This window comes from Vibrio sp. 1727 (assembly GCF_033344415.1).
GTDB classification, from domain to species: Bacteria; Pseudomonadota; Gammaproteobacteria; order Enterobacterales; family Vibrionaceae; genus Vibrio; species Vibrio alginolyticus.
This window is the reverse complement of sequence record NZ_JAWPOT010000028.1, coordinates 1-49,554: the sequence shown is the minus strand read 5'-3', so window position 1 is coordinate 49,554 and position 49,554 is coordinate 1. Positions and strand designations below refer to the sequence as shown.

Here is a 49,554-nt window from a genome sequence, read left to right as displayed (position 1 = left end):
CTTCAATTTAAGATTTTGTTCGGCTCAATGAATACTGAACATTACATAAGTAATGTTTGAATTGACTGTGCTGAATCTTTCGATTCAATGGTCACTTCGTATCATTGAAACCTAATTTGAAGCCTAAGCTTCTAATTGGATTATCATCAACGAGTGCCCACACAGATTGATAGGTCTATATTTTTAAAGAGCACACTTCGAAGTTCTCTTCAAAGTGGACGGCTATTTTAGCTAGATAACTTATCGTGTCAAACACTTTTTTAAGTTATTTATCTGCGAGTTAATTTTAACTCACTAACCGTAGTTGTTTAGGTTCCGCTTCACTTGCTTTCCCGTGACAACGGAGGCGCATTATAGGGAGTTCATTAAAGAACACAAGTGCATTTTTTAAAAAAACTCACCTTTTTAGTTTATTCGTATAGAAAACAGACAAAAGACTCTAAAAAACTATAGAAAAGGGGCCAAACGGCCCCTTTAGTGTGATTTTTATCTCAATTTTACTGTATCCATACAATTATTGATGAGCACAAATTTGGTCATTAGTAACAATTAGCTGCACTGTCTTGTCTGGAACGATTTCACCAGAAAGAATTGATTTGGCTAACGGGTTCTCGACATTCTGCTGAATTGCACGTTTTAAAGGACGCGCACCATACACAGGATCGAAACCAACTTGAGCGATCAAATCGAGCGCTTTGTCGGAAACTTCTAGTTGATAGCCTTTCTCCTCTAGTCGTTTCGCCAAACGTTCCAATTGAATAGAAGCAATGGACTTAATGTGTTCTTGACCAAGTGGATGGAACACCACGATTTCGTCAACACGGTTCAAGAACTCTGGGCGGAAGTGTTTGCTAACCACATCCATCACTTCACTCTTGATACCTTGATAGTCTAATGTTGCGAAATTCTCTTGGATACGAGATGAACCCAAGTTAGATGTCATGATCACAACCGTATTACGGAAGTCAACAGTACGACCTTGACCATCCGTTAAACGCCCATCATCGAGAACTTGCAGCAGAATGTTAAATACATCCGGATGCGCTTTCTCTACTTCGTCTAACAAAATTACCGAATACGGCTTGCGACGAACCGCTTCAGTTAAGTAACCACCCTCTTCATATCCGACATAGCCTGGAGGTGCACCAACCAACCTTGCCACTGAGTGTTTCTCCATGAACTCAGACATATCGATACGGACCATCGCATCTTCACTGTCGAACATAAAGCTCGCAAGTGTCTTACAAAGCTCTGTTTTGCCCACACCAGTTGGACCTAAAAATAAGAAGGAGCCAATTGGTCGGTTTGGATCAGAAAGCCCAGCTCGACTACGACGAATGGCATTCGATACAACAGAGACCGCTTCGCTTTGCCCTACCACACGATTATGCAGCACGTCTTCCATACGAAGTAGTTTCTCTTTTTCCGCTTCTAGCATCTTGGATACCGGAATGCCGGTTTGCTTAGAAAGTACTTCTGCAATCTCGTTGTCGGTTACTTTATTACGCAATAGCGTCATTTCCTGCATTTCAGCTTGGGTTGCAAGATCTAACTGCTTCTCAAGTTCAGGAATACGACCATATTGAAGCTCCGACATACGGTTTAGATCGCCAGCACGGCGAGCAAACTCCATGTCCATACGAGCTTGTTCAAGCTCAGACTTAATATGTTGAGTGCCAGAAAGAGCTGCTTTTTCTGTATTCCAAACCTCTTCTAGTTCAGCGTACTCACGTTCTTTTTCATTGAGTTCTTCATTAAGCGCTTTCAAACGCTTTTCACTCGCTTCATCGTGCTCGTTACTTAGTGCTTGCTGCTCAATTTTGAGTTGGATGATTTTACGCTCAAGCTTATCCAAGGACTCCGGCTTAGAGTCAATTTGTAAACGAATGCTTGAAGCCGCTTCGTCGATTAAGTCGATCGCTTTATCCGGCAACTGACGGTCGGAGACATAGCGATGTGACAAGCTCGCCGCAGCAACAATCGCTGGGTCAGTAATTTCGACGTGATGATGAAGCTCATAACGCTCCTTCAAGCCACGTAAAATCGCCACGGTATCCTCAACGGTCGGCTCATCCACCAGCACTTTTTGGAAACGACGTTCTAATGCTGCATCTTTTTCGATGTACTGACGATATTCATCCAATGTTGTTGCGCCAACACAGTGCAGCTCACCACGAGCTAATGCCGGTTTTAGCATGTTGCCCGCATCCATTGAGCCTTCACCTTTACCAGCACCGACCATAGTGTGTAGTTCATCAATGAAGAGGATGACGTTGCCTTCTTCTTTAGCAAGTTCATTCAATACTGATTTTAAACGCTCTTCAAATTCCCCACGGTATTTCGCGCCAGCAACCAGTGCGCCCATATCCAGTGATAGCACACGGCGACCACGCAGACCTTCAGGTACTTCATTGTTAACTATGCGCTGCGCTAAGCCTTCAACAATTGCTGTCTTACCTACGCCTGGTTCACCGATAATCACAGGGTTGTTTTTAGTACGACGCTGCAATACCTGGATAGTACGACGGATTTCATCATCACGGCCGATAACCGGATCCAATTTACCTTGCTCTGCACGTTCGGTAAGGTCTATGGTGAACTTTTCCAATGCTTGACGAAGCTCTTCTGCATTCGGATCATTGACCTTTTGACCACCTCTGATCTTTTCGATTGCCTGGCTGACTTTTTGCTCTGTTAAGCCGATCTCTTTGAGCAATTGCCCCAATGGTCCGCGATCTTCTAAAGCGGCAAGCAGGAAGACTTCAGACGAGATATAGGAGTCTTGACGCTTTTGCGCCACTTTGTCACACAGGTTAAACAATGTGCCCATCGAGCTAGAGAGCTGAACATCCCCACCGATGCCACTGACTTTTGGTAATCGATCTAACATTTCACTCAATTTAGAGCGTAAATGCGTTACGTCCACATCCAGCATAGTAAGCAATGGACGAATTGGACTGCCATTTTGATCAAGCAAAGCCACCATGAGGTGAACTGGCTCGATATATTGATGATCGCGCCCTAACGCTAGTGATTGAGCATCAGAGATAGCGATTTGAAACTTACTTGTGAATCGATCAAGACGCATATCTACCTTCCTAACCTCAACTAAAGGAAATTCTTTTGACAGTTAGAAAGATGGATACTCGGGTGGGGAATTTCAAGGGAGTGAATGAATAAAGATAGCTTTGCAAAAATAGTAGTATGCATCTTAGCACTTTGGTGCTTATAGCTAGTCTTCGATCCAAATAAAGGTTGCTTGTCGACCAGTCTTACCATCACGGCGATAAGAGTAAAAAGAGGCTTTATCTTGGTAAGTACAAAGTCCAGAATCAAACACTTGTGTCACACCAGCCCGGTTTAGACGTTGCGTTGCCAGCACCGACATGTCAGCAAACCATTTACCGTCGATATCGCGTGGAGCAAATGCTTGATTCGCCTGTGAATCAAAATCAACAAAAGCTTGCAGAACATCTTCACCCACTTCGAAGGCTTGAGGGCCAATGGCGGGGCCAAGCCACGCTATCACTTCACCAGAAAACAACGCTAACGCATTTTCGACAATGCCATTTGCTAAGCCGCGCCAACCTGCGTGAACAGCGGCTACTTGCGTACCTTGTGTATTAGTCAATAATACAGGTAAACAATCGGCGGTCATCGCTGAACAAATAACATGGCTTGAAGAAGTAAATACACCATCCGCATCAAGCACCTGTGTTGTTGGTTCATTTGCTTGAGCCACAACGGTTGAATGCGTTTGGTTTAACCAGATTGGCGCATTTGGCATGCTTGCCTGTTGCGCCAACCAAGCTCGGTTCTTCTCTACTAAAGACAAATCATCCCCAACGTGAGCACCTAAATTTAGCCCTTGGTAAGGGCCTGTCGAAAATCCGCCTATGCGTGTTGAGGCGAAAGCTTTGACATTTTTAGGCGCTGGCCAATTCGGAATGATTCTCTTCATATTAGAACTCTTCCGGTAAGCCGTGCTCTTCTGTATCTTGACGAAGCGCTTCAGTCATCACAACCATGTCATCAGGCACAGGGGCATGAAACTCAAGAACTTCGCCCGTAATTGGGTGCTCAAAGCGCAGCATTACTGCATGCAATGCTTGGCGATCGAAGCCACGGATCATTGCCGTTAGCTCTTCAGACGCACCTGTCGGGATGCGAGCACGTCCACCATATGCAATATCACCGAGCAGCGGATGCTGAAGATAAGACATGTGCACACGAATCTGGTGCGTACGACCCGTTTCTAGACGCAAGCGAATACGCGTGTGTTCGCGGAAGCGTTCAGCAACACGGTAGTGCGTTACTGCTGGTTTGCCCATTGGTGCTACCGCCATAAGCGTGCGCTTAGTAGAGTGACGACCAATAGGTTGATCCACTTTACCGCCCGCTGTCATACGACCAATAGCTATCGCTTCGTACTCACGAGTAATATTACGTTTTTGCAGTGCGCGAACCAGACGAGTTTGTGCAGGAACGGTTTTCGCCACCACCATCAAACCCGTTGTGTCTTTATCCAAACGGTGCACGATACCTGCACGAGGTACTTCTGCAATATCAGGGTAATGATGCAACAACGCATTAAGTACAGTGCCATCAGGCGTACCAGCGCCCGGATGAACCACAAAGTCACGAGGTTTGTTGATAACGATAATATCTTCATCTTCATAGACGATATCTAGCGGGATATCTTGCGCTTCCCAGCGTTCTTCATCTTCTAACTCGGCTTGCAATGTAATTTCCTCGCCACCCATTACTTTGGTACGAGGTTTAGTGACAACTTCACCATCAACTTGAACTTTCCCATCAAGCAGCCACTCTTTTAGGCGCGAGCGAGAGAAGTCCGCGAATAATTCGGCGATAGCTTGGTCTAAACGTTGACCTAACTGGCTATCTTTTACGGTATTTGTTAATACAATCTGCTGAGCCATATCGAACTTTTTTAAAAACTGTGAGACTAATGCTCACGACTGTGAAAAAATAGACTATTACGTCATTGTATCTGTTACTGGAAAGAAAGTAACGGCAGCTTAAGAAATATTTAGATTCAAGGAACAGACTCCTGATATGAAACGTCAGACTTTAACAGGCCTTTTAGCGGTATCCCTTCTGTTTGGATGTGCAAGCAAAGAAGAAATCGTTCCTGATGTGCCGCCTTCGGAACTGTATGCAGACGCACAGATTTCTCTTCAAAGTGGTAATTGGCTTTCTGCAATTGAGAAACTGGAAGCATTAGACTCACGTTACCCATTCGGTGCCTACTCAGAACAGGTGCAGCTTGACCTAATCTATGCGTACTACAAAAACGACGACCTTGCTTTGGGCTTGGCAACCATTTCTCGCTTTATGCGTTTAAACCCAACCCATGAAAAGATGGATTGGGTGCTGTACATGCGAGGTCTAAGCCACATGGCGCAAGATCGTAACTTTATGCATGATTTATTCAGCGTAGATCGAAGCGATCGCGATCCTGAACCGGTAAAAAAAGCGTTTGATGACTTCAAAAAACTACTTCAACGCTACCCGAATAGCCCATATGCAGAAGATTCACAAAAACGTATGGTTGCGCTGAAAAACCGTCTAGCGAACTATGATTTAGCGACTGCTGACTTCTACCTTCGCCGTGAAGCTTGGGTCGCTGCTATTAATCGCAGCCAAGAGCTACAAAAAGCGTATCCAGACACAGAAGCTGCACGTAAGTCACTGACTATCCAGCTAGAGGCCTACAAGCAACTTGGTTTGGAAGACGCCGTAGCAAGAACTGAAAAGCTTATAGAGCTCAACCCTGTGAAGTAATTGAACTTGCTTTAAACTGAACCGCCACCGTTTTTACCGTGGCGGTTTTTTATTACTCTCAATAGTGTATTCAGCCCTTTCTTGATGATCTTCCTAGCTCCACATATGCTTAAAGTTCTCCTCCCCCCTTTATAAAAAGGATGTGAACGTGACGATATCTAAGCTTTGCGCAGTTATGCTGCTCCTATTGTCTGCTTCCGTTTGCGCACTGCAAATCTCGCCGCTCAAACAGCCTCCTTATACCGGGGACCTCGATGTCATCAAGGAGAAGAATGTACTGCGCGTCTTAGTTTCTGCTGATTTAGGCTTTTACTACATTGAGGGCGGCACACCAAAAGGCATAGGCGCGGAATTGCTGGCGCATTTCGAAAAAGACCTTCGTAAACTCAAACCAAAGCTTAACGTACAAATTATTCCTGTTGCCCGCGACCAGCTACTGCCAGCCTTAGAAAACGGTTCAGGTGACTTAGTTGTCGCCAACCTGACTATTACCGACACGCGCAAACAGAAAGTGGAGTTCAGTTCACCCATCCTCACTGGTATTCAAGAGTGGGTAGTGACAAACAAAAGCACACCAGCGATGACGAAAATCGAACAATTGAGCGGCAAAGAGATTTGGGTGCGCGCCAGTTCTAGCTACTTTGAAAGCATTCAGACACTAAATAAGAAACTAAACAAAAAAGGCTTACCGCCTGTTATCGTGCACTTTATTGAAGAAACACTTCAAGATTATGAGCTGGTCGGAATGCTCAACAATGGTTACGTCAAAGCCATTGTTCTCGATAGCCATAAAGCCAAGCTTTGGCTGAAAGTGATGGATGATATTCGGGTTCACAAAAAAATCCCTATCCGCAAAAATGGCAAAATTGCTTGGGCAATGCGAGAAAATAGTCCCAAATTAAAAGCCGTCGTGAATAAGTTCATCCAGAAGTCTCGCTCTGGGACACTACTCGGTAACGTTATTTACGGTAAATACATCGATAATACGGGATGGTTGAACAGAGCTCTTAACCCTAAGAAAATTGCTCAACTAGCAAAACTCGCGGCGCTATTTTCACGCTATGGTGAGAAATACGATATCGACTATTTACTGATCGCTGCAATCGCTTACAAGGAATCAGGATTTAATAACGACCTAGTTGGAAGTCGAGGTGCCGTTGGCATAATGCAAGTCCTACCTAGCACCGCTCAAGATCCGAATATCAATATCAAAAATGTTCGACAATTAGAAAACAACATTCATGCTGGAGTGAAATACTTAGCTTTTTTGCGTAAGCAGTACTTCAGTGACCCTGATATTACTGCACAAAATAAACTCTACTTTACATTGGCGGCTTACAATGCGGGCCCCGGCAATGTAGAGCGTATTCGTAAGCGTGCAGCCCAACAAGGTTACGATCCTAATGTTTGGTTTAATAACGTTGAAGTCGTTATGCGGAAAAGTTTAAGCTCAACGGTTGGGTACGTCACAAGCATTAATCGCTACTACATAATATACAAACAACTAGAAAGTTTGGACCAAGTCAAAAGTCTAGAAAGGGTTTCACTAGCCCCAAAAGACCCCATTTTCATGATACCGCTACGAAAAGTCAGCCAAATGCCAGACAGTAAAAAGCCGCTTGTACAGTAAGCGGCTTTTTAAATGGATTCATTGGAGAGACTCAGTGATCGTCATCACACCTTACGTGTAGTTAAATTTTAACCACCTCAAATATTAGGCCGTAAAACTTCCCTAAAAACGAGGCCGTTTTCAGCTGAGTACTCTATCCAATCTACGGATTTACTAACCGATAACAAGCAATTTCACGATAAATCTCAGAAGTTCTTGAGTGAGATCACATTCATTTTTCATCATAAAAAACCCGAGCAAAATAATGATCTGAATCACATTTTTTTATGCTTAAAGCGGTAATCTGAACTCAACCCATGAGGGATGCAACAGAGGAAAAACACTTATGACAATGAATATCACTGGCAAAAACATCGAAATCACCTCTGCAATCCGAGCTCATATTGAGAGCAAATTTAAAAAACTGGAGAAATGGCAAGTAGACCTAATTGGTTGCCAAGCAACTTTCAGTGAGGAACCAAACAAACAGAAGAAATTCGAAGCGGTTATCAAAGTTCCTAAAGGCCAGCTCATTGCCTCAGCAACTCACGAAGATCTTTACGCAGCTATCAACGAAGTGGAGCAAAAACTAGAACGACAATTGAACAAGCTGACCCACAAACCTGAAGCTCGACGTGCAAGTAAGCCTGAGCTAGTGGAAGAAGAAGAGTAAACTGAACAGATTGAGGAAATAGCGCCGAAAGGCGCTATTTTTTTGCTTGACGCTCTCCCCAGCCTTGCTTATTGTGTTTAAACACTCATAAATTAAGCACTATTTATGCATTTAACCTCACTGTTTATTTTTGACTTCTTTTTCCTCCCATAGTTGGAGGGGCGAACTCGTTTGTGAAAGAAAAGTCAAAAACAAACAGAAAGCCTCCCAAATCGGGAGGCTTTTTTATAAGGAAAGAATTGATGACTGACCAACCTATTTCCCTCGAAGAAATTCGTTTACGCTTGAATGAGTTGGATGACCAACTTCTCAGCTTATTGTCTGAGCGCCGTAAACTCAGCATTGAAGTAGCCAAAAGCAAAGTACAAACCTCAAAGCCTGTTCGCGACGCCGTCCGTGAACAGCAATTATTGGTCAAGCTGATTTCTAATGGCCAAGATAAATACGAACTTGACGCGCAGTACATCACCAAACTTTTCCATACCATCATTGAAGACTCAGTTCTGCTTCAACAAAGTTATCTGCAAAATCTCGTTAACCCACAGCAAAGCCGTAAGCCACTTGCTCGCGTCGCTTTTTTAGGAGCCAAAGGCTCTTATTCGCACTTGGCAAGTCGCGAATACTTCAGTCGTAAAAATACGGAGCTTATCGAGCTCAACTGCGAGCACTTTAAAGAAGTGACTCAAACGGTTGAATCTGGCCATGCTGATTATGGCGTTCTGCCAATCGAAAACACCAGCTCAGGCTCTATTAATGAAGTGTATGACTTACTACAACACACGACGCTTTACATCGTTGGAGAGCTAACTCAACCAATCGAACACTGCTTGGTTGCGAAAAAAGACATTCGTCTGGAAGATATTAAAACGCTGTATTCTCACCCTCAGCCACACCAACAGTGCAGTGAGTTTTTAAGCCGTATGAAAGGGGTAAAGCTGGAGTCCTGCGCGAGCACAGCAGATGCAATGCAGAAAGTCCAAGAGATGGATCGTGATGATGTGGCTGCAATTGGTAATGCATCAAGCGGTAAGCTATATGGCTTGCAAGCAATTCAAGGCAACATCGCAAACCAAACCGAAAACCATACTCGCTTTATCGTGGTTGCTCGTAAACCGGTTGAAGTTTCTACTCAGATTCCAGCAAAAACCACATTGATCATGTCGACCTCCCAAGAGGCAGGCTCATTGGTTGAAACACTATTAGTGCTGCAACGTTACGGCATCAATATGACCAAGCTAGAATCACGCCCAATTATGGGGAACCCGTGGGAAGAGATGTTCTACGTAGACTTGACATCACATCTTGCTTCGACAGAAATGCAACAGGCACTTGAAGAGCTAACAAAAATCACTAAGCACTTGAAAGTATTAGGCTGTTACCCGAGTGAGAACGTAAAGCCTACGCAAGTAAAATTGAGTTAATAGACACTAGTGAGTAAAAAGATCATGGCAACCCAAAAAGTCGTAATCGCATCGCTAAACCCAGCCAAAATTAATGCAGTTCAAAGTGCATTTCGTAATGCATTTCCGCATCAAGAGTTCAACTTCGTTGGCATCAGTGTACCGAGTGAGGTCGCAGATCAGCCCATGACGAATGAAGAAACTCATCGTGGTGCGCTAAACCGCGTTAAAAACGCAAAAGTAGAGATGCCAAACGCGGATTACTATGTCGGTCTCGAAGCGGGAATTGAAGCAAACGTGACGTTTGCTTGGATGGTGGTTGAATCAGAGACTCACCGCGGTGAATCTCGTTCTGCAAGCTTAATGTTGCCGCCAAAAGTCTTGGAAAAACTCAAGGATGCGAATGAATTGGGAGATGTAATGGACGAAGTGTTTGGTACTGATAATATCAAACAGAAAGGTGGCGCTATTAGCCTACTAACCCAAAACCAGCTAACTCGAAGCTCGGTCTATCACCAAGCCTTGATTCTGGCTTTAATTCCATTCACAAACCCTGAGCACTTTCCTTCAAATTTATAACACTCAGCCTATTCTCTAGATACGCAAAAGGGCGGATATTTCCGCCCTTTGTAATACGTTATCTTAGTCAATTGTAACACCAAGGCCTAAAAGCAAATTGGATATACTGTCTACTTAGATACCGCAACTTGTTCTAACAAGACTTTCAACTTGTCTTTTTCTTCATCAGATTTCGACTTTAGTTCGTTAGAGCCACGAGTAATGGTGGCAATGCCCACACCAAGCATCTGACTGATCTGACGTTGAGATAATTCTCCTTTAAGAAGTTCGTTAATTATATTAACGCGTGATATTAATGACTCTCTCTCATCACGTGACATCAGCATAGTTAACAGCATGTCATCTTGCTGGGTGCCCATACTTGTTCGAATTAGCTCAATAATCTGTTGCCAGTCTTTGTACTCGGGTTCGTGCGACATCAAGTTACCTCACTCAATACTTGGTATTGATCTCATGTTGATTCAAGAACGCGCCATCGATACCCAAAAGATCACGATAGTATGTTTCAAACATCAAGATGTTTTGTACATAACCGCGCGTCTCTTTAAATGGAATTGCCTCAATAAAGGCATAAGCATCCACTTTTCCTTGGGTACGCTCTCGCCACGTTTTTACTCTGTTAGGACCTGCATTATAAGCAGCAAGAGCAAAAATACGATTATTATCGTAATCCTCTAATAAACCTTGCAAATAATGGCTACCAATTTCGATATTTTTTCCTACATTGTAGAGATCCTGAGTACCTTGATAACTCAACTTATATTTACGTGCCGTGTACTTCGCCGTCGCAGGCATAATCTGCATAAGACCACGAGCGCCGACTGGAGAGCGGGCTTCAACATCTAACGCACTTTCCTGTCGAGCGAGAGACATCATCGTGATGGGATCAATGTTGTGCTTTTTCGCATAAAAGTTAAACCACCAGCGGTGTGCTATTGGGAACCTAAGTTCGATATTATCCCACATCTGCGCTTGAATACTCGCGGTCACCGTTAGGTTATGCCAACGTTTAAATGATGCATAAGCCGCCAACATCGCCTTTTCATCTTTCCCTACGCGGCGCAGTAAGTGTGCCCATTCACTCTTCGCTGCTGCGATTTTATCCGTCGCGATCAACTCTTCGATACGAGCTAGCGAGTCTTGATAGGGTTGAACAACTTTCTTATCCAACTTAACCGTATGCGTTGGGTATTTGATTGATTGTCCGATTGCATTGGCGGCAGCCACACTGTAGAAGTTTCGTTGCCCAAGCAGAGTTGCTAAACGCTGTTTCCCCGCGATGTCATCACCTAACGCAATTTCACTTCTTCCAAGCCAATATTGCCAGCGTAGCGTGGCTTGTTCTTCTTTATTTAGAACAGCAATCCACTCTTGTACGCCTTTCCAATCTGCATTTTGAATCGCTAAGCGGATGCGCGTTTCAATCAACGGTAAGTACTGACTGGTTTTCGTTTTATCATCGCGCCATTTAGCTAATAACTCAGACTCCGTACGAGTCAATCGAAATGCAATATAGTCGGCAAGTTCTTGCGCTTTTTCTGGAGAAAACTTCTGTCCTTTAATGACGACATCGTACGCACCTTGAGCTTGGCTAGTGTTCATACGAGCCAACTTTTCTAACGCATATTCACTTTGCGCTCGATTAAAATCATTCGCAGGTTTTTTCTTCGCGAATTCCGCAACACTTGAAGGGTTATCAAACAGCGCTTTCATTTCTTTGGCTTGTTGCTTTGCCTGCGCTGATTTAGGCAGTTTGAGCAAGTAACTCATCAAACCGCCATTACGAGCATCAAACGCCAGTAACATACGCTGTAGAATCAGTTCATCGGTACGCTCACCCGCCTTGTCCCATGCTGCAAATAATGGGTCACACTCATCAGCAATGCTGATGCCACGTAACCACATATGTTCAGCCCCTTTAAATGCCGCGACTTTCTTGCCTTGCTTTAATTGAGCGACGTAGAAAATACATTGGTAACGCTCACCACTAGGAATGACTTTTTGAAACTCAGTAATGGTTTTCCAATCTTTTTGCTTATAAAGATGATTGAGGTATGGAGCGCGAACTCGACGAGAAAATGGAAAAGACTCGTGCTCAGAAATAAACTCGTTCACCTGTTGTGGTGACTTTTCCGGTAACTGTCTAATAAAAGTGCGGTAATCCACATAAGGCGTTAGTGGATAGTCAGAAATTTTAGGACGAATCGAAAGGTATCCATCGATGTCATTTTTATCTAATAAATCTTGAGCTTGCTCATATACTTCGCGCTGCTTTTCCAAACTCAGCGCGGCATTAGCACTCAAACTCATAGCACACAACGCGGCGGCGCAGCATACGTTTTTAGCCAATTCAGATACGTTGAATCTCATTTGTGTCATTTTCCCCAGACATATACTGCCCTAAAGCCTAGTTTTGTTAGAGTTCATGTGATGTTAAGGCAATTTTCACACATGCATCTATTTACACAGAATGCAGATGTCCATGTAAAGCAACTTAGTGTATTAAAAATTGTACTCGTAAAACTTTTAAGACGATGGAGACAAAGCGTTTCTAACTCGCATAGAAAACACTTCGTCATTCTTAACGAATAACAAAAGTGTATACCCTAACCGTGTAAGTTTCCGGTCAGCTCAAAATAAGAAATCCATTCGTTAGGGAAATTCTTGCAATGCGGTAACAAAAACAAAGCACTTGGTATAAAATGATGGGTTTGAATGACAGTTAATTTAGGAACGATCGGCAATGGCTGAATACGTATATACCATGTCGCGGGTGAGCAAAATTGTGCCACCTAAGCGTCAAATTCTTAAAGACATCTCTCTGAGCTTCTTCCCTGGTGCGAAAATCGGTGTTTTAGGTCTGAACGGTGCAGGTAAATCCACACTGCTACGTATCATGGCAGGTATCGACACGGATATCGACGGTGAAGCGCGTCCACAACCTGGTCTAAACGTAGGTTACCTACCTCAGGAACCAGTATTAGACGAATCAAAAACCGTTCGTGAAGTTGTTGAAGAAGCGGTTGCTGACGTTGCTGACGCTCTGAAACGTTTGGACGCAGTCTACGCAGCATACGCTGAACCAGATGCAGACTTCGACGCACTTGCAAAAGAGCAAGGCGAGCTAGAAGCCCTTATCCAAGCGAAAGATGGTCACAACCTAGAAAATGCGCTTGAGCGTGCAGCAAACGCACTACGTTTACCTGAATGGGACCAAAAAATTGCGCACCTATCAGGTGGTGAACGCCGCCGTGTGGCTATTTGTCGCTTGCTACTTTCTAAGCCAGACATGTTACTGCTTGATGAGCCTACCAACCACCTAGATGCAGAATCAGTGGCTTGGCTAGAGCGCTTCTTAGTGGATTACACAGGTACCGTAGTGGCCATCACCCACGACCGTTACTTCCTAGATAACGCTGCGGGCTGGATCTTAGAACTGGACCGTGGTGAAGGTATCCCATGGGAAGGCAACTACACCTCATGGCTGGAGCAAAAAGACGCTCGTCTACAACAAGAAGCCTCCCAAGAGAGTGCTCGCCAAAAGACTATCGAGAAAGAGCTTGAGTGGGTACGTAAAAACCCTAAAGGTCGTCAAGCGAAGTCAAAAGCACGTATGGCTCGCTTTGAAGAACTGCAAAGCTCTGATCACCAAAAACGTAATGAAACCAATGAACTATTTATCCCACCAGGTGAGCGTCTAGGTGATAAGGTTATTGAAGTGAAGAACCTGACCAAGTCATTTGACGGTCGAGTTCTGATTGATGACCTGTCATTCAGCATCCCTAAAGGTGCAATTGTTGGTATCATCGGTGCTAACGGCGCAGGTAAATCGACGCTATTCAAGATGTTAAGTGGTACTGAACAACCAGACTCGGGCACAATTGAGATGGGCGATACAGTAAAACTGGCATCGGTCGATCAGTTCCGTGACAGCATGGACGATTCTAAAACCGTATTCCAAGAGATCTCTGAAGGTGCTGATATCATTAAGATCAACAACTTCGAAATCCCAGCTCGTGCATACTGTTCACGCTTTAACTTTAAAGGCAGTGACCAACAAAAGATTATTGGTGAACTATCGGGTGGTGAGCGTAACCGTGTCCACCTTGCGAAGCTGCTTAAAGCGGGCGGTAACGTGTTGCTACTCGACGAACCAACCAATGACCTTGACGTTGAAACACTGCGTGCTCTAGAAGAAGCGTTACTAGAGTTCCCTGGTTGTGCAATGGTTATCTCGCACGACCGTTGGTTCCTTGACCGTATCGCGACTCACATCATTGACTACCGTGACGAAGGCCAAGTTAACTTCTACGAAGGTAACTACACAGAGTACATGGATTGGTTGAAGAAAACATTGGGTCCTGAAGCCGCAGAACCACACCGTATCAAATACAAGCGTATTGCGAAGTAATCGCAACCCACAAAGTTTGATTGTAATTTGTACAAAGGCCGCTATCATAGCGGCCTTTGTTTTCTTTGTTATAAAAAGAGCTCATTAGCCCGTCTCGTTCGTTAAGAACATGACATTGCACTTACGTCACTCTGTAGCGACTTCGACACTTTTCAAACAACAATCGAACATTTTTTGTTCGTATTGATATACTATTCAATTCTGTTTGACGACCTGACGAGAATATTCATATGACAGAGAGACGACGCTTTTCACGTATTCTCCATCAAGCTCCAGCTAAGATAGAACAACGTGACTTGGCAATTGAAGCTAGGATTCAAGATCTTTCCTTGCATGGTTTACTCATGAAAGTGGAAGAGACTGAGGCTTTGGATCCAACCCTTCCAGTCCATGTGACTTTTTCATTTGATCAATCCGAACAAGTGATTACGTTAAAAGCGCAAATTGTGAATGTCTCTAAGTGTGAGGTTAGGTTGAAGATCGCTAAGATAGACATCGAAAGCATTAGCCAACTAAAACGATTTATAGAATTGAATGTAGGCAATAACGACCTTCTGAATCGAGAGTTAGAGCACCTCTCTGGTTTTTAGGAGAAAAATAAATGAACGCCTATTTAAGTAACAATAACTATGTCTAAAAAAATCATCATGCAGATCCCGACGAAAGACGGCGATCAGCAGTTCTATTTGGGCCGCAGTTCGGTCCTAGCAGTATTTGCTTCAGTATTGGCATTACCCGCCGTCGTTGGTGGCGCGTGGTACCTTAATCAGCAGCAGATGCACAATAAAGACGAACTAACACAAATCATCGCCAAACTGGAAAGTGAAAAGGCCGAAGTGACGGCTCTTTACGAAGAACAGCTTGATACCAATCATTCGCTTTCCCAATCTTTGACGGACAAAAACAATCAAATTCAGCTACTGGGCAAACGGGTATTCGACGTTGAATCGGTTTTAGGTCTCGCAGACGAAGAGTTGATGATCGATGAGAACAGCATGGGGTTAGAGGAGCGAATTGACGCAGCCGCTATCGATTCTGCTGTTCGCGCGACGATGTTCCGTTTGATACCAAATGACAGTCCAGTCACATACCAACGTATTTCTTCTTCTTACGGCAGTCGTATTAATCCGATTTCAGGTAAGAGGCATGTTCATACTGGTATCGATCTGACTTGTAAAAGAGGAGAAGAGATCCTGGCACCGGCTGACGGTGTGGTGGAAACCGTTCGCCCGAGCAATCGTGGTTATGGTAACTATGTCACCATTCGTCACTCATTTGGCTTTATGAGCTCCTTTGCTCATCTACAACGCTTCAAAGTGAAAAGCGGTCAGTTTGTTAGTAAAGGCGACATCATTGCTCAATGCGGTAACTCTGGCAACTCCACAGGGCCACACTTGCACTATGAAGTACGCTTCCTCGGACGAGCACTCAACCCTCAATACTTAATGGAGTGGACGCCAGAAAACTTCAATGACGTCTTTGAAAAAGAGAAAAAAGTGAAATGGGGACCTTTGGTTCAATTGATTGATAACGTTGTACGCCTGCAAGTCAATTTAACCAATTCACCCTATCGCGATACTAGTATCAACACAGTATCAAGTGAAGATACGAGTAATACTGCGACGAACTGATTTGTCCATCAACACGAAAAAGAGCAGCTTACGCTGCTCTTTTTGTTTCGGACTCTGCACGGCTAAATGACCCGTGATTAGCCGCGATGAATATTATCATTCGCCTGTTTGAGTAAGTTTTGGCTCTCATTCATAAATTGTTGAGAATAAGTACCAAACCAATCACTCACCTGCTTAAAGCTTTCGATGAATCGCGCTTTGTCTCTGCTATCCAGAATCGCTACCGCATCACCTAAACGCTGATGGAATCGCTTGATCATATCGATATTCTCTTGAGAAGAGAAAATGATATCACCGTACAAGTTCGGATCCTGACCAAACAGTCGTCCCACCATCGCCAATTCAAGGCGGTAGATTGGCGAGCTTAACTTCAACAACTGATCGATGTTCGGATTCTCTTTGCTAAGGTGCATACCGTAAGCAAACGACGTGAAGTGGCGCAGCGCCTGAATCAACGTCATGCCATGATCGTGCTCTTGTGCATCGATTTGGCACAAGCTTGCGCCCCAAATCCCAAACTGTTGCAATAGCCATTGGTAATGCTCGTGACCACGGCCATCACAGTACACAATAACCTGCTTGGCAAGGCTCGGAACATCTGGGCCAAACATTGGGTGCAAACCAACCACAGGACCTTGATGCACATTCAACATTGCTTGCAGAGGCTTCGATTTGATAGAAGTCAGGTCACACAGAATACAGTCTTGCGGCAAGTTCCCCAGTTTTTCGATCACCCCTTCCGTTAGATGAATCGGCACCGTGACCACGACTAAACCCGCGTTGTCTAGAATCTCATCCGCATGATCCCAGTCTTTACTGCCGAGAACTTTGACCTGGTAGCCCGACAATTTGAACATACGCCCAAACAGGCCACCCAATTGACCATTACCACCAATAATAACAACTGAGCGTAAATCAGGGTTCAAACACTTAAAACCGGAATCTTTCTCGCTGGCATAAGACTCACGCATTGTTCGACGCAGAATATCTTCAATAAGCTGCGGAGGAATTCCCATTTTTTCAGCTTCAGCGCGACGAGAAGCTAACATCGCCGCTTCGCGGTCTGGAGCATAAATTGGCAAACCATGTTCGCTTTTTACTTCCCCAACTTTCTCTACGAGCGCTAAACGCTGAGCCAATAGCTCCAACATTTGCTTGTCGACTGCATCAATCTGATCGCGTAATGCGTTAAGTTCAACTGCCATTGATGTTCCTTAAATCCTGTATTAATTAGCCTTTAGACGATTTTCTAAGAAAGGCACTAGCTCTTCATGTGCATGACGTAATAGTGCCTCAGTTGAATCCCAATTGATACATGCGTCAGTGATAGATACACCGTATTTCATCTCTTCAAGAGCTAAGTCAGAAGATTGATTTCCTTCATTGATATGGCTTTCAATCATAAGACCGATAATAGATTTATTACCTTCACGGATTTGATGAATCACATCCTCCGCGACTAGTGGCTGGCGACGGTAATCTTTACGTGAGTTGGCGTGACTGCAATCCACCATTAATGAAGCATCAAGACCAGATTTCGCCATCTCTTGCTCACACTCAGTGACTGATACCGAATCGTAGTTAGTTTGCTTGCCGCCACGTAAGATCACATGTCCATTAGCATTGCCCTGGGTGGTCAACAGTGCGACTTGTCCCTCACGGTTAATTCCCATAAAACGGTGGCTAGAGGACGCAGCTTGCATCGCGTTAATTGCGGTTGCCAAACTGCCATCGGTGCCATTCTTAAAACCGATTGGCATAGACAGGCCGCTTGCCATTTCACGGTGAGTTTGTGACTCCGTCGTACGAGCACCGATGGCTGCCCAGCTAAAAGTATCCGCCAAGTATTGTGGGCTAATTGGGTCTAGAGCCTCAGTCGCGAGCGGGATTTCCATCTCTGCCAACTCCACCAGAAGTTCGCGTCCAACATGCAGACCGTGTTCAATATCGAAACTGCCGTCTAGGTGTGGGTCATTGATCAGGCCTTTCCAGCCGACCGTGGTGCGCGGCTTCTCAAAGTAAACACGCATAACAATATACAGTTGGTCACTTAGTTGTTCAGAGAGTGCTTTAAGGCGCTTTGCGTAATCCTTCGCCGCTTCTACGTCGTGGATAGAACATGGACCGCATACAACAAGCAGGCGGTGATCCTTCTTGTGAATAATATTAGCGATAGTTTGACGAGACTCTTGAATAAAGCGACGTGCTTTTTCACTCAAAGGAAGCTTGGTTTTTAGTTCCTCCGGAGTAATAAGAACCTGTTCTTCGATAATATTAATATTGCTCAACTCACTTTTCTGCATAACTCTAACCTGTATATTTATTTTTACACCCAACCAAACCTTTGGTGAGACAACTAAGCTTTAACGACAAGATAACAGGCTAAAAAAGAAAAACAAGCGTACAGAATAAAAAACATTTAGTGTAAACTTTGGTTTACAGTCAAATAAAAAGCCAAAGTATAATTAACTTTGGCTTCTCATCGCTGTTTTGAATCTTTTACAAGAGGTTTAGCTAGTCAAGCGTTTCATCGCTTCACTCGCCGCTTTCCACTCTTGAGATAGCTTAAGTTCGCTTGGAGAAAATGACTGTTTTTTCAGTAATCCATCCGCGAGTGGCACGGTTGAAACCGGTAAGTTGTCTAATACTTCAACGTGCGCTTCTCGTTTATTACACATTAACAACATATCGCAGCCAGCTCCCAATGCTTGAGCACCTCGCTCGGCTGGGCTGCCCATAATCGCAGCGCCTTCCATGGTCAAATCATCCGAAAAAACCAAACCTTTAAAACCCAATTGCTGACGCAGGACCTGTTTTAACCAGTATTCAGAACCGCTGGCTGGTTGAGCATCATAATGTGGGAAAATCACGTGAGCAGGCATCATGGCATCTAAAATACCGGCATCAATTTGCGCTTTGAAGATCGCCATATCTTGTTCAAAAATATCACTGCGCTCGTCGTATGGTGTTTCTAAGTGTGAGTCAGCAATCACGCCACCATGTCCAGGGAAGTGCTTGCCTGTCGTTGCCATGCCAACACTCTTCATTCCTTGCATATAAGCAGTGCTATAGCGAAGAATGGTATCGGCATCTTCACCGAATGCACGGTTACCGATCGCTTTACATTGATGGCCTTGGTCAAGTACCGGGGCAAAGCTTAAATCAATATCATGGGCAATCAGCTCTGCTGCCATTAACCAACCGCCCATACGAGCAAGCTCTTCACCATTTTGATGTTTAGCGTACTCATCAGCAGCAGGAATTAATGAGAAACCTTCACGAAAGCGCTGCACTCGGCCGCCTTCTTGATCCACACCGATCAAAAACGGGCGCTTAGCTGCCTTTCGGATGGATTGAGTAAGTGCTTGAAGCTGTTTGCTATCATGATAGTTGCGAGCAAATAGAATTAAGCCACCAACCGTAGGATGCTCCAAGATTTCTTTGTCTTCAGCGGTCAGTTCATACCCCGCAACGTCAACCCATAACGGTCCCATGTTTTCTCCTCAAAATCGGCTGAATATCTCGTATTCGATGAGGTTATTCGCTTCAGATTTGCTTTACAATAAGTGAATGAAGAATTGACGAGATCGGCTATGAAATTTAACGAACTGTACATTGGTGTGATGTCTGGAACGAGTATGGATGGTGTTGATACCGCTCTAGTTGAAATAAGCGATGAGCATGTTCGCCTGATTGCGCACGACGACTACCCAATGCCCGCAGCACTAAAAGACATGCTGTTATCTGTTTGTACCGGTCAAGCAACAAATTTAAAAGCTATAGGTGAACTTGACCACCAGCTCGGCCACCTATTTGCAGATGCTGTGTTACAGCTACTCAATAAGTCTGGCTACGTCGCAGAGCAAATTCGTGCGATTGGTAATCACGGTCAAACAGTGTTCCATCAGCCTACCGGAAACTTGCCGTTTACCACTCAATTGGGCGATGCAAACATTATCGCAGTCAAGACAGGCATTGATACGGTAGCGGATTTTCGTCGTAAAGACATGGCGCTAGGTGGACAAGGTGCCCCACTCGTCCCTGCTTTCCATAAAAGCATTTTTGCGATGCAGGATTCCACAATTGTGGTGCTTAACATTGGAGGCATTGCCAATATCTCGGTACTGCATCCAGAACAACCAGTCATTGGCTATGACACAGGCCCGGGCAATATGTTGATGGACGCATGGTGTGCGCTGCATACTGGGCAAAGCTTCGACGAAGATGCACAATTTGCACTTAAAGGAACGGTAAACGCTACTTTGTTGACTCAATTACTCAAAGAAGCTTACCTCGCCATGCCTGCCCCTAAAAGTACCGGGCGAGAACTGTTCAATATTGACTGGCTGCATCAACAACTGGCCCATCACAATTTACCAATCGAAGACGTACAACGTACACTTTGCGAGTATTCTGCAATTACCATTGCCAACGAAGTCGACAAGTTTTCTCATGGCATCACACCTCAACTATTAGTCTGTGGCGGTGGAGCAAGAAACCCGCTTTTGATGCAGCGACTAGCTAAGTTATTGCCACAATGGAGCGTTGCGACAACGGCAGAAAAAGGTGTTGATGGCGATTACATGGAAGCAATGGCGTTTGCTTGGCTTGCGCAGCGCCATATTCACGGCCTCCCTAGCAACTTACCGGAAGTTACGGGGGCAAGTCGTCTCGCTTCACTGGGTGTACTCTATTCAAAAAATTAAGGGCAATATATCCTAAACAAAAAGGCTTAATTCATTATGACGAACGATGCACTTATCGCAGCTTTATCCCATCTGGTATCTGAAGGGCGAAACCCAGACACCATGGACATCGACTTGCTGCCTTCTCTCGATATTGTTCAACGCATCAACCAACAGGACAAACTCGTTCCTCTTGCCGTTGAAAAAGTGTTGCCTGAGATCGCTGAAGCCGTTGATAAGATCACGGAAGCATTTAAGGTCGGAGGTCGGTTGTTTTACATCGGTGCGGGTACCAGTGGTCGACTTGGCGTTTTGGACGCTTCAGAATGCCCACCAACTTTTGGCACAGATCCAGAGATGGTCGTTGGTATTATTGCCGGTGGAAAAGAGGCAATGTTCCGTGCAAAAGAAGGGGCGGAGGACGACCCTACATTAGGCGAGCAAGATCTTAAAGAGAATATGCTAACACAACGCGATGTCGTCGTTGGTATTGCGGCAAGTGGACGAACACCTTACGTGATTGGTGGCTTAGAGTATGCGAACAAGCTTGGTGCCACCACTGTAGCACTATCTTGTAACCCTGACTCTCCGATTGCAGATATTGCTGATATTGCGATTAGCCCCGTTGTTGGACCTGAAGCGTTAACGGGATCCACTCGCTTAAAATCAGGGACAGCACAAAAACTCGTACTGAACATGCTCACTACCGCAAGCATGATTCGCCTGGGCAAAAGTTATCAGAACTTAATGGTAGATGTGAAAGCGACGAATGCAAAGCTAGTTGCAAGAGCGGCTCGTATTGTTATGCAAGCAACAGATTGTACTAACCAAGAGGCTAAAACGGCTCTCAAAGAAACGGACTACGACGCCAAGTTAGCTATTTTGATGATTTTAACCGGGCTGGATAAAGAAAGCGCGACTGAGCAACTGAAAGCCAAACAAGGATATTTAAGAAAAGTCGTGATCGCGCAAGCTAATCAATCTTAATCAATAAAGCGCCTCACTTATTTAAAAGTCAGGCGCCTTTTATGGCTTAATTTAGTAGTTCAATCGTTCAATGTGAGTAATACCGGCTTTACCTTCAAGGTCGCTGAACATATGAACCATTGCTGGGTATGGTTGTGCTCCAGGGTAGACAACTTCTGCATTACAGAAAAACGCATAGTTTTGTCCGGCTACGACTTGAGTAGCCACAACCAAAGGGGAGTATTTGACACCGACAAACCCCTCGATACCTTTAGCAAATACTTCTTTATTCTCTGCTGTGAGTTCATGAAATGGACTCCAGCCACCAGCCATTTGCGTTGACATAATGTGATTCCTTTTTTTCTGTGCTCACTATCAAGCAATATGAACATAGTTTAATAAGGAGAATTTTGCCACATTTATGTGATGCAGACAGTGTAACAACGGCTTTATTGACTATTAATTTGAGTATTCATTCCAACCACGTTGCCATTCCATGCGGAATTTTTGCGCTTGCTCAGTACCTTCACAAACCCCTTCGTAATACTGACCAGATAACCCCATTTGATACGCAAAAGCAGGATTACAGTACTCACGTAAACCTTCTAAATAACCTTGGTCGTAGTCACTTTGCTTAACACTACCCAACTCACGAAGCTCGCTCATCGTGCGCGATGTGTGTCCGGTTATGCCATCTTGATATCCGATCTGATGCCAATCTCCCGACTTGGCAAGATCTGCTGTCGTTGCTGTGCATCCTGCAAGTAAAGCCAGTGCCAGACCTACCGTTACCTTTTTCATGGTTCTTCCTTAAGTAATTGTTTTCAAAAATAAGCTTACCACTAATTATTGGCGCTTGCCGCTGAGCTTGCAGATTTAACCACTGATGACTCAAATCAGCCGCTCAAGACTGTCATCAACCTTTCGCCATTTTTAAAAACCGCTCAAGCAGCATATCGACCACTCAGTGCTCTATTCGACCACTCATCTACTAACCGAATGCATTTAACACAAGTGACGCATAACATGCATCCTGAGATTAAAAAATTACCCTACCCAACTAAGACCAAGGACAATTGCTATGATGTGGTTTCTAACCTGTGTCGCAGCCCTAATCGGCGGATACTTCATCTACGGCGCTTTCGTCGAGAAGATTTTCGGCATCAATGAAAAACGCCAAACGCCAGCTCACACCAAATCGGACGGTGTTGACTTCGTTCCAATGTCAACAAAGAAAGTTTACCTAGTTCAACTACTTAACATCGCAGGTGTTGGTCCAATTTTTGGCCCGATCATGGGGGCACTATACGGTCCTGCGGCGATGCTTTGGATTGTAGTCGGTTGTATTTTTGCTGGTGCAGTACACGATTACTTCTCAGGCATGCTTTCAGTGCGTAACGGCGGTGCATCTGTACCTACCATTACAGGTCGCTACCTAGGTAATGGCGCAAAACACTTTATGAATATTTTTGCCATTGTCCTATTGCTTCTAGTTGGCGTAGTGTTCGTTTCAGCCCCTGCTGGCATGATTACTAACCTCATCAATGATCAAACAAGCTTGAGCGTAAGCATGACTACAATGGTTATTGCTATCTTTGCTTACTACATCATTGCGACGATTGTTCCTGTCGATAAAATCATTGGTCGTTTCTACCCACTGTTTGGCGCCCTACTTATCTTTATGTCTGTTGGCCTAATGACAGCCGTTGCTTTCTCTAGCGAACACACAGTAATGGGTGACTTCCAAGTTTCGGACATGTTCTCTAACCTCAACCCAAATGACATGCCGTTATGGCCTGCATTGTTCATCACTATCGCATGTGGCGCTATCTCTGGCTTCCACGCAACTCAGTCTCCACTGATGGCGCGTTGTATGGAAAATGAGAAAAACGGTCGCTTCGTATTCTACGGTGCAATGATTGGTGAAGGTGTTATCGCGCTAATTTGGTGTGCTATCGCTCTGTCTTTCTTCGGCTCTCTAGACGCTCTATCCGAAGCTGTGAAAAACGGTGGTCCTGGTAACGTGGTATACAGCGCATCATTTGGTCTGCTAGGTGTGTTCGGTGGTATCCTTGCGTTCCTGGGGGTGGTTATCCTACCAATTACGTCTGGCGATACAGCGTTCCGTTCAAGCCGCTTGATCCTTGCTGAATACTTCAACATGGAACAAAAAACGCTACGTAACCGTCTACTGATGGCACTTCCACTGTTCGTTATCGGCGGTATCTTAACTCAAGTAGACTTCGGCATTATCTGGCGCTACTTCGGTTTTGCAAACCAAACAACAGCGGTAATGATGCTTTGGACTGCGTCCGCTTACCTACTGCGTCACAACAAGCTGCACTGGATTACCACTATCCCAGCTATCTTCATGACCACGGTATGTGTCACGTTCATCTTAAACAACAGCTCGCTAGGTTTTGGTCTGCCAATGCAACTATCAACTATCGTAGGTATTGTGTTTGCCCTAGCTGTGACAGGTTACGTTATCAAAACCTCTAAGGGTAAAGGTGAAACTGAACTGGCTGACGAAGAGAAACCACAAGCCGTATCAGAAACAGCGTAATACTCGTCACATCTGAGTGACTAAGATAGGAGCCTGCCAATTGCAGGCTCTTTTTGTTTTATACCCAAGTCACTTTAAGACTCAGAAAGCACAGCGCAGCATCATTTACTTAGCTGTTCTTATCTATCTGAGCCAAGCATCTTGAGGTTACTTAGGTATACAATAACAACATTGATTCTAGGTTAGGTTCACTATGGAACTGGTCATCTCCCTTTTACAACAGATGTGTGTGTACTTAGTTTTGGCTTACATGCTAAGTAAAACGCCAATCATCTTACCTTTGCTGAGTATTTCTTCGCGCTTAAGCCACCGCCTAATTTGTTACGTACTCTTCTCTGGCTTTTGTATTCTCGGCACCTATTTCGGTCTGCACATCAACGATGCTATTGCCAATACTCGTGCGATCGGCGCAGTTATGGGCGGGCTGTTTGGTGGACCTGTTGTAGGTTTCGCCGTCGGATTTACTGGTGGCATCCATCGATACTCTCTTGGTGGCTTTACCGACCTAGCCTGTGCAATTTCAACCACCGCCGAGGGCGTAATTGGTGGCTTGCTCCACGTTTACCTTATCAAGCGAAATAAAGGCGCATTGCTGTTTAATCCAAGCGTTGTATTCAGCGTCACGTTTGTTGCAGAAGTGGTGCAAATGATTTTGCTGCTCGCCGTCGCGAAACCTTTTGATCAAGCCTATGAACTGGTGTCCGCTATTGCAGCGCCTATGATCATCGCGAACTCATTTGGTGCGGCGTTGTTCATGAGTATCCTGCAAGACAGAAAAGCAATCTTTGAAAAGTTTTCTGCGACGTTTTCGCGTCGAGCGCTCACCATTGCTGATCGCTCAGTGGGAATTCTAAGCAACGGCTTCAACACCGAAAACGCAGAGAAAATCGCACGTATTATTTACGAAGAAACCAAAGTGGGCGCTGTCGCGATTACTGACCAAGAAAAGATCTTGGCGTTTGTGGGCATTGGCGATGATCACCATAAACCGAACACGCCGATTTCATCGCAAAGCACATTAGACTCCATGGAGAAAAACGACATCATTTATCTTGATGGCGCGGAGCGTCCATACCAATGCTCCATTGCAAAAGATTGCAAGCTCGGATCTGCGCTGATCATCCCACTGCGTGCAGGGAAAGAGGTCATTGGTACCATAAAGCTGTATGAACCGAAGCGTAAATTGTTCTCGACGGCCAACATGTCGATGGCGGAAGGAATAGCCCAGCTTCTATCTAGCCAAATCCTTTATGGCGATTACCAACAACAACAAGCCTTACTCGCCCAAGCAGAAATAAAATTGCTTCACGCTCAGGTGAATCCACACTTTTTGTTTAATGCACTCAATACTATTAGTGCGATTACTCGTCGTGACCCTGACAAAGCGCGCGAGCTAATCCAAAATTTATCGCACTTCTTCCGCAGCAATTTAAAGCAGAACATTAATACCGTGACGCTAAAGGAAGAGCTTGCACATGTGAACTCGTACTTGAGCATCGAAAAAGCGCGTTTTACGGACCGCTTAGAGGTTGAAATCGATATTCAACCTGAATTGCTGGACATCAAATTACCAAGCTTTACACTCCAGCCTTTGGTTGAGAATGCCATTAAGCATGGCATTTCAAACATGCTTGAAGGTGGTAAAGTTCATATATACAGCGAAGCACACCCACAAGGTCACTTGATTACCGTCGAAGACAACGCAGGCAGTTTTGAACCGCCAAAAGAAAACCACTCAGGGCTAGGTTTAGAAATTGTCGACAAACGTCTCACTAATCAATTTGGACGTGATGCAGCGCTAAAAATTACGTGCGAGCCACATCAATTTACTAAAATGAGCTTTATCATTCCCCCAAAATCATAAAAGCACGCTGAAGCAATAAAGGTAATGTTGGATGTTAACCGCACTCGTCATTGATGATGAACAGTTTGCTCGTGAAGAGCTAGCAGAGTTACTGGATGAAACAGGCCAAGTTGAGGTCGTGGGCGATGCCTCAAACGCAATCCTTGGCCTAAAAAAAATCAATGAACTTAAGCCTGATGTAGTGTTTCTCGATATCCAAATGCCTCAAGTCACGGGGATTGAACTACTTGGGATGCTTGATCCAGAAACCATGCCTTATGTGGTTTTTGTCACGGCTTATGATCAGTATGCGATTCAAGCATTTGAAGACAATGCCTTTGATTACTTGCTCAAACCTGTCGACCCATGCCGGTTAACTAAAACGGTCAAACGACTAAACAAAGTCATTAGCCAATCCGCCCTAACGCAACAACTGTCTGCTATTACACCTGACACGTTGGATCAGATACCGTGCATCGGACACAACCGCATCGTTATCATGGCCACCGACACGGTGGAATGTGCTTACAGTGATATCAGCGGCGTGCATGTACGCTCCACCAGCCAAACCGCGAGCACCCAACTGACATTAAAAACGTTGGAAGAGAAAACCCCTCTAGTCCGCTGCCATCGTCAATACTTAGTCAGTATTAAAGCGATTAGCGAAATCAAGTTACTGGAAAATGGGTTAGCGGAAATCATCACCAAAACAGGCTTTGAGATACCAGTAAGCCGCCGCTACTTAAAGGTGCTCAAAGAGATGCTCGGCATTAGCCACTAACACAAAAACTTCACACATCATCGCTGAGTTTCCGCTAGCGTATAAATAGGACGCTCTGAAAAGACGAGGCGATGATGTATAAAGTTTTATTCATATGTAAGCACAACGCTGGACGAAGCGTCCTCGCGGAGTCAATCGCAACCAATATCCTGCCAGCAGATTTTAGTGTCACCAGTGGAAGCTCACATCCCACAGGCAAGGTGCACCCAGTGGTGCAAAAATATTTAGATGACCACCAACTCCCCATTCCGCATATCCACACGCATTCATGGGAGGAGCGAACTCAGTTTCTTCCCGACATCGTTATTATTCTCTGTGATTCTTTACATCAAGAAACCGCTCCTCAGTGGCTTGCAGGTGGTGTTCGAGTAAACTGGCAAGTTGATGCTTTTCCGACCGATGGTTCTGATGAAGACATGTACGCACATTGCGAAAAGGTTGCTCAATCGCTTGAGCGAAGAATCACGAAGGTGTCTGATATGATTATCGATGGTTTAGGAAAAGACCAAATTCGTGATTACCTAAATGAGTTAAGAGAGATGTAAAAAAGGCGACCCCACAGGTCGCCTTTTGAATATTCGATAAATGGAGACTAATCCACTTGCTTGATTTGCAGTTCTTTAGGTACTTCAAAGAACATATTCTCTTCACGGCCAAGTACTTCATCAACCGCTTCGGCACCAACGAGTTCTTTGATTCGCTCTAGAATCTGATTAACGAGCTCTTCCGGAGCAGATGCTCCCGCAGTCACGCCGACCTTTGTTTTGCCTTCAAACCACTCAGGTTTGATATCTTCCGGACAGTCGGTTAAGTAGCCAGGTGTCCCTAGCTTTTCAGCTAGCTCTTTAAGACGTGTAGAGTTTGATGAGTTTTTAGAACCCACCACAACCATCACATCTACGTCACCAGCTAATTCACGTACGGCATCTTGGCGGTTTTGTGTCGCATAACAGATATCGTCTTTACGTGGACCTTGGATATCTGGGAACACGCGGCGTAGCTCTTCGATAACATCGGCAGTTTCATCGACAGAAAGCGTCGTTTGGCTTACGTAATGAAGATCGGATGGATCTTTCACAATCGCCTTCAGTTTCTCAACATCGGCTGGAGTTTCAACCAAGTACATACCACCGGTTTCACTGGCGTATTGCCCCATCGTACCTTCGACTTCAGGGTGACCTGCGTGACCAATCAGAACCACTTCCATATTACGACGGCTCGCACGCGCCACTTCCATATGCACCTTAGTTACTAAAGGACAGGTTGCGTCAAATACGGTCAAATCACGCAGCTTGGCTTCCTGACGAACCGCCTGCGATACACCATGAGCAGAAAAAATCACAATGTTGTTGTCTGGCACTTCATGCAGCTCTTCAACGAAGATAGCACCACGTTGTTTTAGCCCTTCAACCACAAAACGGTTATGCACCACTTCATGACGCACATAAATCGGTGGCTGATACATCTCTAGCGCACGCTCTACGATGCTAATCGCACGGTCTACACCAGCACAAAAGCCGCGTGGGTTAGCTAATAGGATTTTCATTTCATTGCTCATGGAAATTATCTTTATTGGGTTCGCTATTCTACTGACAAAATTTCAACTTCGAAAGTCACGTCTTGTCCCGCTAGAGGATGGTTGAAGTCCACAGTGACTGAATCGCCTGCAATCTCTGTAATAATGCCCGGGATTTCCATGCCATCAGGGCCACTGAAGGCCATGATTGTACCAACTTCCACTTCTGCATCACCTACAAATTTAGTGCGATCCATATAGTGAATATGATCAGGGTTTGGCATACCAAACGCGTCTTCTGCCTTTAGCTCAATCGCTTTTTGTGCGCCTGTTTCGAGGCCTATCAAGCACTGCTCAAAGTTTTCACTCAAGCTGCCATCACCCATAACAAATTTCGCTGGTTTACCCATGTTATGAGTACTATCTGCAACCGATCCGTCTTTCATTTTAATCGTAAAGTGAAGGGTTACTACCGATTCATTGGTTATTGTTGTCACGTTAATGCTTCCTTGTTCTTGGGTTATTACGCTGTCAGCTTGGTCTTTTTATACATTGATATGCTGATTGGCGCTCCAACATAATAAAAAGCGTCGCTCGAATCAACGGACGACGCTTAGGGTTATTCGATATACCGCAAAAGATTACTTGTCAGCGTCTTTTTTACGGAAGCCATCCAGAATAATCATTGCCGCACCAATACAGATCGCCATGTCAGCAAGGTTGAATGCTGGCCAGTGGTAGTTACCCCAGAAGAAGTCTAGGTAATCAACAACAAAGCCATGAACGACGCGGTCAAACACGTTGCCCACTGCACCACCAATAATCAGTGCATAAGCAATGTTGTTCCATTTTTCTTTTGCTGGAAGCTTACTCATCCAGTAGGTCAAAAGACCCGTAACAACAAACGCGATACCTGTAAATAACCAGCGCTGCCAACCAGCTTGATCGCTCAAGAAGCTGAAAGCGGCACCGTAGTTATGAACGTAAAGTAGGTTGAAGAATGGCAACACCTCAATTCGGTTTGCCCATCCGTAGCCCATGTTGTCCATCACCACCAATTTGATGCCAATATCTGCAATAAATACCAGAATTGCTAACCACAGCCAGCGAACTCCAGATTGCTTTAACGTCAGTGCTTTTTCACTCATTACTTTACCTACAAACAGCCCCAGTAAATACTGGGGCTGTTAATTTAAAAAAAGTTCAGTCGTTCTAGGCAATTACGCGAATTTACGTACTTCACCTTCGCCGTCTACGTTAGACACACAACGACCACAGATTTTCTCGTGACCTTCAATTGTGCCTACGTCTGGCGTGTGGTGCCAACAACGATCACACTTCTCGCCTTCAGCTGCTGCTACTTCAACAAATAAGCCTTCGATATCTGTGGCTTGTGCTGCATCCGTCTTCTCACCTAGAGGCTTAACTTTCGCCGCAGAGGTTAGTAGAACAAAGCGCAGTTCATCTTCAAGTTTGTTGATCTTCGCCGCTAGTGCGTCATCAGCAAATAGAGTCACTTCAGCTTGTAGTGCACCACCAATGGTTTTCTCTTTACGCGCATCTTCTAGAAGTTTGTTTACTGCACCACGAACCGCTTGGATCTCAGTCCAGAATTCGTTGTTCAGCTCTTCACCTTCAGCAAGACCGAATAGACCGTCGAACCACTCACCAGTGAATACGAACTTGTCGCGCTCGCCTGGCATTTCGTTCCAGATTTCATCTGCAGTGAACGACATGATTGGCGCCATCCAACGAACTAGCGCTTCTACGATGTAGTAAAGTGCTGTCTGACAGCTACGTTGAGCGTTGCCGCCACGTTTTGCTGTGTACTGACGGTCTTTAATTACATCTAAGTAGAAAGAGCCCATTTCGATTGAACAGAATTGCATTAGACGCTGAGTTACACCGTGTGTGTTGTACTCTTCGTATGCTTTAACAATCTCTTCTTGTGCTGCTAGTGCACGACCAACTGCCCAGCGATCTAGCGCAACCATCTCTTCAACAGGAACGATGTCTGTTTCAGGGTTGAAGCCGCTCAGGTTAGCTAGGAAGAAACGCGCTGTGTTACGGATACGACGGTAAGCATCTGCGCTACGTTTTAGGATTTCATCAGAAACCGCAACTTCACCAGTGTAGTCTGTTGAAGCAACCCATAGGCGAAGAATGTCAGCACCTAGCTTGTTAGTTACGTCTTTTGGCGCAACCACGTTACCGATAGATTTAGACATCTTACGACCCTGACCATCAACCACGAAACCGTGTGTCAGTACTTGTTTGTAAGGCGCTTCGTCTTTCATCGCGATAGATGAAATTAGAGAAGACTGGAACCAACCACGGTGTTGGTCAGAACCTTCTAGGTATAGGTCTGCACTATTGCCGTTGTACTCTTCACGAGCATCAACAACAGAGAAGTGAGTGACACCTGAATCGAACCATACGTCTAGCGTATCTAGCACTTTTTCGTATTGGTCAGCGTCAGCACCTAGTAGTTCAGCTGCATCGACATCCCACCATGCTTGAATGCCTTTCTCTTCAACCAGCTTCGCGACTTTCTCGATCAGCTCTAGCGTGTTTGGATGAAGTTCTGCTGTTTCTTTATGAACAAACAGAGCAATTGGCACACCCCAAGTACGTTGACGAGAGATACACCACTCAGGGCGACCTTCGATCATACCTTCGATGCGGCTTTGACCCCACTCAGGCATCCACTCTACATTCTTGATTGACTCTAATGCTTTAGCACGTAGGCCAGCTTGATCCATAGAAACGAACCATTGAGGTGTAGCACGGAAGATGATTGGAGTCTTATGACGCCAACAGTGTGGGTAGCTGTGCTCGTAAGCGTGGTGGTGTAGTAGTGCACCTTTTTCTTTTAGTACTTCTACTACTGCATCGTTCGCTTTAAATACGTGCTGACCAGCAAATAGCTCTGTATCTGGTAGGTAAACACCGTTTGAGCCAACTGGGTTTGCTACTTCTAGGTTGTACTTGTTACCAACCGCGAAGTCTTCTTGACCGTGACCAGGAGCAGTGTGAACAACACCAGTACCTGAATCAGTCGTAACGTGATCGCCAAGGATCGCCGGTACAGTGAAATCGTAGAATGGGTGTTGGAATTGAGAAAGCTCTAGGTCCGCACCTTTAGCAAAGCCAAGGTTGTGGAAGTGCTCGACACCCGCACGGTCCATTACGTCTTTCGCTAGCTCAGCAGCAACGATGATACGCTCAGCGTTGTCGCCTTCTGTTTGGATAAGCACGTACTCTAGATCATCACGTAGACATACTGCGCGGTTTGCAGGCAGTGTCCAAGGTGTTGTTGTCCAGATAACGATAGATACGTCACCGTGACCTTCATGACCTTCTGTCAGTTCAAATTTAGATAGCAGTGCTGTTTCGTCAGCCGCTTTAAAACGAACGTCGATAGATGGTGATACTTTATCTTTGTATTCTACTTCCGCTTCAGCAAGAGCAGAACCACAGTCTGTACACCAGTGAACAGGTTTGAAACCTTTTAGCAGGTGACCATTGCTTGCGATCTTACCAAGAGCACGAATAATGTTCGCTTCAGTTGCGAAATCCATAGTGCGGTATGGCTTGTCCCACTCACCCATGATGCCAAGACGCTTGAAGCTCTCTTTCTGACCTTCAACCTGACCTGCTGCGTATTCACGACATTTCTCGCGGAATTCCGCTGCTGTCACTTTTTGGCCTGGCTTACCTACTTTCTTCTCTACCATTAATTCGATTGGTAGACCGTGGCAGTCCCAGCCTGGGATGTAAGGTGCGTCAAAACCTGAAAGTGTTTTGGATTTAATAATAATGTCTTTAAGAATCTTGTTTAGTGCGTGACCAATATGAATGTCACCATTTGCGTAAGGAGGGCCATCGTGCAATACGAATGACTTTTTGCCTTTCTTAGCTTTACGGATTTCACCGTAAAGATCTTCTTTGTACCAACGCTTAAGCATTTCTGGCTCACGATTGGCCAGGTTGCCGCGCATTGGAAACCCTGTTTCAGGTAAGTTCAGGGTATCTTTATACTCACTCATCGATTCTTAATTCCGTTATATTGGGCGAAAATTAGACATTATGTTGAACGGTGGAATAAACCGCTCAACGCTTAAGCTGACGCAGCCACACCCTTGCTGCTTCAGCATCCAATTCGATTTGTTGTTTAAGTGCTTCAAACGACTCAAACTTTTGCTCATCTCGAAGTTTATGCAAAAGTTCCACTTCTAGTTGCTTGCCATATAAATTGGCATGAAAGTCGAATAAGTGCACTTCTAACTGTTGGCGAACACCATTGACGGTTGGTCTTTGACCAATATTAGCAACACCACCAACTGGCTTATTTCCTAAGCCAAGCGCTTGAACAACATAGACTCCGGAAACCGGAGAAACACAGCGTTTCAAAGGAATATTTGCAGTAGGGAACCCAATGGTTCGACCTAGCTTTCTTCCGTGAGAAACACGACCGCTGATGCTGTAGTTTCTTCCCAGCATCTGTTGCGCGGAATGCAAATCGTCACGCGCCAGCGCTTGACGGATAGCCGTACTGCTGACACGTAATTGTTGTAAACAAAAGCTCTGGGTACTTACGACATCAAAGCCGTATTTTTCCCCTGCTTCCTGCAGCATTGCAAAGTTACCTGTACGGCCTTTGCCAAAGCAGAAATCATCACCAACGACAAGAAACTTAACACCCAAACGCTCAACCAACAAGTCACGGATAAACTCTTCCGCGGTTAAACTTGCAAAATGGCGATTAAAATTGACACACAGTAAGCGGTCAATATCGAGCTTACTCAATTGCACGAACTTATCGCGTAATCGCGTCAACCTTGCAGGTGCCTTGTCTTTGGCAAACAGCTCCATCGGCTGAGGTTCAAAGGTCATCACAACAGAAGGCAAGGATAGCCTGTCCGCTTGCTCAGACACTTGCTGCAATACTTGTTGATGGCCTTTATGGACACCATCGAAATTGCCAATAGTCAGCACACAACCATGATGTCGCGGGTTGATATTGTGAATGCCTCTAATCAGTTCCATTGGATACTGCTTTCTGCCTCTGTTTTACTTTACACTGTGTGAAACTGACGGATTATATACTAATCACCCTCAGTCTGTCCCAGCTTTTAGGTCTTTTAAACGCGCACCAGTTAAAAATAGAACCACTAGGTAAACTACGGCTCCTAAACCGATCAACATCCCTAGCACCGCGCTTCGGTGAGCAAAGCTCCAGCCCAGCCATACTGACATATCTTCCAGTTGCCATAAGATTGCCGCCACCATCGCCGCGCCAGCAATAGCTAAACGTATAATAAAGAAGACGGTTCGCTTAGTGATTTGGTATACCTCTGCGATGTGCAGGCCACGATACAGCAGTGCCATATTCACAAATGCCGATAGTGCCGTCGCGATAGCCAAGCCAACGTAGCCATAGAAGTACGCAAAAATTGCATTAAATACCATGTTGGTCACCATCGCAATGATGCCGTATTTCACTGGCGTTTTAGTGTCTTGACGCGAGTAATAACCCGGAGCGAGCACTTTAATCAGCATAAAGTTCAACAAGCCTGAAGCGTAAGCAAAGAGTGACAATGATGCTTGATGTACGTCTTGTGGCGAAAACTCACCTCGCATGAATAACACCATCAACATAGGTTTTGCCAGTACCATCAAACCAAGCATTGCAGGAAGGCCAAGTAAGATCACCATGCGCACCCCCCAGTCCATGGTTTGTGCGAATCCTTCATTTTGTGCGTCAACATGTTTGCGTGATAATGCTGGTAAAATCACCGTTGCAATAGCAATACCAAACAGACCTAACGGGAATTCCAACAAGCGATCTGAATAGTACAACCAACTGATCGAACCGGTTTGCAGAAAGCTGGCAATAAAAGTATCAAACAACAAGTTGATTTGGCTTACCGACACACCGAACAAAGCAGGAATCATTAAGGTTCGGATCTTCACCACGCCCGGATCGCGCCAGCCCCATTTCGGCTTAACCATAACCCCCGCTTTAATAAGGAAAGGGATTTGAAATAAGAACTGAACCAAACCACCAAGGAAAACACCGATGGCAAGACCAATCTCTGGCTGTGGCATCTGCGGCGAGATAAACCATGCTGCCAAAATGATCATCACATTGAGGAAGACAGGAGTAAACGAAGAAACCGCAAACTTACCTAGTGTATTGAGAATGGCTCCCGATAGGGCAACAAAAGTGATGAACCATAAATAAGGAAAGGTAATCTTGAGCATCACGCTAGCAAGTTCGAACTTCTCAGCCGCGGGACCACCATGCATCCAGTCTAGGAACCAACCAAAACCAAACAGTGCAGTCACCACTCCGGAACCTAGAACACCTAAGATGGTAACAATTGAGACTATCACCCCTAATGTACCCGCCGCACGAGCAATGAGCTCCCGAGTTTTATCCATGTCGCCTTGAGCATGGCTTTCCGTTAAAACAGGTACAAACGCTTGGGAAAAAGCACCTTCAGCAAACAAACGTCGTAAAAAATTAGGAATTTTATTGGCGAAGAAAAAGACGTCTGCGCTTGCTCCTGCCCCCATTAAATTTGCCACTACAACATCACGAACTAGGCCAAGAACGCGGGAAATAAATGTCATAGCACTGACGATCATGCCAGACTTGAGTAGTCGTTTACTCACTGTAACCTCGGAATATCACCATAAGACAGCTAACCCTATACTGTTTCTCTGACAGGTGCTGTAAATAGACGTCAAAAATCTATCCGCGGGTTGTAAGGAATAAGTGTGCCTTTCGCGGATAATTATTAGCATTGGTATAAAAATGCTGTTAGAATCCCCGCCATCTTAACCGCGATAACCTCTCTTACCAAAATTTGTTTTGGCTTAGATCGGTTTTTGCACAAATCATTTGACATTTAAGCGCAAATGAGGGATATTCCTCGCCCTTAAATTGTCACAGAACTAAGTTTTTGGGAGTTAGACCCTTGGCAAATAGTAAATCTGCTAAGAAGCGCGCTATCCAAGCTGAGAAACGTCGTCAGCACAATGCTAGCCGTCGCTCAATGATGCGTACTTACATGAAGAAAACTGTTGCTGCTATCGAAGCAGGCGACAAAGAAGCTGCAACTGCTGCATTCGCTGTAGTTACACCTATCCTAGACCGCATGGCAACTAAAGGCCTTATTCACAAGAATAAAGCAGCTCGCCATAAGTCTCGTTTCGCTGCACAAATCAAAGCTCTTTAATAGAGTCCTGATTTTACAGTGAAGAAAAAACCGACCTTGTGTCGGTTTTTTTATATCTACAAAATTTTCTTAATAAAAAAAGCTGGCAATGCCAGCTTTTCTTTTTCTGAATGTCCCATTTAAAGACATCAGCTTATTCATTACCCATATAACGCTCAAACTAGAAAGCACTAATAAAACACTTGAGAACAAAGCAAATTGGTCGATGAGTAGTACCCTATCATCAAAAGTTTAACGCCACTCTCAAATATTCCAACAAGTTAGATTCACACTCTAAGATGAGCAGTATATTAGGACTATTTAATTAATGTTGAACACTCTCAGCACAATAAAGACTATGCAGTGTTTTTATTAACGCTTTCACTTCATCACTCTTTAATGTGTAGTATACCGTTTGTGCTTCTTTCCTTGTCGTGACTAACTCATCACGGCGAAGCCAAGCAAGATGCTGAGATAATGCCGACTGGCTTAGCTCTAACTTTGCACACAGCTCTCCCACGGACAGCTCTTGGTTATGCAGCATACAAAGGATTTGTAGGCGTCTCTCGTTTGCCATCGCTTTGAGCAACACGACGGCTTTTGCGGAGTTCTGCTCCATTTCTTGTAGATTCATGTGTTGGACCTCTAGCTACAACTTACTTATTCCAACCCTGGCCAGCTTGTTGTGTTGCACTGATTTATATATCTAAGAAAATCAAGATACACTTCCAGAGTCTTCATTATTAGAACCTCTAATTTAGTTGTTAGTGATACACCAATATTATCCACCAAGGATTTTAATTGGTGCGCCATCAATAATTAATAGTTTTGCTCACTAAAACAAGTATCTTGCTTACTTAGATATTATTTAGAATTATATTTTTATTGATAGTAATCTATTTATTTACGCAACGATACGGGTTTACTCAAACATTTGACTGAAATCAGCATCACAAACATTTTTTACCGCGGGGTGTTGGATCATTCGTTCCGCAAAAATCACGTAGTACTCTTCTTTTAGCCCATCGACATGGCCAATTAGCTGTAAATTTCGGTCGTCTTCAATCTCCGACATGTATACGGTCGGTGCCAAGAAAATCACATCATCGTGGTACCGAGCAAAAGCTTTCATCAACGCAACATCATCAAACTCCCCTAGCACATTGGGTTGAAGGCCTTGACGATCAAACCATTGAATAACTTTACGCCCCATAGCCGTTCGGCTCGCGGGAATCAGAAGTTTTTTTTGTTCCAAGATCTCAGGGAATCGCACATTTTCAATTTCAGAAGAAGCAAAAAAGCTCATGCTACTTTCACCCAACTTTTTGCTATAAAGGCCAGGACTTTGAGTAGAATCAACGGGACAATCCGAAAGGATCATATCTAGCTTGTGCTGAGAAAGGCGTTCAAGTAGCAGTTCGTGGGTCGATTCATAACAGCGTAAATGAATACTGTTATCTTCCGGGACGGTCGTCATCAGTACTTTACTGACCAAGCGTTTAGATAACGCATCGGCTACACCAACTTCAAATAGAATGTTCGAGTGCTGGCTGTAATTGACGATATCTAACATCTCATAGCTCAAACCGAACATCCGGTCGGCGTACTTAAACACAAGCTGACCTAACTCAGTGGGCTCAACTGTACGACCATTGCGCTTGGTTAACTTTCCTTTCATGCGCTCTTCAAGCGCTTTAATCTGTCCTGTCACGGTTTGCGGTGTCAGGAAGAGCGCGTCAGCCGCCTTAGTTACAGAGCCCTGTTTGCACACCATCCAGAAATAATAGAGATGGTTGTAGTTTAGATGTGACATGATCGAGTCCCGAAAAGAAAGTGATACTTTTTATACCAAATGTGACAGAGACAAACAATAAACTCGACAAAACCATACAATACCTTACAAAAGCATAAGTTTTACCGAAAGTATAAAGTCAACACTGTCATAAAAGTTGAACTGAGGCGCATTTTCTCTACAAAAAAAAACGCAAAAACCAAACAAAACGAAATCAAAATTTAACCATTAAAATCAACAAGTTAAAAATTAATTTTCTTCCTCTTTTACGCCATTATCAAAAAGAACAATAAAAATCTCTCACAGCAAGAAATCTGTAATATTACTGAAATATTTGTTCTCTAACATCGCCCGCAGATTCAACTACAGACCGAAAAATGAACTGAAAGGTCAACGGAGAAAATTATGATGAACCAAGCTACTTCAACAGTGGCACCAATTTCGAGCACAGCTCGTTGGTTACGCTGGGCTAACTTGGCATTCATGTTATATCTGCTTCTTCTAGCAGTATCTATGGTTGGTAGTGGCTTTAAATGGGCAACTGGCGATCAAGCTAAGGTGCTATTTGAATTTGCCGCACACCCAGTTGCAGGTCTAATGATCGGCTTGGTGGCAACAGCCTTAATTCAGTCTTCAAGTACTGTAACGTCTATTATTGTAGGCTTGGTTGCAGGTGGCTTACCTGTAGAAACCGCTATCCCTATGGTGATGGGTGCTAACATTGGTACCACAGTGACCAATACGCTTGTGTCTCTTGGCCACGTGCGCTGTAAAGAAGAGTTCAAACGTGCATTTGCAAGTGCAACCATTCACGACTTCTTCAACTTGCTTGCTGTCGCTATTTTCCTTCCGTTGGAAATGATGTTCGGCATTTTAGAGAAAGTTTCTCACTGGCTTGTTTCTCCACTGCTTGCTACTGGTGATATGAGCATTAAAGGCTTCAACTTTATTAAACCAATTACAAAGCCAGTCGTAGGCGCAATTAAAGAGCCACTTTCTACCTTCGGTGATACTGTTGGCGGCGTCATGCTTATTGCTTTGGGTATTGCGACTATCTTCGTTGCAATCACAGTGATGGGTAAATTGATGAAGAGCCTAATGGTTGGTCGCGCACGTGAAATTTTGAAAAACGCCATCGGTCGTGGTCCTATTCACGGCATCGTATCAGGCTCAATCGTGACCGTTCTAGTACAATCTTCCTCAACCACGACAAGTTTAATGGTTCCGTTGGTTGGTACTGGCGTGTTGAAAGTACGAGATATCTACCCTTTCACTCTGGGTGCTAACATTGGTACTTGTATTACGGCACTACTAGCAGCGACAGCGGTATCTGGAGAGTTCGCAGTATTCGCACTACAAATCGCTCTAGTCCACTTAGTGTTTAACATCATGGCGACGCTGTTTATCTTTGGAATTCCATTCCTACGTGAGATTCCGGTTAAAGGCGCTGAGATGATTTCTGAAATGGCTATTAAGAATAAAGCAGTTGTTGGTGGTTACCTAATGTCAGTATTCGTTATTCTACCAGGTGCAATTCTAGCCCTAACAACGTAACAACAACGACATACCATCGCTTATTGTTTAGGCTCCACATCGTGGAGCCTTTTTTATGATAATTAAACTGTTCAAATCGATTGTCCGGTGATAATTTGAGCCACATCAGCATGCTTATGCTGAGCTATCTCATTTGGAGTCGACAACATGACGCAGCTTAATGACGCTATTTCTGATCAGCTACTCGCAATAGACGAAAACCTAACCCAACTGGTTGCTGATATTGATATCCTCAGTAGCGTGAATCCTCTTAATTATGCTCAAGAAAGAGAACGTTTCATTAAAAACAAATATTCTCAAGAGCCTAATTTTCAATATTCAATTACTAATGTAGATACTCACAGCGCAAAGCGACGTCTATATGAGCTACCTCTAGAAAACATTCAAGACACCCAATTGCAGAGGCTGTACGCAGATGTAATTCAGTCTTATGCAGATAAACTGGATCAAGTGAATACCATAGGCACGCAAGAGTTTCTTTATAACTCCTTACGCTATTATGGGGAACCGAGCGCCAAAGATATTGCCAACGCCCATTTCATATTGCACCTTCCTACAGAAGAAGAAAAAGAACCTCAGCACGATAGCCGTGCAATAGCACGTTTCATGCAAAATTTTGCTCAACGCAATGGGTATGAATGTGAAATACAGGTGTTGGACGGGATGTTAGCAAACGCACTAGTTTCAGGATCTCGAGTCAAAATTAACCACGCAGCGTACATCACCACTGATGAGCTGGAGGCTCTTGCACATCATGAAATGGGAGTACATCTCCTGACTACGCTTAACGGTCGTCAACAACCGCTAAAAGTCCTGAGCTTAGGTTGTCCTGCCAATACCAACACTCAAGAAGGGCTGGCTATATTATGTGAGTATCTGTCAGGACATTTCAGTATCAAGCGCCTAAGAACCTTAGCCTTACGAGTTCTGGCAGTAGAGTCGATGATCAAGGATCGCGATTTCCGCCATACGTTCATGCTATTAAAAGAACAGTATAAAGCTTCTGATCTTCAAGCATTTACAACGACTGCCCGAGTCTATCGAGGTGGAGGTTTAACGAAGGATTACTTGTATCTTAGAGGATTCCGAGAGGTGCTCAATGCCTATGATAAATTGGGCGATGACTTTTCACTATTGTTGTGCGGGAAAACGGAGCTGAAGTATTTTGAGCTTATCCGCTCATTAGTGAGTAAAGAAATATTCACTCAACCTAAGTTTATTAGCCCGGCACTGTCCACACCGATGCAGACCAACCCAATTCACCGTTATATTGTCAGTGCACTAAAATAATACCTTCTAAGTACAAAAAAGAAAAAAGCTCCATTCGGAGCTTTTTCTATATCTTGAAGAACGATACTCGTTACACTGAGAATGGGTAACGAATAGGATCGTGATGCTCGTACCCTTCAACCCAAAAGTCATCCAGTGTGACCCAAGTTTCCAAATCTTCTAGAGATTTAATCTCTGGGTTGATATGGAACGTCGGCGCTTTTAATGGCTCACGTTTCAACTGAACATCGCGCATCAGTTCAAGCTGGTCTTCATAAATGTGAGCATTCACAATCTTATGAAATGCCTGACCAGGTTTCTTGCCCGTAATTTGCGCCATAATCGCCAAGAACACGTAAACTTGAACCATATTGAAGTTTAAGCCAAGCGGTACATCACACGAACGCTGAGTACTATTCAGGTAAAGCGTATCATCCAGCAATGAAAAATGGTGACTGTACATACAAGGACGCAAGCACCCCATGTGGAACTCACCCGGGTTGTAGAAGTTCAAGATTTCACCGCGGTCATCAACGCCACGCGTTAAGTCATCCACTATCTTACGTAGCTGGTCAACATGACCACCATCAGGTTTCGCCCAGGCGCGCCCTTGAACTCCATAGACACGGCCCATGTCGTCTTCGCCTTTACGGTATGGGTTATTCAACCAGGCATCATTTAGGTTGGCATTGGCATCCCAGGTTTTCGTGCCCAGCTTACGAAAATCTTCCGCATTATCGTAACCACGAATGTACCCTAGTAGCTCTGCAACAGCTGCTTTCCAAAAACTTTTACGTGTGGTGACCAACGGAAATTGATTGTTCGCAACATCGTAGGTTAAATCCGCGTTGATTACGGTCAGGCAGCGCTTGCCTGTACGCTCATTTTCAACCCAAACACCTTGGTCAACGATGCGTTGACACAAATCTAAATACTGTTTCACACCAATACCTTACTTCGTCTTTTGTGGTAATTCGTCTTTGTAATGACCACGTTTGTATGCCCAAACCATCATGAGGACACCGATAACCACCATTGGCAGAGATAAAATCTGTCCCATGGAAATAAAGCCACCGAATAAACCCAAATGAGCGTCTGGTTCGCGCACGTATTCTACTAGGAAACGGAAGGTTCCGTAACCCGCAAGAAAGAGTCCTGAAACAGAACCTAGAGGACGAGGTTTCTTGATGAACCAATTCAAAATGAAGAAAAGGACGATGCCTTCAAGCGCCATTTCATAAAGCTGTGATGGATGACGTGGCAGTGGACCGCCATTTGGGAAAACGATCGCCCAAGGCACATCCGTTACTCGGCCCCACAACTCGCTGTTCATGAAGTTACCTAAACGCCCCATACCCAAACCAAATGGCACAAGCGGCGCGATAAAGTCAGCAACACCGAAGAAAGTTCGCCCGTTTTTGTGTGCATACCAGAACATCGCAGTAATCACACCCAGTAAGCCCCCGTGGAAAGACATACCACCAGTCCACACTTTAAATAGATACAAAGGGTCAGCCAGGAAGAGCTCAAAATTGTAGAAAAGCACGTAGCCTACACGGCCACCAATCACCACGCCAAGGAAGCCTGCGAACAACAAATCAGAAACCTGCTCTCGTGTCCAACCACTTCCAGGCTTATCCGCACGTCGGTTCGCTAACCATAGAGCAAACATAAAGCCAACAAGGTACATCAAACCGTACCAACGAACCGAAACAGGACCAATAGAGATTAAAACCGGATCAATATTGGGAAATTCAATATATCCCTGAGACATAAATCATTCTCTTCTTATCACAACAAAATAAATATACCCAAGTAACCTCTAGATGCTTGGTTCAGCGAGAATGACTTGGGTACAAACTTAGAGCAGCATGGTCGCTGCAACAAACATTAAGAACACCGCGAATATCTTTTTTAATACCGCTGTTGGAAGGTTAGTTGCGAGCTTCGCACCCACTTTTGTTGTGAGCATCGAGGCCATAGCAATCGCTAATAAAGCGGGAAGATAAACATAGCCAATACTGTATGAAGGTAAGCCTTCCACTTTATAGCCATGTAAGATGAAGCCGATCATACCAGAAATAGCAATCACGCAACCACAAACGGAGGATGAGCCCACCGCTTTACGCATCTCTATCCCATGTTTATTTAAAAATGGTACCGACAGTGAGCCACCACCAATACCAGCAAGGCTTGATACGACACCAATTCCCGTGCCGTAAACTACAGTCACAGGGCTGCTCGGCATAGGTTTACTGCTCGTAACTTTAATGGAACGAAACATTTGTACTGACAGGCAAAGAACAATGACACCAAACACTTTCGGCAAATAGTGTGTAGGGATCCACTCAGCAATATTGGCACCAACAAAGCCACCAATGACCACACCAGGCATCAACCATTTTACGACAAACATATCGACATTGCCGAGCTTAAGGTGATTCATCGCCGATGAGCCAGACGTGACAATAATACTCGCTAACGAAGTGGCTAAGGCCATGTGCATACTCATTTCTGGAGAGATCCCAGCAAGAGGAAGCAAATACAACAAGGCAGGAACAACAATCAAACCACCACCGATACCGAGTAACCCCGCCATCACACCCACAAAAGCGCCTAGCGCCAACAATAACAAAAATAAAGAGACGGTCACGATTTCCTACTTTTTACCTGCACGGATAAAGCCCGCAAAGCCCTGTTGAATGAAGAAGTCATGCATCATTTGATGAATGTCCTCCCCATAGGACTTTGTCATTGCTTGCTCCGCTAATTTTTCTAATTCTTCTTGTTGGCTATGACGAATCAAATATTTCACCTTAGCCACATTGGAGGTGTTCATACTCAAACTGGTATACCCTAACCCAAGTAAGAGAAGAGCGCCAAATGGATCACCCGCTAGCTCACCACAAATACACACGGGCACCTGATATTTATCACACACCTCATGGATTTGCTTAAGCGCTAACAGTACCGCAGGATGCATAGATTCATAGACATCCGCTACGCGCGAATTGTTCCTATCTACCGCTAATAAATACTGAGTTAAATCGTTTGTCCCGACAGAAACAAAATCAACACGGTGAGCGATCGTTGGCAACAGATACACCATCGATGGTACTTCAATCATGACCCCAATTTGTGGGAATTGAATTCTATCATCAAGCAAAACGGCTTCGCTGTGAGCTTGATTAATCAAGCTAATGGCATCGTCTAGCTCTTTTACCCCTGACACCATTGGCAATAAGATACTTAAGTTTCCGCTTTCTGCACTCGCTCTTAACATTGCACGCAGCTGGATCAAGAAAATGTCTGGATGATCCAATGTAAAACGAATGCCACGCCAGCCTAGAAACGGATTATCTTCTTCGATGGGCAAATACGGCAAAGGTTTGTCACCACCAATATCCAAAGTACGCATCACTACTCGTTGATTCGGATAGCTGTTAAGTATTGCTTGGTATTGATGATACTGTTCATCTTCCGAAGGAAAGTGATGCTGAAGTAAAAATGCAATCTCAGTTCGGTACAACCCAACACCATCAACACCTGTGTTGATGGCAATATTACTGTCTGCACTGAGTCCCGCATTCAGCATAATTTCGATATGGTGATTATCTTGCGTAACCGCAGGGAGTGCGAGGTCCTTGTTTACCATGGCAAACAGTTCAGACTCTTCGCTTACTAAGCTGCGATACTCTCGCAACAACTGGCGGTTTGGCTCTAAGAAGATCTCACCCGTATAGCCGTCGACTATCCCGAGTTTGCCATTCACCACATCCGGATTAATGTTGGCGCCCATGACTGCAGGGACCCCAAGAGCTCGAGATAAAATGGCAGCGTGAGAGTTTGCGCCTCCCTCTAATGATACGACGGCTAACAAAAACTCTTTAGGTACAGAAGCGAGCAAGGTGGCAGTGAGTTCGTTCGCCACCAAAATAATGGGACGATCAATTGCAGAATTTTCTTGCTCACTGTTGTGCAGAAAATAGAGCAGCCTTTGCCCTAACTCTCGGATATCTTGCGCTCTTTCACGCATGTATACATCCGACATTCTTGCAAATCGATTCGAGTATGACTCTACAACTTGGCGTAACGCCCAGTCTGCCCTGTCTCCTTTTTCAATCTGCTTCTTCAAATCACCGCGAAGCATCGGATCATTCAGTAAGTGAGTAAACAGATCGAAGATCGCCAGCGCATCTTTGTTGATTTCACTGTCCAGTTTTTTCCGCATGCGGCGAAAGTCATTTAACGCTCGCTCTATGGCCACCAGTAGCGTCTCGTGCTCGCGTTCCTTATCTAACGTGGACGAAGGGAAAATATCCGATAAACTCGGCTGGGTATTGTCGAACCAAAACTCTCCAATCGCGACACCAGTAGACGCAGGCAAACCTTTTAATACCGTGGGTTTAGATGCTAACTGCCAATGCCCAAGATTCTGCGCATGTGCAATGAGCACCGCTAACTGAGCGGATAAGGTAACAAGAAACGATTCTTCCATTTCACTAAACAAGCGCGGCGTTTTTTGTTGGATCACCAACACACCTAAAACTTGTTTACGATGAATGATTGGAGTAGCTAAAAAAGAGTGGTAAATCTGTTCGCCGAGTTGAGGAAAGAATTTGAACTCGGGGTGTTTTGAGGCTTCGGCAAGGTTAAGGGGTTCAGCGCTTCGTTTTACCAACCCAACCAAGCCTTCATTGAAGTTGATATGAATACTATCACCTTCAAAAATAAGGCCTTGAGTTGCCATTAACTCAAGGCGCTGCATTTCTTCATTAGCAAGATAGATAGTACAGCACTCAGTACTAAGGGCAGCACAAGTCTCTTTCACCAATATATCGAGTGCCAGATGCACATCATCGACCCTAGAGACTTTCTCAACTATTTCCCTTAGCTGACTGAGCATGATTATCCTCTACGTTGCTTTTTTCTTTTCCCTTTCGCTTTTCTCTCTCGAAAAGGCATGGCTAAGGATGCAAATTCTTTCATCGCTCGTCGATAAACATCTCGCTTGAAAGAAACAACTTGCCTAACTGGATACCAGTAACTTACCCAGCGCCAACCATCAAATTCAGGGGATTTTCCGCGTTGCATATTAATGCGAGACTCATCGCATTCTAATCTCAGCAGAAACCATTTCTGTTTTTGGCCGATACAAACAGGCTTGGAGTCCCAACGCACCAATCGCTTTGGTAGCTTATATCTTAACCAATGACGACTTGTTGCAATGATCTTAACGTCTTTTTTCGTTAAACCGACTTCTTCGTATAACTCCCTGAACATGGCTTGTTCAGGGGTTTCACCTTCGTCAATCCCACCTTGTGGAAATTGCCATGAGTGTTGCCCGTATCGTTTAGCCCAGAAGACCTGACCATGGTTATTACATATCACAATACCAACATTAAGTCGGTAACCATCGCCATCTATCACTGGCTAACCTCTATGAATAAATTTTTTATTACCGTGATTTTTCCACATATCCCCATTACTAGCAAACTTACTGATGTGATATGAGCAAGATTTATTACCTTTTCAGCATTTTTGGATATCTTTTAATCAAACCATACCTTATCAACACAAGAGTGAGACATTGCCCACATTTATTCACCTTTTCTGTGAATAACTTTGTGAAGAATTCAATTCAAATGAGTAATTCAGTTCAATCCCATCAAATGAAAAACAAATGAATAAACAAAAAAACAAACATAAAGCATTGATAAAAAAAGTATTTATTTTTAAAAATAACGATAATTCGATCTTCAATTTCTTGATGATCTTTTCACCAAACTCAGATCGGTCAAAGATCCACCAACAGGCTATTTATCCACACTTACCTGCTATTCGTTTAGATGATTACAACAAAATCAACCCCAAAAATGCATTTTAACCCCTGTTTATTCATACAGACCTCGTCAGGATCTTATCAATACCTCCTCCACCTGTGGATAAGTTATGAATTGATCGTTCTTACACCGCCTCGGTGAAATCTTAAACAGTAGATTTGGTCGGAGTTTGATAAACTATATTTTTTGTAATACCACCTTGTAACTATGAAACCAGAACCACAAACAGAAGCAGAGCTATTGGAACGAGCGCATGATATGGCAGGACTCAGTTTTGCTGAGTTGGCCGCCGAGGCGAATATGATTGTTCCTGAAAACTTAAAACGTGATAAAGGTTGGGTGGGTCAATTACTCGAATGGCACTTGGGCGCTCCAGCTGGCAGTAAACCTCAACAAGATTTCGCAAAACTAGGGATCGAGTTGAAAAGTATTCCGATCAGTTACTCTGGCAAACCTTTAGAAACAACCTTTGTTTCTGTGGCCCCCCTCACTGGTGTTCATGGTCTTACATGGGAAACAAGTCATGTTCGAAACAAGCTATCTCGTGTGCTTTGGGTACCCGTAGAAGGAGAACGAGAAATCCCACTCGCTGAAAGACGTGTGGGCAGTCCACTCATTTGGTCACCAGATGAAGAAGAAGAACGGATTTTGCGAAATGACTGGGAAGAGTTAATGGAGATGATCGTCTTGGGAAGATTTGATCAAATTTCCGCCAGACACGGAGAAGCGCTGCATCTTCGCCCTAAAGCCGCAAATGCAAAAGCGCTCACCGAAGCATATAACTCAAATGGTAAGCCGATGAAAACTCTGCCCCGAGGCTTTTACCTTAGAACACAGTTTACTGAACAGATCTTACTCAAGCACTACATTAACACTCAACCAGAATAAAACTATATCAGCTATTTAGTGCGTCACGAGCGATAACTCAATATCGCAGTACGAGGCTGCCTCTTCAGTGCCACATTCGTCATACGCATTACGCAGCCTTAAATACGCTTTATCGACCCCTAGCCTCAATAATTCTTCTTTTACTAAGTCTAGAGAGCCAAAATGTATCGGGTCTTCACCGTCTTTAATCGGCTCAAGTTGATGCTTGTACTCCACAGCTAAAAGATAGTCAGAGACATCAGAACACCCAATCACAAATACTTTGGGAGTTTTATAAGTATCTTTATGTGGACCATGTAGCCACATGTCCAATTGATGCTTCTGCATAACATACCTCCTTCACACGATTATTTAAGTGTAGTTAGGCTAACTGTAGCTTTCGAGTTTGCTCTCCCTTTATACGTAAATCATTTGCGATTGCGGCTAAAAATCCCCTATATTGGAGTCACTTATTTAGTCGGTAACTCTTCAAGGACGTGATATGCAATACACAAAACTACCGCACTCATCACTTGAGATCAGTAAAATCTGCCTCGGCACTATGACGTTTGGCGAGCAAAACACAGAAAAGGACGCCTTTGAACAGCTCGACTTTGCCCTCGATCATGGGGTGAACTTCATCGATACCGCAGAGATGTACCCTGTACCGCCAAACTCGGAAACACAAGGGCTCACCGAGCAATACATCGGTAATTGGTTAGCAAAAAGCGGCAAAAGAGAGAAAGTAGTACTGGCAACAAAAGTGGCAGGCCCTCGCAATGTTCCTCACATTAGAGACAACATGAGCCTTAATCGTCGCCACATCCATACAGCAATTGATGACAGCCTTAATCGTCTACAAACCGATTATGTCGATTTGTACCAACTACATTGGCCGCAGCGTCAAACCAACTGCTTTGGTCAACTCAACTACCCATACCCTGACAAACAAGAAGAAGTCACGTTAATTGAAACGTTGGAAGCGCTTACTGAATTAGTGAATGCAGGTAAAGTGCGCTATATCGGCGTATCCAACGAGACGCCGTGGGGTGTGATGTCGCTATTGCGTTTGGCAGAAAAACACGATTTGCCAAGAATTGTCTCCATTCAAAACCCATATAACTTATTGAACCGCAGCTTCGAAGTTGGCTTGTCTGAAATCAGCCATTACGAAGGCGTTCAGTTACTTGCCTACTCTCCTTTGGCATTTGGCTGCCTGAGTGGTAAATACCTAAACGGGGCAAAACCTGAAGGCGCTCGATGCACTAAGTGGGAGCGTTTTGCGCGCTACTTCACTCCGCAAGGTGTTAAAGCGACCGAAGCTTACGTCAATTTAGCTCAAGAGCATGGTCTAAACCCTGCACAAATGGCGCTCGCGTTTGTCAATCAGCGTCCATTTGTTGCTTCTAACATTATCGGAGCAACAAACCTAGACCAATTAAAAGCCAATATCGACAGTATTGATTTGCAACTTAGCGACGAACTACTTACTGAAATTCAAGCAATAGGTACAACTTACTCGAATCCTTGCCCTTAACAGTAAAGCTCCCTTCAAACGAAAACAGCTGATCTTCAAGATCAGCTGTTTATCAAATGAAGTATGACTTCATATCGCACGTTAAGCGTGTTGACTGACTCGTTAGCAACTCTGCCAGTCCAACACGCTAACGATTACGTCATTATTCGCGACGTTAAAACTCGACGAAGGTGACGAACTCGACGTTCAACTTTTACTGCATCCGGAACATTGGCACGTGTAGAACGACCATCGCGATCTAAACCAATATCTCTCAATAGATGAACATTCGTCCATGGAATATCATGAGCAGTTCGGCGTATGGTGCGCTGCCATTGCTTTTCTTCGCGTTTAAGGTCTGCTTTCAATAGCAAAGTGGCCAATTGTAGGTAAATAGAGTGACGCATAATATTTTCTCCGATTATCGATGTATTCGACTGGGAAAAATAGTGCGTAAAATGAACAGAAATATTCTGTTGATACTAAGCCGCTACTTTTCCGCAGCCTAGTAATAAATATGATAGGTTACGGATTAATTTTTATCTTGTGAGCCAGTGGTATTGGTATCATCCGATTTAAGGGTTATCGGAGCGATAGGCATACGATCAGCGCAAGCAGTGGTGTTAACAACGTAATGTTTCATCTTGCGCCTCCTAGCTAAAAATTAATCCGTTTATGAAAGGTATAACTCACTGAGTTACGGTTAAATTGTAAGCTTTGATGAATATATATCAAACATTTTTTGCCTTTTTGATTAAAAACAAATCAATACACCGCAATTTAGTTTCATATACTTTTATGTATAACATATTCACCTGAGGAATATATAAATTTGCGGATTTTATAAATCAAACCAAACAAAAAATAAAAAGAGCGGCTCTGTGGCCACTCTCTTTTATTGTATTTATTGTGCCGTCCTAAATAAGGTTGACACTTTCCCCCCAAAAAATTGGAGAGTGTTATGAAATCAACAACTAAAAGAACTCAGCGCGATTACTCCCTCGCTTTTAAACTCACTGTAG

General features: G+C 44.3%; 44 protein-coding genes and 1 other annotated feature. Of the genes, 19 read left to right on the top strand and 25 right to left on the bottom strand.

Annotation, left to right across the window (positions count from 1 at the left end; genetic code table 11):
- Positions 1-514 precede the first annotated feature (514 nt).
- The 3 genes from clpB to rluD all read right to left on the bottom strand — a co-directional run bounded on the left by clpB (position 515) and on the right by rluD (position 4,940).
- Entirely contained in the window at positions 515-3,088 is a 2,574-nt protein-coding gene (clpB, locus tag R8O10_RS20980) for an ATP-dependent chaperone ClpB (RefSeq protein WP_005381873.1), read from the bottom strand.
- A 144-nt stretch (positions 3,089-3,232) separates the two neighbouring features.
- On the bottom strand, positions 3,233-3,961 hold the full coding sequence (pgeF, locus tag R8O10_RS20975) for a peptidoglycan editing factor PgeF (protein WP_017636152.1): 729 nt from the start codon (positions 3,959-3,961) through the stop codon (positions 3,233-3,235).
- A gap of 1 nt (position 3,962) precedes the next feature.
- Positions 3,963-4,940 (bottom strand): 23S rRNA pseudouridine(1911/1915/1917) synthase RluD, encoded by a 978-nt coding sequence (rluD, locus tag R8O10_RS20970; RefSeq protein WP_005381875.1) that lies wholly within the window; start codon positions 4,938-4,940, stop codon positions 3,963-3,965.
- 136 nt (positions 4,941-5,076) lie between these two features.
- On the opposite strand from rluD, the gene bamD reads away from it, so the two are divergent.
- The 5 genes from bamD (at position 5,077) to yjjX (ending at position 10,066) form a co-directional block, all read left to right on the top strand.
- Positions 5,077-5,805, top strand: a complete 729-nt coding sequence (gene bamD / locus R8O10_RS20965) for an outer membrane protein assembly factor BamD (protein WP_005381876.1) — start codon at positions 5,077-5,079, stop codon at positions 5,803-5,805.
- Positions 5,806-5,953: 148 nt separating this feature from the next.
- Positions 5,954-7,435: a lytic transglycosylase F gene (locus R8O10_RS20960; RefSeq protein ID WP_318191700.1), complete on the top strand. Its 1,482-nt coding sequence runs from the start codon at positions 5,954-5,956 to the stop codon at positions 7,433-7,435.
- A gap of 325 nt (positions 7,436-7,760) precedes the next feature.
- Entirely contained in the window at positions 7,761-8,087 is a 327-nt protein-coding gene (gene hpf, locus R8O10_RS20955; protein ID WP_005381889.1) for a ribosome hibernation-promoting factor, HPF/YfiA family, read from the top strand.
- A 108-nt stretch (positions 8,088-8,195) separates the two neighbouring features.
- Positions 8,196-8,317 (top strand) — a sequence feature (Phe leader region).
- A gap of 12 nt (positions 8,318-8,329) precedes the next feature.
- A complete protein-coding gene (pheA, locus tag R8O10_RS20950) occupies positions 8,330-9,508 on the top strand; it encodes a prephenate dehydratase (protein WP_017636154.1) in 1,179 nt (392 codons plus the stop codon).
- A 24-nt stretch (positions 9,509-9,532) separates the two neighbouring features.
- Positions 9,533-10,066, top strand: a complete 534-nt coding sequence (gene yjjX / locus R8O10_RS20945; protein ID WP_005381891.1) for an inosine/xanthosine triphosphatase — start codon at positions 9,533-9,535, stop codon at positions 10,064-10,066.
- Positions 10,067-10,176: 110 nt separating this feature from the next.
- Here yjjX and trpR read toward each other — a convergent pair whose 3' ends face one another.
- Entirely contained in the window at positions 10,177-10,485 is a 309-nt protein-coding gene (trpR, locus tag R8O10_RS20940; RefSeq protein WP_005381892.1) for a trp operon repressor, read from the bottom strand.
- 13 nt (positions 10,486-10,498) lie between these two features.
- Entirely contained in the window at positions 10,499-12,445 is a 1,947-nt protein-coding gene (locus tag R8O10_RS20935) for a transglycosylase SLT domain-containing protein (RefSeq protein WP_412035169.1), read from the bottom strand.
- Between the two features lie 364 nt (positions 12,446-12,809).
- Here R8O10_RS20935 and ettA point away from each other — a divergent pair, with 364 nt between their 5' ends.
- The 3 genes from ettA (at position 12,810) to R8O10_RS20920 (ending at position 16,108) form a co-directional block, all read left to right on the top strand.
- Positions 12,810-14,477: an energy-dependent translational throttle protein EttA gene (ettA, locus tag R8O10_RS20930; RefSeq protein WP_005381894.1), complete on the top strand. Its 1,668-nt coding sequence runs from the start codon at positions 12,810-12,812 to the stop codon at positions 14,475-14,477.
- Positions 14,478-14,707: 230 nt separating this feature from the next.
- Positions 14,708-15,067, top strand: a complete 360-nt coding sequence (locus tag R8O10_RS20925; RefSeq protein ID WP_065274196.1) for a PilZ domain-containing protein — start codon at positions 14,708-14,710, stop codon at positions 15,065-15,067.
- A 39-nt stretch (positions 15,068-15,106) separates the two neighbouring features.
- On the top strand, positions 15,107-16,108 hold the full coding sequence (locus tag R8O10_RS20920) for a M23 family metallopeptidase (RefSeq protein ID WP_005381900.1): 1,002 nt from the start codon (positions 15,107-15,109) through the stop codon (positions 16,106-16,108).
- Positions 16,109-16,185: 77 nt separating this feature from the next.
- On the opposite strand, the gene tyrA is transcribed toward R8O10_RS20920, so the two are convergent.
- The 3 genes from tyrA to nagZ form a co-directional block, all read right to left on the bottom strand.
- Positions 16,186-17,313 (bottom strand): bifunctional chorismate mutase/prephenate dehydrogenase, encoded by a 1,128-nt coding sequence (tyrA, locus tag R8O10_RS20915; protein ID WP_005381901.1) that lies wholly within the window; start codon positions 17,311-17,313, stop codon positions 16,186-16,188.
- Between the two features lie 21 nt (positions 17,314-17,334).
- The gene (locus R8O10_RS20910; protein ID WP_005381904.1) at positions 17,335-18,411 is read right to left on the bottom strand and encodes a 3-deoxy-7-phosphoheptulonate synthase; all 1,077 of its coding nucleotides are present in this window, start codon (positions 18,409-18,411) and stop codon (positions 17,335-17,337) included.
- 207 nt (positions 18,412-18,618) lie between these two features.
- Positions 18,619-19,602 carry a beta-N-acetylhexosaminidase gene (gene nagZ / locus R8O10_RS20905; protein ID WP_213869798.1) on the bottom strand — a complete coding sequence of 328 codons (984 nt, stop codon included), beginning with the start codon at positions 19,600-19,602 and terminating at the stop codon, positions 18,619-18,621.
- Between the two features lie 99 nt (positions 19,603-19,701).
- Between nagZ and R8O10_RS20900 the strand changes: the two genes are divergently transcribed.
- Positions 19,702-20,814 (top strand): anhydro-N-acetylmuramic acid kinase, encoded by a 1,113-nt coding sequence (locus R8O10_RS20900; RefSeq protein ID WP_215810541.1) that lies wholly within the window; start codon positions 19,702-19,704, stop codon positions 20,812-20,814.
- Between the two features lie 36 nt (positions 20,815-20,850).
- Positions 20,851-21,780 carry an N-acetylmuramic acid 6-phosphate etherase gene (murQ, locus tag R8O10_RS20895; protein WP_136976983.1) on the top strand — a complete coding sequence of 310 codons (930 nt, stop codon included), beginning with the start codon at positions 20,851-20,853 and terminating at the stop codon, positions 21,778-21,780.
- Positions 21,781-21,831: 51 nt separating this feature from the next.
- Here the strand turns inward: murQ and R8O10_RS20890 are convergent, their stop codons facing one another.
- Positions 21,832-22,104, bottom strand: coding sequence for a hypothetical protein (locus R8O10_RS20890; RefSeq protein ID WP_318191698.1), 273 nt, complete (start codon positions 22,102-22,104; stop codon positions 21,832-21,834).
- 114 nt (positions 22,105-22,218) lie between these two features.
- A complete protein-coding gene (locus R8O10_RS20885) occupies positions 22,219-22,560 on the bottom strand; it encodes a DUF2799 domain-containing protein (RefSeq protein ID WP_005381912.1) in 342 nt (113 codons plus the stop codon).
- 280 nt (positions 22,561-22,840) lie between these two features.
- On the opposite strand from R8O10_RS20885, the gene R8O10_RS20880 reads away from it, so the two are divergent.
- The 4 genes from R8O10_RS20880 (at position 22,841) to R8O10_RS20865 (ending at position 27,494) form a co-directional block, all read left to right on the top strand.
- The gene (locus tag R8O10_RS20880; RefSeq protein WP_005381914.1) at positions 22,841-24,325 is read left to right on the top strand and encodes a carbon starvation protein A; all 1,485 of its coding nucleotides are present in this window, start codon (positions 22,841-22,843) and stop codon (positions 24,323-24,325) included.
- 193 nt (positions 24,326-24,518) lie between these two features.
- Positions 24,519-26,189: a sensor histidine kinase gene (locus tag R8O10_RS20875; protein ID WP_005381915.1), complete on the top strand. Its 1,671-nt coding sequence runs from the start codon at positions 24,519-24,521 to the stop codon at positions 26,187-26,189.
- Between the two features lie 31 nt (positions 26,190-26,220).
- Positions 26,221-26,949, top strand: coding sequence for a two-component system response regulator BtsR (gene btsR, locus R8O10_RS20870; protein WP_005381917.1), 729 nt, complete (start codon positions 26,221-26,223; stop codon positions 26,947-26,949).
- Between the two features lie 71 nt (positions 26,950-27,020).
- On the top strand, positions 27,021-27,494 hold the full coding sequence (locus tag R8O10_RS20865; RefSeq protein ID WP_318191697.1) for a low molecular weight phosphatase family protein: 474 nt from the start codon (positions 27,021-27,023) through the stop codon (positions 27,492-27,494).
- Between the two features lie 47 nt (positions 27,495-27,541).
- On the opposite strand, the gene ispH is transcribed toward R8O10_RS20865, so the two are convergent.
- From ispH to murJ, 6 genes are all read right to left on the bottom strand, one after another.
- Positions 27,542-28,507 (bottom strand): 4-hydroxy-3-methylbut-2-enyl diphosphate reductase, encoded by a 966-nt coding sequence (gene ispH / locus R8O10_RS20860; protein ID WP_017636164.1) that lies wholly within the window; start codon positions 28,505-28,507, stop codon positions 27,542-27,544.
- 23 nt (positions 28,508-28,530) lie between these two features.
- On the bottom strand, positions 28,531-28,962 hold the full coding sequence (gene fkpB / locus R8O10_RS20855) for an FKBP-type peptidyl-prolyl cis-trans isomerase (RefSeq protein WP_005381922.1): 432 nt from the start codon (positions 28,960-28,962) through the stop codon (positions 28,531-28,533).
- A gap of 144 nt (positions 28,963-29,106) precedes the next feature.
- Positions 29,107-29,613, bottom strand: a complete 507-nt coding sequence (gene lspA, locus R8O10_RS20850) for a signal peptidase II (protein WP_005385948.1) — start codon at positions 29,611-29,613, stop codon at positions 29,107-29,109.
- 72 nt (positions 29,614-29,685) lie between these two features.
- Positions 29,686-32,514 carry an isoleucine--tRNA ligase gene (gene ileS, locus R8O10_RS20845; protein WP_318191696.1) on the bottom strand — a complete coding sequence of 943 codons (2,829 nt, stop codon included), beginning with the start codon at positions 32,512-32,514 and terminating at the stop codon, positions 29,686-29,688.
- Between the two features lie 64 nt (positions 32,515-32,578).
- A complete protein-coding gene (ribF, locus tag R8O10_RS20840) occupies positions 32,579-33,514 on the bottom strand; it encodes a bifunctional riboflavin kinase/FAD synthetase (protein WP_005381933.1) in 936 nt (311 codons plus the stop codon).
- Between the two features lie 69 nt (positions 33,515-33,583).
- Entirely contained in the window at positions 33,584-35,146 is a 1,563-nt protein-coding gene (gene murJ / locus R8O10_RS20835; protein ID WP_005385957.1) for a murein biosynthesis integral membrane protein MurJ, read from the bottom strand.
- Between the two features lie 305 nt (positions 35,147-35,451).
- Here murJ and rpsT point away from each other — a divergent pair, with 305 nt between their 5' ends.
- The gene (gene rpsT / locus R8O10_RS20830; protein ID WP_005381938.1) at positions 35,452-35,712 is read left to right on the top strand and encodes a 30S ribosomal protein S20; all 261 of its coding nucleotides are present in this window, start codon (positions 35,452-35,454) and stop codon (positions 35,710-35,712) included.
- Between the two features lie 304 nt (positions 35,713-36,016).
- Here the strand turns inward: rpsT and R8O10_RS20825 are convergent, their stop codons facing one another.
- Together R8O10_RS20825 and nhaR are read right to left on the bottom strand one after the other, a co-directional pair.
- On the bottom strand, positions 36,017-36,325 hold the full coding sequence (locus R8O10_RS20825) for a metalloregulator ArsR/SmtB family transcription factor (RefSeq protein ID WP_318191695.1): 309 nt from the start codon (positions 36,323-36,325) through the stop codon (positions 36,017-36,019).
- A 288-nt stretch (positions 36,326-36,613) separates the two neighbouring features.
- Positions 36,614-37,504: a transcriptional activator NhaR gene (nhaR, locus tag R8O10_RS20820; RefSeq protein WP_005381942.1), complete on the bottom strand. Its 891-nt coding sequence runs from the start codon at positions 37,502-37,504 to the stop codon at positions 36,614-36,616.
- A gap of 387 nt (positions 37,505-37,891) precedes the next feature.
- On the opposite strand from nhaR, the gene R8O10_RS20815 reads away from it, so the two are divergent.
- Complete coding sequence (locus R8O10_RS20815; RefSeq protein WP_025768431.1) at positions 37,892-39,037, top strand: Na/Pi symporter; 1,146 nt, start codon at positions 37,892-37,894, stop codon at positions 39,035-39,037.
- Positions 39,038-39,184: 147 nt separating this feature from the next.
- A complete protein-coding gene (locus tag R8O10_RS20810) occupies positions 39,185-40,327 on the top strand; it encodes a flavohemoglobin expression-modulating QEGLA motif protein (RefSeq protein WP_053306894.1) in 1,143 nt (380 codons plus the stop codon).
- Between the two features lie 70 nt (positions 40,328-40,397).
- Here R8O10_RS20810 and R8O10_RS20805 read toward each other — a convergent pair whose 3' ends face one another.
- The 5 genes from R8O10_RS20805 to rppH form a co-directional block, all read right to left on the bottom strand.
- On the bottom strand, positions 40,398-41,249 hold the full coding sequence (locus tag R8O10_RS20805; RefSeq protein WP_005381947.1) for a thymidylate synthase: 852 nt from the start codon (positions 41,247-41,249) through the stop codon (positions 40,398-40,400).
- Between the two features lie 9 nt (positions 41,250-41,258).
- Positions 41,259-42,080: a prolipoprotein diacylglyceryl transferase gene (gene lgt, locus R8O10_RS20800; protein ID WP_005381948.1), complete on the bottom strand. Its 822-nt coding sequence runs from the start codon at positions 42,078-42,080 to the stop codon at positions 41,259-41,261.
- Between the two features lie 87 nt (positions 42,081-42,167).
- Positions 42,168-42,959, bottom strand: coding sequence for a sulfite exporter TauE/SafE family protein (locus tag R8O10_RS20795; RefSeq protein ID WP_005385965.1), 792 nt, complete (start codon positions 42,957-42,959; stop codon positions 42,168-42,170).
- Positions 42,960-42,965: 6 nt separating this feature from the next.
- Positions 42,966-45,212, bottom strand: coding sequence for a phosphoenolpyruvate--protein phosphotransferase (gene ptsP / locus R8O10_RS20790; protein WP_104975865.1), 2,247 nt, complete (start codon positions 45,210-45,212; stop codon positions 42,966-42,968).
- A 2-nt stretch (positions 45,213-45,214) separates the two neighbouring features.
- Positions 45,215-45,736: an RNA pyrophosphohydrolase gene (gene rppH, locus R8O10_RS20785; RefSeq protein WP_005381953.1), complete on the bottom strand. Its 522-nt coding sequence runs from the start codon at positions 45,734-45,736 to the stop codon at positions 45,215-45,217.
- Positions 45,737-46,356: 620 nt separating this feature from the next.
- Here rppH and mutH point away from each other — a divergent pair.
- A complete protein-coding gene (gene mutH, locus R8O10_RS20780; protein ID WP_017821501.1) occupies positions 46,357-47,037 on the top strand; it encodes a DNA mismatch repair endonuclease MutH in 681 nt (226 codons plus the stop codon).
- 15 nt (positions 47,038-47,052) lie between these two features.
- Here mutH and R8O10_RS20775 read toward each other — a convergent pair whose 3' ends face one another.
- Positions 47,053-47,364 carry a DUF6482 family protein gene (locus R8O10_RS20775; RefSeq protein WP_005381772.1) on the bottom strand — a complete coding sequence of 104 codons (312 nt, stop codon included), beginning with the start codon at positions 47,362-47,364 and terminating at the stop codon, positions 47,053-47,055.
- 154 nt (positions 47,365-47,518) lie between these two features.
- On the opposite strand from R8O10_RS20775, the gene R8O10_RS20770 reads away from it, so the two are divergent.
- Positions 47,519-48,553, top strand: coding sequence for an NADP(H)-dependent aldo-keto reductase (locus R8O10_RS20770; RefSeq protein WP_005381774.1), 1,035 nt, complete (start codon positions 47,519-47,521; stop codon positions 48,551-48,553).
- Positions 48,554-48,687: 134 nt separating this feature from the next.
- Here the strand turns inward: R8O10_RS20770 and R8O10_RS20765 are convergent, their stop codons facing one another.
- Positions 48,688-48,939 (bottom strand): hypothetical protein, encoded by a 252-nt coding sequence (locus R8O10_RS20765; protein WP_005381776.1) that lies wholly within the window; start codon positions 48,937-48,939, stop codon positions 48,688-48,690.
- Positions 48,940-49,554: the final 615 nt, after the last annotated feature.

What these genes read in the sequence shown, in the direction of transcription:
- rluD (WP_005381875.1), bottom strand. Translation starts at nt 4,940, where the DNA reads ATGGCTCAGCAGATTGTATTAACAAATACCGTAAAAGATAGCCAGTTA.
- btsR (WP_005381917.1), top strand. Translation starts at nt 26,221, where the DNA reads ATGTTAACCGCACTCGTCATTGATGATGAACAGTTTGCTCGTGAAGAG.
- R8O10_RS20920 (WP_005381900.1), top strand. Translation starts at nt 15,107, where the DNA reads ATGTCTAAAAAAATCATCATGCAGATCCCGACGAAAGACGGCGATCAG.
- R8O10_RS20865 (WP_318191697.1), top strand. Translation starts at nt 27,021, where the DNA reads ATGATGTATAAAGTTTTATTCATATGTAAGCACAACGCTGGACGAAGC.
- yjjX (WP_005381891.1), top strand. Translation starts at nt 9,533, where the DNA reads ATGGCAACCCAAAAAGTCGTAATCGCATCGCTAAACCCAGCCAAAATT.
- hpf (WP_005381889.1), top strand. Translation starts at nt 7,761, where the DNA reads ATGACAATGAATATCACTGGCAAAAACATCGAAATCACCTCTGCAATC.
- R8O10_RS20890 (WP_318191698.1), bottom strand. Translation starts at nt 22,104, where the DNA reads ATGTCAACGCAAATGGCTGGTGGCTGGAGTCCATTTCATGAACTCACA.
- R8O10_RS20775 (WP_005381772.1), bottom strand. Translation starts at nt 47,364, where the DNA reads ATGCAGAAGCATCAATTGGACATGTGGCTACATGGTCCACATAAAGAT.
- R8O10_RS20825 (WP_318191695.1), bottom strand. Translation starts at nt 36,325, where the DNA reads ATGAATCTACAAGAAATGGAGCAGAACTCCGCAAAAGCCGTCGTGTTG.
- R8O10_RS20815 (WP_025768431.1), top strand. Translation starts at nt 37,892, where the DNA reads ATGAACCAAGCTACTTCAACAGTGGCACCAATTTCGAGCACAGCTCGT.
- ribF (WP_005381933.1), bottom strand. Translation starts at nt 33,514, where the DNA reads ATGGAACTGATTAGAGGCATTCACAATATCAACCCGCGACATCATGGT.
- lspA (WP_005385948.1), bottom strand. Translation starts at nt 29,613, where the DNA reads ATGAGTGAAAAAGCACTGACGTTAAAGCAATCTGGAGTTCGCTGGCTG.
- nagZ (WP_213869798.1), bottom strand. Translation starts at nt 19,602, where the DNA reads ATGGGACCGTTATGGGTTGACGTTGCGGGGTATGAACTGACCGCTGAA.
- R8O10_RS20810 (WP_053306894.1), top strand. Translation starts at nt 39,185, where the DNA reads ATGACGCAGCTTAATGACGCTATTTCTGATCAGCTACTCGCAATAGAC.
- R8O10_RS20880 (WP_005381914.1), top strand. Translation starts at nt 22,841, where the DNA reads ATGATGTGGTTTCTAACCTGTGTCGCAGCCCTAATCGGCGGATACTTC.
- tyrA (WP_005381901.1), bottom strand. Translation starts at nt 17,313, where the DNA reads ATGGCAGTTGAACTTAACGCATTACGCGATCAGATTGATGCAGTCGAC.
- R8O10_RS20925 (WP_065274196.1), top strand. Translation starts at nt 14,708, where the DNA reads ATGACAGAGAGACGACGCTTTTCACGTATTCTCCATCAAGCTCCAGCT.
- bamD (WP_005381876.1), top strand. Translation starts at nt 5,077, where the DNA reads ATGAAACGTCAGACTTTAACAGGCCTTTTAGCGGTATCCCTTCTGTTT.
- R8O10_RS20875 (WP_005381915.1), top strand. Translation starts at nt 24,519, where the DNA reads ATGGAACTGGTCATCTCCCTTTTACAACAGATGTGTGTGTACTTAGTT.
- mutH (WP_017821501.1), top strand. Translation starts at nt 46,357, where the DNA reads ATGAAACCAGAACCACAAACAGAAGCAGAGCTATTGGAACGAGCGCAT.
- clpB (WP_005381873.1), bottom strand. Translation starts at nt 3,088, where the DNA reads ATGCGTCTTGATCGATTCACAAGTAAGTTTCAAATCGCTATCTCTGAT.
- R8O10_RS20900 (WP_215810541.1), top strand. Translation starts at nt 19,702, where the DNA reads ATGAAATTTAACGAACTGTACATTGGTGTGATGTCTGGAACGAGTATG.
- murQ (WP_136976983.1), top strand. Translation starts at nt 20,851, where the DNA reads ATGACGAACGATGCACTTATCGCAGCTTTATCCCATCTGGTATCTGAA.
- R8O10_RS20910 (WP_005381904.1), bottom strand. Translation starts at nt 18,411, where the DNA reads ATGCAGAAAAGTGAGTTGAGCAATATTAATATTATCGAAGAACAGGTT.
- R8O10_RS20935 (WP_412035169.1), bottom strand. Translation starts at nt 12,445, where the DNA reads ATGACACAAATGAGATTCAACGTATCTGAATTGGCTAAAAACGTATGC.
- ispH (WP_017636164.1), bottom strand. Translation starts at nt 28,507, where the DNA reads ATGAGCAATGAAATGAAAATCCTATTAGCTAACCCACGCGGCTTTTGT.
- lgt (WP_005381948.1), bottom strand. Translation starts at nt 42,080, where the DNA reads ATGTCTCAGGGATATATTGAATTTCCCAATATTGATCCGGTTTTAATC.
- pgeF (WP_017636152.1), bottom strand. Translation starts at nt 3,961, where the DNA reads ATGAAGAGAATCATTCCGAATTGGCCAGCGCCTAAAAATGTCAAAGCT.
- ileS (WP_318191696.1), bottom strand. Translation starts at nt 32,514, where the DNA reads ATGAGTGAGTATAAAGATACCCTGAACTTACCTGAAACAGGGTTTCCA.
- ptsP (WP_104975865.1), bottom strand. Translation starts at nt 45,212, where the DNA reads ATGCTCAGTCAGCTAAGGGAAATAGTTGAGAAAGTCTCTAGGGTCGAT.
- ettA (WP_005381894.1), top strand. Translation starts at nt 12,810, where the DNA reads ATGGCTGAATACGTATATACCATGTCGCGGGTGAGCAAAATTGTGCCA.
- pheA (WP_017636154.1), top strand. Translation starts at nt 8,330, where the DNA reads ATGACTGACCAACCTATTTCCCTCGAAGAAATTCGTTTACGCTTGAAT.
- trpR (WP_005381892.1), bottom strand. Translation starts at nt 10,485, where the DNA reads ATGTCGCACGAACCCGAGTACAAAGACTGGCAACAGATTATTGAGCTA.
- R8O10_RS20770 (WP_005381774.1), top strand. Translation starts at nt 47,519, where the DNA reads ATGCAATACACAAAACTACCGCACTCATCACTTGAGATCAGTAAAATC.
- R8O10_RS20885 (WP_005381912.1), bottom strand. Translation starts at nt 22,560, where the DNA reads ATGAAAAAGGTAACGGTAGGTCTGGCACTGGCTTTACTTGCAGGATGC.
- R8O10_RS20765 (WP_005381776.1), bottom strand. Translation starts at nt 48,939, where the DNA reads ATGCGTCACTCTATTTACCTACAATTGGCCACTTTGCTATTGAAAGCA.
- nhaR (WP_005381942.1), bottom strand. Translation starts at nt 37,504, where the DNA reads ATGTCACATCTAAACTACAACCATCTCTATTATTTCTGGATGGTGTGC.